A 55,295-nucleotide genomic window follows, 5' to 3' on the forward strand; every position below is an offset into this window, starting at 1 on the left:
TGGTCGGCAGGCGCAGCTGGCCGCCCTCGATCTCCACGTCCGCCGCGCCGCCGAAGGCCCCGGCATTGTTGAACTGGATCTCCCCCGAGGCGCCACCGGGCGAACCGCCGCCGCCACCGGGCGGGGCTGCCCATGTGCCGTCCGCGCGCAGGAAGTTCGTCGTGCCGCCGCCCGAGGCGGGCGCCAGCCCCTTGGCACCGCTGGTGAAGGTGTCCAGAAGGGCCGTTACCTGCGTTCCGGTCAGGTCCTCCGGGTCTCCCGTGCCCGTGCCGGTGCGCCCCTTGATCGTGCCGCTGGCCATGTTTGCCAGCTTGTCGTTGCTCACCGCATCAGGGGCAATCGTCGTCGCCCCGTCCCCGGACGAGGTCACATCCCCGGTATGGTTCGGGTGGGCATAGTTGTTGGCGCCCGCCGCGATGCCGTCGAGCTTGGCCTTGTCTGCGGCGGACATGAATCCTGCGGCGCCCGTCGTCGCCGCTGCGTGCAGCGCGCCGCCCGCGCGGTTGCCGTGGGCGGCATCGTCGAACCGCGCGGCCGGCAGCGTGCCCGTCGTCAGGTCGGCGGCCGAGCCGCTGGTGGCCACCGCGGCAAGCCCGGTGATCGTCGCCGCCGGCTGGGTGCCGGTATGCGTCGCCCGGTCGCGCAGGCTTGCGTCCGGGGCATTTGCGGTCGCTCCGTCCGCCACGTTCAGGATGCCGCGCGCCTGGGCCGGGGTCAGCACCTCGGGCGCTCCGGTCCCGGTGCTGTCGCGGCCAAGAAAGCTGCCGGTCGCGATATCGGCCAGCTTGCCCAGCGTCACCGCGCCCGCGTCGATCGTCCAGACCGTCCCCGACCCCGATACCGTGATGTCGCCCTTGTCGCCATCGCTGACCCCGCCACCGCCCCCGCCTCCGACGACCTGGGTCGTCCCGGCGCTGCGCACCCGGACCTCGCCGGTGGTGGTGTTCAGCCAGATCGTGCCGTCCGCCGGGGCGACCGGATCGCTGGCCTGACCGCCCAGATGCAGCGGCTGGGGAAGCGTGACCTCGCCCGTGGCCGCGTCCGAGACCAGCGCGACCGACCAGACCGACCCATCGGCGCTGACCTTGACGCTGAACTCGTCGCTGCCGGCCGTGCCCATCTCGGCCCGACCGCCGAAGCCCGTCTGGAACAGAAGGCTCGCCGTGTCCGAGGCCACCGCCTTGTTCAGCTTCAGCTGGTGGCCCGACCCGGCATGGTTCAGCAGCGTCGCGGGAGAGGAGACCGTCAGCCGGTTCGTTGTGTCCGGTGTGGCCGAGATGCCCAGCCGGCCCACCGTGAACGGCCCGTCCGACAGGGCTACCCAGGTCAGGCCGTTGAAATAGGCCATCTGGCTTTCGGCCATCACATAGGCCTGCCAGCCCGGCAGCGGTTGGGTGAACTGCCAGCCGGCCTCGGTGAACAGCGCGATGCGCCCGGCCTGTCCGACCCAGGGTCCCGTCGCGCCCGTCGCCACGATATGCCGGTCTCCGATCGCGGGCAGGGCCGGCGGTGTGGTCAGGGTCCGGTTGATGACCGCCAGCTGGACCAGCAGATCCAGCTTCACCAGCGCCTCGTTGTGGGTGACATGTTTCTGCGCCTGAGCCGGAAGGATCAGGGGCAGCGACAGGATCGTCGTATCGTCGGGCATCAGGAACCTCCGGGGATCGCCTTGGCCCGCGACCCTAGGAAAGCTTCGTTCAAGGCCCCTCACCACTCCGCGCGCCCTGAACCGACCCGACGCAACGCCCCTCAGACGCGATCGGCAGGGGCACGGACATGCCGCGGCAAGGGTCTTAAGAAACCCCTAACGGAAAATTCCAAGCCCATGCTTTAATTTGATTTTCCGACTCTGTCCACGGTGGACAGGCCCGCGCCTCAAGGCTCGGGCTGGGGCGGAATCCGGCCCTTGCGGGCCTCGGCCCAGGTGTTCAGGCTGACCGCCCCCACAATCAGCGCCCCGCCCAGGATGACGAAGCCGTCCACCGGCTCGGCAAAGACCAGCATGCCCAGGAGGGTCGCCCAGAGGATCTGGAGGAAGGTCACCGGCTGGGTGACGGCCAGGGGCGCGGCGCGGAAGGCGCGGGTCATCGTGTAGTGGCCCAGGGTGGCCAGGGCCGCGACGGCCGCCAGCCAGGCCAGTTGTGCCAGGCTGACCGGTTGCCAGACCCAGGCCGCGATCGGAGCGAGCCCCGCCGCCACCGTGACCGAGAGGACAGCCACCACCACCGAAGCCGGGGCCATCCCGCTCAGCCGCTTGGCGAAGATGTAGCTGACCGCAAAGCAGAGCGTGGCGGCCAGTTGCGACAGATGCCCGGCCGTGACCTCGCGCACGCCGGGTCGCAGCACGATCAGCGCTCCGACGAGCGCGACCAGCACGCTGACCACGCGACCGCGCCCCAGCCCTTCGCCGAGGAACAGACCCGCAATGACCAGCACGATGACCGGGTTCAGGAAGCCGATCGCCGCCATCTCGGCCACCGGCACCCGGGCCATGGCCCAGAACCAGAGGATCACCGCTGCGACATGCAGCGCCCCGCGCCACAGGAACAGGGGCCAGATCCCCTGCGGCAGGCGCATGCCCCGCATCGACCACAGCGCAGGGGCAAGGAACAGCAGGCCGAAGGCAAAGCGGATGAAGGCCGACTGCGCCGCCGGCAGCTCGGTGCCCAGATAGCGGACGATCCCGTTGACGCCCACGAAGGCCAGCGTGGTGGCCAGCATCCACAGAACCCCTTCGACGGGGCGGCCAAGGTCGGTCAGCGCGCGCATCAGCGGACAGAAACCCAGGCGTCAGCCAAAGGCAAGCCCGGCCGCGATCAGCCACATCACGCTCCCCACCCCGATCTCCAGCCAGACCCAGGCCGAGGCGCGCGCGAAGACCGGCGCCAGGAGCCGCGCTCCGAAGCCCAGCGCCGTGAAGAAGCTCAGGCTGGCCATCGCCGCCGCCACCCCGAAGGCCAGCTGATGCGGCGCATGCTGGGCCGAGATCGACCCGATCAGCACCACCGTGTCCAGATAGACATGCGGGTTCGCCCAGGTCAGCACCAGACAGGTCGCCAGCACCCGCCCCAGAGGCGCAGGGTCCGAGGCCGAGGGCCGCAGCGCCTCGCCCCCTCGCGAGGCAGCTCGGAACCGCAGGGCACCATAGACCAGCAGGAAGCCGACCCCCAGCCAGCGCATCGCCGCGCCGAACCAGGGCAGCGCGGCCGAGATCGCGCCGAACCCGGCCACCCCCGCCGCGATCAGCACCGCGTCGGACAGCGCGCAGACCGCCACCACCGCCGCCACATGTTCCCGGCGCAACCCCTGGCGCAGCACGAAGGCATTCTGCGCCCCGATCGCCAGGATCAGGCTCAGCGCCACCAGATAGCCGCTCAGCGCCGCCTCAAGCACGGCTCAGAGCCTCCAGCGCGGCCATGGCGTCGAAGCGCCGGTCCCAGGGCACGAACAGGTGGTCGTGATGGAACCCGGCGATCACGTTGCAACTGATGCCCGCCCGGCCCAGTGCGCCGGCGAAGGCCGCCGTCAGCCCCACGGCTGCGAGGTCCGACTGCACCGTCAGGCTGATCCGCGCCCAAGGGGCCGACTGAAGCCCGGCTGACTCCAGATCGGCAAGCACGGCCACCACCGTCATTCCCTCGGCTTCAGCCACCGTGGCAAAGACGGGAAAGAATGGGGGCACATCACAGACGGCATAGCCGTAGGGGCGCGGAAAGAGCACGGGCTCCATCGTCCGCAAGAGGGTCGCCAGATCGCTTTCGGCCATGTCCAATCCTCCCGATCCTGCTTGACCTCGCAGGGACGATCTCCACAATCAAGTTAATCCTTCTAAGAATGAATTAGCGAAACTGATGCTGGACCCCGCGCAGCTTGCCGCGCTTGCCGCCGTCCACCGGCGCGGCTCCTTCGAGCTTGCGGCGGCCGAGCTGCATGTCACCCCGTCGGCTGTCAGCCAACGGATCAAGGCGCTGGAAGAGAAGGCCGGCGCGCTTCTGATCCGCCGGGGTCAGCCCTGCCGGGCGACCGAGGCCGGGCTGCGCCTGATCCGGCATCATGACGAGATAGCACTGCTGGAGCAGACGCTGGCCGAGGATCTGCCTGGCCTTTCCGCCGGCCCTGCAACGCTGCGGATCGCGGTCAATGCCGACAGCCTTGCGACCTGGGTCCTGCCCGCTCTGGCCGCAACGCCGGGCTTTCTGTTCGACCTCGTGATCGACGATCAGGACGTCAGCCAGGAGTGGCTAAGGCGCGGCGAAGTCGTGGCGGCGATCACCGCCCATCCCGGCCCGCTGCAAGGCTGCGACACGATCCCCCTGGGTGCGCTGCGCTATCGGGCCACCGCCTCGCCCGCCTTCATGGCGCGCTGGTTCCCGGACGGCGTGGCCACCGAGACCCTCACCCGTGCCCCTGCCCTGACTTTTTCCGACAACGACCGCCTGCAGACGCTCTGGGCTGCTGCGCGCGGTCTTGATCCGCCGGTCCTGCCGACCCACCGCATGGCATCGTCGCAGGCCTTCGTCACCGCCTGCCTGCTGGGAATGGCATGGAGCATGAACCCCGAGCCGCTGGTTGCGCCACATCTGGCCTCGGGGGCGCTGGTCGAGCTGGTGCCGGGAACGGCGCTGGACGTGGCGCTTTACTGGCAGTTCACCCGCCTTGCCGCCCCGGCGCTGGCGCCGCTGACGCAAGCCGTCCGCCGGGCGGCGGCAGAGATGCTGGTCTGAAACGGAAACGGGGGCGGCCTGCGCCACCCCCGGATCGCTCCCGATGAACGGGAATGCTTATGCCAGAGCGAGATTCACAGCGGATTCCCGACCGTTGCGATCCTGCTCGATGTCATAGGTCACGGCCTGCCCATCAGGCAGCGAGCGGATGCCCGCGCGTTCCAGAGCAGTGATGTGGACGAAGACGTCCTTCGATCCACCTGCGGGGGCGATGAAGCCGAAACCCTTGGTGGCGTTGAACCATTTCACGGTGCCATTGGCCATCGTGATAACTCCTGTCATGTTTGCCACCCGCGACATGCGGTGGCCCGGCCCAAGTGTCGTGTCGATCGAAGCTGAAGGCCGAAGCAGACAGAAGACGAAAGAGGAAACCCTGCCCGATGCGGATGCGCCTTCCGGCAGGGGATTGCAAGGACATTCGCAAAGAAAGTTCAACGCTGCCCCGGGCGGACGCGGCGGGCATCGGTTACTGCTGGATCGTCCGCAACCAGGCCACAAGGTCGGCGATCGGCTGGCTGGTCAGCATCGGCTGGCCCGCGTCGGTGCGCAGCGTCACGTCGCGGCCCTCGAAGAACTGGCCGTAGATCGGCATGTCGCTGCCGTGCGACACCAGCGGGTCGCGGCCGTCGATCCGCGCGGCCACCCGCTCCAGCGGGAAGGCCCCACCGTGCCGCGCAGCAAGCGTCGTCAGATCGGCCGGCTGGACCAGAAGCACCGGGGCCATCGGCCCGCGACCATCGGCCTTCGTGCCGTGACAGACCGCACAATGCGCCTGGTAGAGGGCCTTGCCCGACACCGCATCGCCGACCTGGGTTTCGCCTTCGGCGCAGGCCATGCCGCCCAGCCCGACCAGAACCGCCACCATTCCGATCCCGCGCATCATCCCCTCCCGCGTGAAGGCCACCAAAAACAGGATAACGCAACCCGACGGCACGGTCCTTGACGCAGGTCATTCCGGGAAATGCAAAGGCCCCCGTCGAGGGGGCCTTCCGTTGCGGCTTGGCACGCAATCAGAGCTGGGCGGCCACGTCCTCGGGGACGTCGAAGTTGTGCGTCACCGTCTGCACGTCGTCGTCCTCTTCCAGAAGGTCGATCAGACGCATCAGCTTTTGCGCGGTTTCCAGATCGACCTCGGTCCGGCTTTGCGGTTTCCAGACCAGCTTGGATTCCGTCGACTCCCCGAGGGTCTTTTCCAGCGCATCCGAAACCTCGGACAGGTTCTCGACCTTGCAATAGATCCAGTGGCCGTCCTCGTCCGATTCCACGTCGTCGGCGCCCGCCTCCAGTGCCGCCATCATCACGTCGTCGGCCGAGCCGACCGAAGCCGGATAGGAAATCTCGCCCACCCGGTCGAAGCTGTGGCTGACCGAGCCGGTCGTCCCAAGGTTGCCGCCGCATTTGGTGAAATAGCTGCGGATGTTCGAGGCGGTGCGATTCAGGTTGTCGGTCATCGCCTCGACGATGATCGCGATGCCGTTCACGCCATAGCCCTCATAGCGGATCTCGGTGTAGTCGGCCCCGTCGCCCGTCTGGGATTTCTTGATCGCCCGGTCGATCACGTCCTTCGGCATGGAGGCCGCCTTCGCAGCCTTGACCGCCAGACGCAGGCGCGGGTTCATGTCGGGGTCGGGCATCCCCATCTTGGCCGCGACGGTGATTTCCTTCGACAGCTTGGAAAACATCTTCGAGCGCAGCTTGTCCTGCTTGCCCTTGCGATGCTGGATGTTCGCCCATTTCGAATGGCCTGCCATGGCCCTACCCTCGGTCCCGTTTCGGTGATGCGCCCCTCTACACCCGGCACGGGCAGAAGGGCAACCCCGGCCCCGGACACCCCCGGGCCGCAGCCGCGGATTGTTCCCGTGACAAGCTTTGGCTTTGCCAGCTGCGCAGGGGCCTGTATTGCGGAAGGATGACCCGCTCGCTGATGCCCCTTTCGGAGACCCGGACCCTGCCGCGCTGGCAGCGGCCCGAGGCGCTGCTCTACCTCATGGCCGCGGCGATGCCGCTGAGCTTTGCCACCTGGTCGGCGCTTCTGAACAATTTCGTCATCGAGGTCGCCAGTTTTACCGGAAAGGAGATCGGCTGGCTGCACACGGTGCGCGAGATTCCGGGCTTCCTGGCCATCGGGGTGATCCTGATCCTTCTGGTCATGCGGGAACAGGTGCTGGCCCTGATCGCGCTGGCGCTTCTCGGGGCAGCGACGGCGGTCACGGCCTGGTTTCCCTCCTTCACCGGGCTTCTGGTCTGCACGCTCCTGTCCTCGATCGGCTTTCATTACTTCGAGACGGTGAACCAGTCGCTGCAACTGCAATGGATCGGCAAGGACCGCGCGCCGATCGTGCTGGGCCGGATCGTGGCGGTGGGCGCGGGTGCGTCACTGGCCGCCTATGGTGCGATCGTTGCGCTGTGGGATGCGCTGGGGCTGGATTACAATACGGTCTACCTGGCCTCGGGCGGGCTGACGCTGCTGATCGTGCTGTTTGCAGCCCTCGCCTACCCGCAGTTCCAGTCGCCGCATCCGCAGCACAGGCACATGGTCCTGCGCCGGCGCTACTGGCTTTACTACGCGCTGCAGTTCATGGCCGGCGCCCGGCGGCAGATCTTTGTGGTCTTCGCGGGTTTCATGATGGTGGAACGCTTCGGGATGAAGGTTTCCGAGATGACGGCCCTTCTCCTCGTGAACTACCTCATCAACATGGCGGTGGCCCCGGCGATGGGCCGTGCGCTTGGCCGCTATGGCGAACGCAACGTGATGGGGTTCGAGTACATCGGCCTGACGCTGGTGTTCCTGGCCTATGGCGGGCTCTACTGGTTCGGTTGGGGTCTGGTGATCGCCGGGGGGCTCTACATCCTCGATCAGCTCTTCTTTGCCCTGTCCTTCAGCCTCAAGACCTATTTCCAGAAGATCGCCGATCCGCGCGACATCGCACCCACGGCGGCGGTGGCCTTCACGATCAACCATATCGCGGTCGTGTTCCTGCCCGCCGCGCTTGGCTATCTCTGGGCCCGTTCGCCCGACAACGTCTTCCTTCTGGGCGCGGGAATGGCCCTGTTCGCCTTTGCCCTGATCTGCCTGATCCCCCGGCACCCATCGCCCGGTTACGAGACGGTGTTGTCCCGCGGCCTGCCGCAGCCGGCAGAGTAGGCTGGCACCCGGACCGGCGCGCCCTATATTCGCACGGAAACGGAGGTCCGCCATGTTCTTCACCCGCAAGTCCACCGAAATGGTCACACCGGACAAGGCGCTGCCCGGGCGGGCCGAGCCGATCCCGACGGCAGAGACGCATTTCCTGTCGGGCATCCCGCTGAAATCGCCGGTGCCCGAGGGCATGTCAGAGGCCATGTTCGGCATGGGCTGCTTCTGGGGGGTCGAGCGGAAGTTCTGGCAGATACCGGGCGTCTGGCTGACCATGGTCGGCTATGCCGGGGGCTACACGCCGAACCCGACCTACAAGGAAACCTGCACCCAGCTGACCGGCCACAACGAGGTGGTCCGGCTGATCTACGACCCGGCAGTCGTCAGCTACGAAGACCTGCTCAAGGTGTTCTGGGAAGGCCATGACCCGACTCAGGGCATGCGGCAAGGGAACGACGTGGGCTCGACCTACCGCTCGGGGATCTACTGCTACGACGAGGCGCAGATGGCGGCCGCGAAGGCCTCGAAGGCCGTCTATGCCCAGGCTCTTCGGGCCGCCGGCATGGGTCCGATCACCACCGAGATCCTGCCCGCACCGACCTTCTACTTCGCCGAGGACTACCACCAGCAGTATCTGGCCAAGAACCCCGGCGGCTATTGCGGCGTCGGCGGCACGGGTGTGACCTGCCCGATCGGGACCGGCGTCCGGGCCTGACCGGCTCCTCTCGCCGGTCCCCAGGCCGCTCCGTGCTTGTCTCCCTGCCTTCGGCGGCGTAAGGGCCAAGGCAAAGGAGTGCCTGTCGATGCCCACCTATTCCGCCTTGACGACCCTGCCCGGCGAAGACCCAGCGCAGGCCCTGGCTGCCGCGATGGAGCGGATGGACCCCGAGCCGACCGGCGTCGGTGTCTTCGAGATCGAGGACGGTTCCGGCCTCTGGGAAGTCGGCGCCTATTTCCTGGAACCACCGGACGAGGTGATGCTGGAGGTGCTCGCCACCGCTTTCGGCGCCCGGCCGTTTGCGCTGTCCGAACTGCCCGACATCGACTGGGTCGCCAAGGTGCGAAGGGAACTGGCGCCGGTCGATGCCGGGCGTTTCTTCGTCTATGGGTCGCACGACGCCGACAAGGTTCCGGCCGGGCGGGTGCCGTTGCAGATCGAGGCGACGGTCGCATTCGGAACCGGCCATCATGGCACGACGCTGGGTTGCCTTCTGGCTTTCGACCGCCTGCTGACCGAGGGATGGAGTCCTGCGAAGGTAGCCGACATCGGTTGCGGCACCGCCGTCCTGGCCATGGCGGCAGCGGCAACGCTGCCCGACGCGCTGGTGATCGCCAGCGATATCGACCGGGTGGCCGTGGACGTGGCCGAGGCGAATGTTGTGATCAATGGCTTACAGGGTCGCGTGGAGTGCCTGGAGGCCGCTGGCCTGGCTCATCGCAGGATTGTGGCAGCAGCTCCGTTCGATCTGATCTTCGCCAACATCCTGAAAGGCCCCCTGATCGAACTTGCCCCCGCAATTTCGACTCACCTTGCAACCGGGGGCAGAGCGATCCTCTCGGGGCTTCTCGCTGTGCAAGCAGATTCGGTCATCGCCGCCTATCAGGCCGCCGGGCTTTGTTTGGAAAATAGGGACGATATCGGCGAATGGTCCACGCTTGTTCTACAACGGACCTGAAATCGTGGACAATTCTTGACTCAGCACCGGACTGATCCCAGCCTGACGAATACGCCGCAATTTCGCCACAAGCATGGGGCAGAAATTGAACATCAGAGCTGCTACTCTGGGTGAGAGATATGTGGGTTGATCCGAATCTTAATGATTTTTACAGCCGCGTCGCGCGGATCGAGAAGTCTCACGCCAAGGGCTACGGCTTCGAGGCGGCGGGCACGGTCGGTCGCAAGGCGTCCAGTCGGGGCGGAAGCCGCATTCTGAAACTTGCCAAACCGGTTCTCCTTGTCCTCGTCATGGGTGTCGGGATTAAGGGCGTGATCCATTACTTCGTAGGCGCACAGACCTACGAGAACCGGGTCAGCGCGCTGGCAGCGGGTGACGGTTTCGATCCGGTGGGCGCGTGGCTGATGCACGCCGACCCGGTGACTCTGATGGTCTCGTCGCAGTTGCAGTCTCTGCTTCCGCGCTGATCATTCGGTTTTGCTGTAGCGTATTCAGTGACGAAGGGCCGCATCTTCCGATGCGGCCCTATTTCCTGTATCGGTACGATCGCAGGGCTGGCTGCGCCAGAGGGCGCCGGCTGTCCTGGCCTCAGCGTCCGATGAACTCGATGTCGCCGCGGCACAGGCCGATATCGTCCAGCTCGCGATCGGACAGCTTGTTCAGCGCCTTGCGGGTGATGCGGGCATCGTTCCAGGCCCGGAACGCCTGCGCGGCGTTCGACAGGGCATTGATGGCACGGTAGGTGGTGATGGCGCCGTAGGGCGCCGGGCGGGTCGTCTCGACAGCGGCCATGGCGGTTCTTCCTTGTTCACATACTGCTCAGAATGAGGGCTCATTCCCTCACGCATCGCCAGATAGTGTTGCTGCATGCGCAAAGCAAGCGCGGCCAAGGCAACCCCGCCATGCAGCAGACGCATGACGTGTGGCAAAATTTTGTCAATTTTTTCAGATAGTTCCGAAAGACCCCCATCGCTGCGTCGTATTTGTGCGACAGCCAGTCGCATTCTGCAAGTGCAAAATGCAGCAGCCACATCGTGCGGGATCCGCGAAACCCATTGGCGGATGTTCCCTTTTCGTGCTAGCCGTTGTGGCAGGCAGGAACGCGGGGACAAGATGCGGGTCATAGGCATCGATCCGGGGCTGAGGAACCTGGGCTGGGGGGTGATCGACGTTGCGGGGTCGCGCCTGACGCATGTGGCGAACGGGATCTGTCACTCGGAGGGGTCCGAGGGCGATCTGGCGGCGCGGCTGATGTCGCTGCATGCCCAGCTGACCGAGGTTCTTCGGCGCTGGCAACCCGGGGCGGCGGCGGTTGAGCATACTTTCGTCAACAAGGATGCAGTGGCGACGCTGAAACTGGGCCAGGCCCGGGGCATCGCGCTTCTGGTGCCGGCGCAGTTCGGGCTTTCGGTCGGGGAATACGCGCCAAATGCGGTGAAGAAGACGGTGGTGGGCGTGGGGCATGCGGCAAAGGTCCAGGTGGATCACATGGTGAAGCTGCATCTGCCGGGGGTGAAGGTCGCCGGGCCGGACGCGGCGGATGCGCTGGCAGTGGCGATCTGCCACGCGCATCATCTTCAGTCGCAGGGTAGGCTGGCCGCCGCGTTGAGGGCGGCGGAATGATCGGGCGCATCTCGGGGCGACTGGACTGGCGGGGGCCGGACCATGTGCTCATCGACGTGCGCGGCGTGGGCTACATCGTGCATGTCAGCGAGCGCACGCTGGCCGCCCTGCCGGGTGTGGGCGAGGCGGTCAGCCTCTACACCGACCTGCTGGTGCGCGAGGACCTTTTGCAGCTTTTCGGTTTTCCGACGCTGCTGGAGAAGGAATGGCACCGGCTTCTGATGACGGTGCAGGGTGTCGGGGCGAAGGCCTCGATGGCGATCCTCGGCACGCTGGGCGCCGACGGCGTGGGCAGGGCGATCACTCTGGGCGATGCGCGCAGCGTCCAGGCCGCACCGGGGGTGGGACCCAAGCTTGCCCAGCGGATCATCCTGGAGCTCAAGGCCAAGGCGCCGGGCATCATGGCTTCGGGTGCCGGGCTGTCCGCCGGGACCGCGACCGCAGAGCCGGTGTTGGTCGAGGATGCGCCCCGACCGAAGCAGCCCGCAAGGGCCGATGAGGGGGGTGCGCGGCGCGCGGCGGCCTCGGCCGATGCGCTGTCGGCGCTGGTGAACCTGGGTTATGGCCAGGGCGAGGCGGCGCAGGCGGTGGCCACCGTGGCGGGCGATCTGCCCGAGGCTGACGCGGCCGCGCTGATCCGTGCCGCGCTGAAACTCATGGCGCCGAAATGAGCTCTGATCCCACCCTGCGGCCCGAGCGGCTGCCCGAGGACACCGACAAGGCCTTGCGGCCGCAGATGCTGGCCGAATTCATCGGCCAGGCCGAGGCTCGGGCCAATCTGGCGGTGTTCATCGAAAGCGCCCGGATGCGCGGCGAGGCGATGGACCACACGCTGTTCCACGGGCCGCCCGGCCTCGGCAAGACGACGCTGGCGCAGATCATGGCGCGGGAACTTGGGGTGGGGTTCCGCATGACCTCTGGCCCCGTGCTGGCCAAACCCGGGGATCTTGCGGCGATCCTGACCAATCTGGAGCCGCGCGATGTGTTGTTCATCGACGAGATCCACCGCCTGTCCCCGGTGGTGGAGGAAGTGCTTTATCCCGCGCTGGAGGATTTCGCGCTGGACCTGGTGATTGGCGAGGGACCGGCAGCGCGGACGGTGCGGATCGACCTGCAACCCTTCACACTGGTCGGCGCGACGACGCGGCTGGGCTTGCTGACCACGCCCTTGCGGGACCGCTTTGGCATCCCGACGCGGCTGGAATTCTATTCCGAGGCCGAGCTTTACGAGATCGTCGCCCGGGGTGCCCGGCTTATGGGCCTGACGGCGGACCCCGAGGGCTGTCGCGAGATAGCCCGTCGCGCCCGTGGAACGCCGCGGATCGCCGGGCGGCTGCTGCGCCGGGTGGCGGATTTCGCGCTGGTCGAGGCCGGAGGCCGGATCAGCCGGGAACTGGCCGACCGGGCGCTGACACGGTTGCAGGTGGATAACCTGGGTCTGGATGGCGCCGACCGGCGCTACCTGACCTTGCTGGCCGAGAATTACGGCGGCGGACCGGTGGGGGTGGAGACGATCGCGGCGGCGCTGAGCGAACCGAGGGACGCGATCGAGGAGGTGATCGAGCCTTACCTCTTGCAGCAGGGCCTCATCCTGCGCACCCCGCGCGGGCGGATGCTGGGGGCGAAAGCCTGGCGGCACCTGGGGCTGGAAGCTCCGAAGGCCGCGGGTCAGGCGGACCTGTTCGGCGGGAAGTAACCGGAGCGCGTGCCGCGCAAGCCTTTCTCTCGTCGTCGGGCCGGGGCCCTCCTCCTCGGCGCCGGGGGCGTCCCGCCCCCGGACCCCCGGGGAGTATTTGGGAAAGGGCAAGGGCCATGGCGGGGGTTGTCTAGGGGCGGGCGGCGGTGATAGCCGGGGCGGGCTTGCCTGCGGAGAGGCCAATGGAGCCGCACCAGATCGAGACCCTGTTCACCCGCGGCGACGGCTCGTACCTCTTCGCGCGCTGGGGTCGGCCGATCGTGCCGGTGGTCTTTGGCGTGGATGATGCGAGCCTGGCCGTGTTCAAGGGCGCATTCGAGGCGGTGGTGGCGCTGGCCGGGCACCGGATGGCCGAGACCGACCCCGAGCTTGGGGCAAACCTGATGGTGTTCGCGTTCAGGGACTGGGCCGAGCTTCTGGCGGTGAAGGACCTGGACCGCCTGGTGCCGGACCTTGCGGCCCTCGTCGCGCGGTTGCAGGCGGCGGGGGCGAACCAGTACCGTATCTTCCGTTTCGAACCCGACGGCGCGATCCGGGCGGCCTTCGTCTTCCTGCGGATGGATGCCGCGCTGGCCGGAATGGAGGCCGAGACGCTGGCCCTGGCCCAGGCGGTGCAGACGGTCCTGTTGTGGTCGGACCGCGCCTTCGACGGGACCTCGCCGTTGGCACGAGTTGGCGAGCGGGTGATCCTGCGGCCCGAGATCGGGGCGGTGATCCGGGCGGGGTATGATCCGGTGCTGCCCGCCATGGCGCGGGACGCAAGCCATGCGCTGCGCTTGTCGGCAAGGATCAGCCGCGTGCTCTGAGGTCGAACATTCCGGACATGACGACCCTGCCGCTTTCTGGCAGACTGGCGGCATTTGATTGCCCATTCTACCGCCAGGATTGCCTCATGCGTTTGCGCAGCCCCAGAGAGCGCCTGATCCAGACCCTTTGCTACGAAGCCGGCGGACTTCTGTTGTCGGTGCCGCTCTACCTGCTCTACTCGGGACATGAGGCTGGCGATGGCGCGATCCTGATGCTGGCCCTTTCTGGGGCTGTCATGCTCTGGTCTCCCCTCCACAACACGATCTTCGACTGGACGGATCTGCGCCTGTCCGGCCGGGCGGCCAGCGACCGGCCGCAGGGCTGGCGCATCGTGCATGCGATCAGCCATGAGGCCACGACCGTAATCGTCACCCTGCCGATCATCGTCTGGCTGGGCGGGCACGGCTGGGGCGAGGCGCTGCTGCTCGACCTGGGGCTGACACTGCTGTACGCGGTCTATGCCTACGGCTTCCATCTGCTGTACGACCGCATCCGGCCCGTGCGGACGGACTGAGACTTGCGGCCCGTCCCGGCGCCGCCTAGCCTGCCCGCTCAAGACTGGAGCCGCCATGACCCCGCACCGTTTCTCGACCCGTGTCTATTACGAGGACACCGACCTTGCGGGCATCGTCTATTACGCCAACTACCTCAAGTTCATCGAACGCGCCCGCACCGAATGGGTGGCAAGCCTCGGCGTGGACCAGATGGCGCTGCGGGCGCGGGATGGCATCGTCTTTGCCGTGCGCCGGGTCGAGGCGGATTTCCTGCGCCCGGCCCGGTTCGGCGACGACCTGGTGGTGGAAACCGTATTGCACAGCCTGGGCGGGGCGCGCATCGTGCTGGACCAGACCGTGCTGCGCGGGGGCGAGCGGCTGTTCGCGGCCACCGTTACGCTGGTCTGCCTGACCGAGGACGGCCATGCCGCCCGACTGCCTGCTGACCTGCGGGCCAGGCTGTCGGGGCCGCTGCACTGAGCCGGACGTCGCAGGCCTGGACCGCCACCTCACCTTCGCCAACGCGCGAATCATCGCCGGCCACAAGGTTGTGTTGGCAATCCCCCTCCAATCTTGATAGAAAAGTCGCTAACGGAGCCGGCAACTGGCCCGATCAACAAGAGCAGGCGTATGGAACCCAACACCCTTGCGATGGCGCAGGAGATCGATTTCTCCATGTTCGCGCTGTTTGCCCGCGCGACCCTGACGGTCAAGCTGGTCATGATCATGCTTTTCGTCATGTCCTTCTGGTCATGGGCGATCATCATCCAGAAACACATCATGCTGCGGCGCGCGCAGGGCGAGGCCTCGATCTTCGACCGCGCCTTCTGGTCGGGCGAGCCCCTGGACGAGCTGTTCGAGCGGATCGGCCCCGACCCGCAGGGATCGTCGGAAAAGATCTTCGCGGCGGGCATGCTGGAATGGCGGCGCAGTCACAAGCAGGACGGCGGGCTGATCGCGGGGGCGCAGTCGCGCATCGACCGGGCGATGAACGTGGCCATCGCCCGCGAAAGCGAGGCGATGAACCGGGGGCTGAGCTTCCTGGCCACCACGGGCTCGACCGCCACCTTCATCGGGCTGTTCGGCACGGTCTGGGGGATCAAGCACAGCTTCGAGCAGATCGCGATCAGCCAGAACACCAGCCTTGCCGTCGTGGCCCCCGGCATCGCCGAGGCCCTGCTGGCAACCGGCGTGGGCCTCGTGGCGGCCATTCCGGCGGCGGTGTTCTACAACAAGCTGTCGGCCGACATCGACCGGGTGGTGGGCGGTTACGAGGCCTTTGCCGACGAATTCGCGACCATCCTGTCGCGCCAGCTGGACTCCTGAGGCCATGGGGATCGGGGTTCCGGGACAGGCGGGCGGCGGGCGGCGTCGCCGGCGCGGTGGACGGGCGGCCGCGATGCACGAGATCAACATCACGCCCATGGTGGACGTGATGCTGGTGCTGCTCATCATCTTCATGGTGGCGGCGCCCATGCTGACGGTCGGCGTTCCGGTGGAATTGCCCAAGACCGCCGCAGCCGCGCTTCCGACCGAACAGGAAGAGCCGCTGACCGTCACCGTCACCGCCGACGGGCGGCTGGCGATCCAGACCACCGAGATCGCCGATGCCGAACTGCTCCCGAAGCTGACCGCGATCGCGGCCGAGCGGAAATCGAAGAAGATCTTCCTGCGCGCCGACGGGGCGATCCCCTACGAGCGCGTGGCCCAGGTCATGGGCGCGCTGAACGCGGGCGGCTTCAACGAGATCGGCCTCGTCACCGACGGCGAGGGGCCAAGGTTCGGGTCCGGTGCTGCGTCCAACACGGGTAACGGTGGCGGCTGAGGCGGATGGAGAAGCGCTTCGAGACTGGAACGGTGGTATCGGCGGCCGGGCACCTTGGGGTCATCCTCTGGGTGCTGGTCGGCGACTGGCTGTTTCCGGCCTCGGCCCCGCCCGAACCGCTGGTGATGACCGTCTCGACCCTGACCAGCGCCGAGTTCGACGCGCTGCAGGCGGCCTCGACCCCCAATCCGGCAGAAGAGCCCGCCGCCGAAGTGCCGGCGACGCGACCGGCGGCGCGACCCGAGCCCGCGCCCGAGCCGGCACCTGCGCCCGAGCCGACGCCACAGCCCGAACCGGCCCCTGCCCCGGAGCCGGACCCCGTCCCGGAACCCGACCCGATGCCCCAGCCGCAGGCCAGCGACCTCGCCCAGGCCCAGACCGAGCAGCTGATCGAGACCGAATCCACTGAGATCCAGCCGCTGCCCGAGGCCGCGGACATCATCGCCCCCGACCCGGTGCAGCCCGAGACCGAAGCGCCGGTCTCGGACACGCCGGAACCGGCGGTCAGCGAGGACGTGGCGGCCGACCAGGTGATCCCGCAAGAGCCGACCGAGGCTACGGCGCCGCGCGACACCGGCGACGTGACCCGCACCGAGGCGAACGAAACGCAGACCGCCGAAACCGGCATGGCCACCTCGCTGCGCCCGCGCGCAAAGCCCTCGCGCCCGGCGCCTGCGCCCGAGCCGGACCCTGCCCCCACGGCCTCGGCCGAGCTGAACGTGCAGCCGGTGGACGACCAGGCGACCGAGGATGCCATCGCCGCCCTTCTGGGCGAGGCGGTGGAGACCCCGGTCGAGACCCCCGCAGAACAGCCCGCGACCTCGGGCGGGCAGAACCGGCCGCAGGGGCCGCCCTTGACCGGGGGCGAGATGGGCAACATCGCCTCGGCGATCTCGCGCAAGTGGAACCTCGGCGCCTCCTCGACCGATGCGCTCAGTTCGCTGGTCGTGGTGCGGGTCAGCTTTGCCGCGGACGGCACGCCGACAGGGTTCGAGCTGATCGAGTCGAGCGGGCCGAGCCAGGGCGGCATCAACACGCTGTATGAAACCGCGCGTCGCGCGGTGAACCGGGCGCATGCGGAAGGCGGACTTCCGCTGCCCCCCGACAAGTACGACACCTGGCGCGTGTTGGACCTGGTCTTCGATGCCAATGGGATGAGGGCACGATGACGGGAACCGAAGGCGCGCATTTCCCCTTTTCCCCTGCCGGGCAGGCGGGCAATCCCAATCAAGAGAACGGAGCATGAGGCCGATGACCAGACCCATGAGAACACCCTTCCGCACCCTGCTGGCAGTCGTCCTGGGGATCCTGACGCTCGCGGCCGCCCCGGTCCTGGCGCAGTCCGGCCCGCCCCGGATCGTCATCGGGCCGGGGGTGATCGAGCCGATGCCGATCGCGGTGCCGACCTTCGTGGACGAGGGCGGCGCAGGGGACTATGCGCGGCAGATCACCCGGGTGGTGATCTCGGACCTGGAGGGCACCGGCTTCTTCCGCACCATCGGCGAGGATGCGCATATCAGCCGGATCACCAGCTTCGACGGCGGCATCGCCTTCGAGGACTGGAAGGCGATCAATGCGCAGGTGCTGGTGACGGGCGCGGTCAGCGTGGCCGGCGACCGGATCACGGTGAAGTTCCGCGCCTATGACGTGTTCAACGGCCAGGTGCTGGACGGCGCGGCGTTGCAGTTCGCGGGCACGACCCAGGGCTGGCGGCGCATGGCGCACAAGGTGGCCGACGTGGTCTATTCGAAGATCACCGGCGAGGGCGGCTATTTCGACAGCCGCGTGGTCTTCGTCAGCGAAAGCGGCCCGAAGAACGCCCGCGCCAAGCGGCTGGCGGTCATGGATTACGACGGCGCCAACGTGCAATACCTCACCGATTCGAGCGCGATCGTCCTGGCCCCGCGCTTTTCCCCCACCGGCGACCGGATCCTCTACACCAGCTACGAGACCGGCTTCCCCCGGATCACGCTGATGGACGTGGGCTCGCTGCGCCGCCAGACGCTGGAGGAACAGCCCGGAACGATGACCTTCGCCCCGCGTTTCTCGCCCGACGGGCAGACCGTGGTCTTCAGCCTGGAACGCGGCGGCAACACCGACATCTACGCCCTGTCGCTGGGCGGAGGCGGGCTGCGGCAGCTGACCAATTCGCCCTCGATCGAGACCGCGCCGTCGTTCAGCCCGGACGGCAGCCAGATCGTGTTCGAAAGCGACCGCACCGGCACGCCGCAGATCTACATCATGCCGGCCTCGGGCGGCGAGGGCACGCGGATTTCGGGCGGCGAGGGCCGCTACGGCACCCCGGTCTGGTCCCCGCGCGGCGACTACATCGCCTTCACCAAGCAGAACGCCGGGCGCTTCCACATCGGCGTGATGCGTACCGACGGGTCGGAGGAACGCCTGCTGACCGCCAGCTTCCTGGACGAGGGCCCGACCTGGGCGCCGAACGGGCGCGTCCTGATGTTCACCCGCGAGACGGCGGGCGCGGGCGGGCAGACCTCGCTGTGGTCGGTGGACATCACCGGACGGAACCTGAAACAGATCCCGACCGAAGGGCCGGCCAGCGACCCTGCCTGGTCGCCGCTTTTGCCGTGAAATGTGACGCGCCGCCGATTCCCTCGGCGGCGCAAAGCTGTTAATCTGAGCCGCAATCGAGCCAACGAACCAACAAGAAGGATGCCCTCCATGAGCCTCGCCGCGAAATCGCTGCTTCTGGTCGCCGCACTTGCCCTTGCGGCCTGCAACAACCCAGACCGTTACGGCGCCGGCGGCGCGGGCGGTGCCGGTGGTGCCGGCGGCATGGGCGGAGCCGGGATCGACACCACCGGCCTTGGCGATCCGAACAACCCGACCTCGATCGCCTATTTCAACCAGCGCGTCGGCGACCGGGTGCTGTTCGCGGTGGACCAGTCCACCCTGTCACCCGAGGCGCGCCAGATCCTGACCGCCCAGGCGCAATGGCTGAACCAGAATCCCGGTTATGCCGCGATCATCGAGGGCCACGCCGACGAACAGGGCACGCGTGAATACAACCTCGCCCTCGGCGCCCGCCGCGCGGCCGCGGTGCAGAACTTCCTGATCAGCCAGGGCGTCGCCGCCAGCCGCATGCGCACCATCAGCTATGGCAAGGAACGCCCGATCGAGGTCTGCTCGGAAGAGGCCTGCTATGCCAAGAACCGTCGCGCCGTGACCGTGCTGTCGGCAGGCGCCGGGGTCTGACCGCATGCGGCGCCTTGGTCTGAGCCTGGCCCTCTGTCTGCTGCCGGTTCTGGGTCATGCCCAGGACCGCGCGCAGACCCTGGCCGACATCCGGTCCGAACTGGCCGCGCTGGCCGCCGAGTTCAACGCGCTGAAATCCGAGCTGGTCTCGACCGGCGCGATCAGCAGCGGGGCAGCGGGGGGCGATGCGCTGACCCGGATGGACACGATCGAGGCGTCGCTGGCCCGGCTGACCGCGCGCACCGAAGAGGTGGAGCTGCGGCTGAACCGGGTTGTCAATGACGGGACCAACCGGATCGGCGACATCGAATACCGCCTGTGCGAGTTGACCGAGGGCTGCGATCCGGCCAACCTGGGGGCGACCTCGGTGCTGGGCGGCGCCTCGGGCGGGGCGGCGGCTCCGGCGGTCGCGCCGCCGGTGGCCTCGGGCGGAACAGGCACGGGCACGACGGGCACGGGCGGGGCGGAACTTGCAGTAGCCGAACAGGCAGACTTCGACCGGGCCAAGGAGGTGCTCGGTCAAGGTGACTTTCAAGGGGCTGCAGCGCTCTTTGCGACCTATGCCCAATCCTATCCTGGCGGGCCGCTGATCCCCGAAGCGCATTACCTGCGCGGCGAGGCGCTGTCGAAACTGGGTGATACCGGCAACGCGGCGCGGGCCTATCTCGATGCCTTCTCGGCCGCGCCCGAGGGGCCGTTTGCCCCCGACGCGCTGTTGAAGCTGGGCGAGGGGCTGGGCGCCCTGGGTCAGGTGCAGGAGGCCTGCGTGACCCTGGCCGAGGTCGGCGCGCGCTTCCCGGGCAGCATGGCCGCGACCCAATCGACGGTGGCGATGCAGGGCTACGGGTGCCAGTAGGGCAGGATCGGCTTGTCGGCCTGATCCGCGAGGGCCTGCCGCAGGGCGAGACGGTGGGAATTGCCTTGTCGGGCGGTGGGGATTCCACCGCCCTTCTGCATCTGGCGCTGCGGGCGGGCCTGAGGGTCGAGGCGGTGACGGTGGATCACCGACTGCGCCCCGAAAGCGCCGCCGAGGCCCGGACGGTGGCCGCCGCCTGCGCGGCGCTTGGCGTCAGGCACGAGGTCCGGGTCTGGGAACATGGAGTGATCGCGGGCAACCTGATGGATGCGGCACGGCGGGCGCGGATGGCGCTCATCGCCGGCTGGGCCGCGGCGCGGGGCATCCGCACCGTGGCCCTGGGGCATACCCGCGACGATCAGGCCGAAACGGTGCTGATGGGTCTGGCCCGCGCGGCGGGGCTTGCCGGTCTGTCCGGGATGCGCCCGGCCTGGCAGGAAGCCGGGGTCGAGTTCCGCCGCCCGCTCTTGGCAGCCGGACGGGCCGAACTGCGCGACTGGCTGCGCGCAGAGGGCATTGGCTGGATCGACGATCCCACGAACGAGAACGACCGCTTTGCCCGGACCCGCGCGCGGAAGGCATTGGCGGCCTTAGCGCCTCTGGGCATCACCGCGTCGCGGCTGGCCGAGGTGGCGGGGCATCTCGCCCGGGTGCAGGAGGCGCTGGAGGTGCAGGTGGCGGCGGCGGCCGCACAGCATGTGGCCGAGCGCGCCGGGGCGCTGCGCTTCGACGCCCGGCTCTGGTCGGAACCCGCCGAGGTGCAGCGGCAGGTGGTGATTGCCGGGCTGATGTGGCTGTCGCCGTCGGAGTACGCTCCGCGCGCCGCCGAAACCCTGCGCATCGGACGGGCGCTGTCGGCGGGGGGAGATGCGACGCTGGCCGGGTGCCGGGCCCGGTCCGGCTGGCTGATGCGCGAGCCGCGCGCTGTGGGCGGCGCGGTTCCGGTCGGCGCGCTCTGGGACGGGCGCTGGCGGGTCGATGGGCCGGAGGGCGAGGTGCGCGTGCTGGGGGCCGAGGGGCTGCGGCAGCTGCGGGACTGGCGGGCGACGGGCCTGCCGCGCGAGGTGCTGCTGGTGACACCCGGGGTCTGGCAAGGCGAACGGCTGCTTGCCGCGCCGCTTGCCGGGTGCGGCGAAGGGTGGCAGGCGAAACTGGACCGACCGTTTCACCTTTTCGGACTGAGTGATTGAACCCGGGCCGCAAAGGTTTATCTTAGGCCCAAAGTCGCCTTGGCCCCATGGGGGGCCGACGGCGCATTCGGGAGATCCCTTACCTTGGGCAACGCGCGCAATATCGCCTTCTGGGTCGTGCTTCTGATTCTGGTCATGGCGCTGTTCCAGCTGTTTTCGGGCAACCAGACCACGATGTCGTCGCGGTCGCTCACCTATTCCGACTTCATCGAGAGGGTCGAGGCCGGACAGGTCTCGAAGGTCGTGCTGGATGGCGAGCGGGTCGTGGTGATCGGCAAGGACGGCAATTCCTATGTCACCATCAAGCCGCCGGGCGACATCGTGACCGACAACCTCTCGCGCGAGCTGATCGCCAAGGGTGTCGAGGTCCAGGCCGAGCCGCAGGCGCAGTCGGGCTTCGTCTCGGTCCTCCTGTCCTTCCTGCCCTTCCTCTTGCTGATCGGGGTCTGGATCTACTTCATGAACCGGATGCAGGGCGGCGGGCGCGGCGGCGCCATGGGCTTCGGCAAGAGCCGGGCAAAGCTTCTGACCGAAAAGCAGGGTCGCGTCACCTTCGACGACGTGGCGGGCATCGACGAGGCCAAGGAAGAGCTGGAAGAAATCGTCGAGTTCCTGCGCAACCCGCAGAAGTTCAGCCGGCTCGGTGGCAAGATCCCGAAGGGCGCGCTGCTGGTCGGCCCGCCCGGCACCGGCAAGACGCTGCTCGCCCGCGCCATTGCGGGCGAGGCGGGGGTGCCGTTCTTCACCATCTCGGGCTCGGATTTCGTGGAAATGTTCGTGGGCGTGGGTGCCTCCCGCGTGCGCGACATGTTCGAGCAGGCCAAGAAGAACGCGCCCTGCATCGTATTCATCGACGAGATCGACGCCGTGGGCCGCGCGCGCGGCGTGGGCATCGGTGGCGGCAACGACGAACGCGAGCAGACGCTGAACCAATTGCTGGTCGAGATGGACGGCTTCGAGGCGAACGAGGGCGTCATCATCATCGCCGCCACCAACCGAAAGGACGTGCTGGACCCCGCACTGCTGCGTCCCGGCCGCTTTGACCGGCAGATCCATGTGCCGAACCCCGACATCAAGGGCCGCGAGAAGATCCTCTCGGTCCATGCCCGCAAGGTTCCGCTGGGGCCGGATGTCGATCTGCGGACCATCGCCCGCGGCTCGCCGGGCTTCTCGGGTGCCGACCTGATGAACCTGGTGAACGAGGCCGCGCTGATGGCCGCGCGCGCGGGGCGGCGGTTCGTGACCATGGTCGATTTCGAGAATGCCAAGGACAAGGTCATGATGGGGGCGGAACGCCGCAGCATGGTGCTGACCCCCGAACAGAAGGAGATGACCGCCTATCACGAGGCCGGTCACGCCATCGTCGGCATGTCCCTGCCGAAATGCGACCCGGTCTACAAGGCGACCATCATCCCGCGCGGCGGGGCGCTTGGCATGGTGATGAGCCTGCCGGAAATGGACCGGCTGAACTGGCACAAGGATCAGTGCGAGCAGCGCATCGCCATGACCATGGCCGGCAAGGCCGCCGAGATCATCAAGTACGGCGAGGACGCGGTGTCGAACGGCCCCTCGGGCGACATCCAGCAGGCCAGCGCCCTGGCACGGGCCATGGTCCTGCGCTGGGGGATGTCGGAAGTCGTCGGCAACATCGACTATGCCGAGGCGCATGAAGGATATCAGGGCAATGCCGGGGGCTTCTCGGTCAGCGCCGAGACGAAGAAGCTGATCGAACAGGAAGTGAAGCGCTTCATCGACGAGGGCTACGAGACCGCGCGCCGCATCCTGCTGGAAAAGCGCGATGAATGGGAACGGCTGGCCAAGGGCCTTCTGGAATACGAGACCCTGACCGGTGACGAGATCCGCAAGGTCATCGCGGGCGAACCTCTCGGGGGTGACGACAAGGCCGATACGCCCCCTTCGGGCGGCGGCACCGCCTCGGTCGCGGCGATTCCCAAGACCAAGTCGCGGGCCAAGAAGCCGGGACCCGAGCCCGAACCGGCGCCTTTGTGACCGAAGAACGGCCCCGCGATCACGGGGCCTTTTTCTTGTGATCCGCCGCCGGTAGTCTGACCGCCGGAACGACAGGAGCAGCGGTGTGATCACGGCATATGTTTCCCAGGGCAGCCGGCTGGCCAGGCTGTCCGACCAGCATCAGCACCTGGGCGAGGCGGTCTGGATCGATCTCGAGGCGCCAACCGTGGCCGAGGAGGATGCGGTCGAGGCGGCAGTCGGGATCGACATCCCCACGCGCGAGGACATGCAGGAGATCGAGGTCTCCTCACGGATCTACCGCGAGGACGGCGCGCTGTTCCTGACCGCCCAGGTGGTGGCGACCGATGCAGAGCAAAAGATCAGCATAGGCCCGGTGACCTTTGTGGTGCTGCCCGATCGGCTGGTCACCGTGCATTACCACCATCCCGGCTCCTTCGCCCATTTCGCGGACTGGGCCGCGCGCCACGACACGCCGATCCGCTGCGGGGTCGATGCGCTGCTTGGCCTCCTGGAGGCGGTGGTGGACCGCCTGGCCGACATCCTGGAGGGCGAGGCGCGCCGGCTGGACGTGCTGTCGAAGTCGCTGTTCGGCGCCGAACGCGTCCAGGAAGAGGCAGATGGCCTGTCCGACGTGCTGCGCCGGATCGGCCAGGCCGAGGATGTGAACGCCAAGGTCAACGAAAGCCTGGGCACGCTCGTGCGGCTCGTGGGTTATCTGACCGCCGACAAGGAAAGCCATTCGCCGCTGCGCATGGCACAGGCCACGCGGACCCAGGCCAAGACCCTGCTCCAGGACATCCGCAGCCTGCGCGAGGTCGCGGCCACCCAGGCGGACAAGGTCCGCTTTCTGCTCGACGCGACGCTGGGCGTCATCAACATCCGCCAGTCGGACGTGATCAAGATCTTCTCGGTCGTGGCTTTCGTCTTCCTGCCGCCGACCTTGATCGCCAGCATCTACGGGATGAACTTCGAACACATGCCGGAACTGTCCTGGACCTGGGGCTATCCCATGGCGCTGGGGCTGATGGTCGTCTCGGCCGTGGTGCCCTGGCTGATCTTCCGCTGGAAGAAGTGGCTCTGACAAGGAAAACGCGATGCCCGCCCTGATCCCGACCGATTTCACCGCCCGGGTCGTCTGGCTGGGCTACCAGCCCGTGCCTGTGGAGAAGCTGGTCATCACCGCCGTCCCCCTGGCCGAGATGCCGCTGAGCTTCGCCGGCTACGCGGGCGAGGTCCATGCCGGGCTGACGCGCCCCTCGTGCAGCCGGGTGCTGAAGCAGCACCCGAGGGACACCGAGATCCGCAACGTGCGCCAGCTTTGCGTGGTCAGCGCCGAGGAGATGGCCGAGGTCGCCCGCGACATGGGTCTTGCGGCGATGGATTACGCCTGGGTCGGCGCCTCGCTGGTGCTGGAGGGCATCCCCGACCTCACCCACCTGCCCCCCTCCAGCCGGTTGCAGGGGCCAGACGGGGTGACGCTGGTGGTGGACATGGAAAACCTGCCCTGCCAGGAGCCCGCGGTCACCATTGAGAAGGCGTTGCCGGGACAGGGCAAGGGCTTCAAGCGGGCGGCCGAGGGCAAGCGGGGCGTCACCGCCTGGGTGGAACGCGAGGGCGTGCTGCGGCTGGGAGACGAGATGCGGTTGCATGTCCCGGCGCAGCGGGCCTGGCAGTCAAAGCAGACGCAGCGGAAAATTAATTAATCCGGGGGAAAATTTCGCTCTGCCAGCGGCGGGTTTCTTATCGGAAACGCGGCAAGGCGATTTTCGCGGTCTTTAGGTCGCAAAACGCCTTCGGCAGGTGCCTTCAGCCCGGTATCACGTCGCAAACGGAACACTCTGCCCCGTGGGAGACGCGACATGGCCTTCAAGACCGACATCGAGATTGCGCGCGAAGCGAAGAAGAAGCCAATCATGGAGATCGGGGCCAAGCTAGGCATCCCGTCAGAGCATCTGCTGCCCTATGGCCATGACAAGGCCAAGGTGAGCCAGGAGTTCATCAAGAGCCTCGCCGGCAAACCCGACGGCAAGCTGGTCCTCGTCACCGCGATCAACCCGACGCCGGCGGGTGAGGGCAAGACCACGACCACGGTTGGTCTGGGCGACGGGCTGAACCGGATCGGCAAGAAGGCGGTGATCTGCATCCGCGAGGCGTCCCTTGGCCCGAACTTCGGGATGAAGGGCGGGGCCGCGGGCGGCGGGATGGCCCAGGTCGTGCCGATGGAGGAGATGAACCTTCACTTCACCGGCGACTTCCACGCCATCACCTCGGCCCACAACCTGCTGTCGGCGATGATCGACAACCACATCTACTGGGGCAACGACCTGGGCATCGACGAGCGTCGGGTCGTCTGGCGCCGGGTGATGGACATGAACGACCGCGCGCTGCGCGACATCGTGGTCAGCCTCGGCGGGGTGTCGAACGGCTTCCCGCGCCAGACCGGGTTCGACATCACCGTCGCCTCGGAAGTCATGGCGATCCTCTGCCTGTCCAATGACCTGGAAGACCTGCAGAAGCGGCTGGGCGACATCGTGGTGGCCTATACCCGCGACAAGAAGCCGATCTACTGCCGCGACATCAAGGCCGACGGCGCGATGACGGTGCTGCTGAAGGACGCGATGCAGCCGAACCTGGTGCAGACGCTGGAAAACAACCCGGCCTTCGTGCACGGCGGCCCCTTCGCCAACATCGCCCATGGCTGCAACTCGGTCATCGCCACGAAGACCGCGCTGAAGCTGGGCGAGTATGTGGTGACCGAAGCCGGGTTCGGGGCCGACCTCGGGGCCGAGAAGTTCTTCGACATCAAGTGCCGCAAGGCGGGGCTTAAGCCGGCGGCGGCGGTGATCGTGGCCACGGTGCGCGCGATGAAGATGAACGGCGGCGTCGCCAAGGCCGACCTCGGCGCCGAAAACGTGGAGGCCGTGAAGAAGGGCTGCCCGAACCTCGGCCGCCACATCGCCAACGTGAAGAGCTTCGGCGTGCCGGTCGTCGTGGCGATCAACCACTTCTACAGCGACACCGACGCCGAGATTGCGGCCGTGAAGGCCTATGTCGCCGAACAGGGCGCCGAGGCGGTGCTGTGCAAGCACTGGGCGCAGGGCTCTGCCGGGATCGAGGACCTGGCGCATGCCGTGGTAAAGCTGGCGGAAAGCGGGGCGTCCAACTTTGCTCCGCTCTATCCCGACGAGATGCCGCTGTTCCAGAAGGTCGAGACCATCGCCAAGCGCATCTATCACGCCGACGAGGTTCTGGCCGACAAGTCGATCCGCGACCAGCTGAAGGCCTGGGAAGCCGCAGGCTATGGCCACCTGCCGATCTGCATGGCCAAGACCCAGTACAGCTTCACCACCGACCCGAACGTCCGCGGCGCGCCGACCGGCCATTCGGTTCCGGTGCGCGAGGTGCGGCTCTCGGCCGGCGCCGGCTTCATCGTGGTGATCTGCGGCGAGATCATGACCATGCCCGGCCTGCCCAAGGTGCCGAGCGCCGAGGTGATCCGCCTGAATGACGCAGGCCAGGTCGAGGGCCTGTTCTAAGCGGTCGCATTGCCTAAGGCGGGGCTTCCCCTTATCTCGGGGGGGCCTCGCCGAAGGAGAAGACGATGCGAAAGCCCGCCGACTGCACGACCATGGCCCATATCCGGGCCGAGATCGATCGGCTGGACGAGGATCTCGTCCGGCTGTTCGCGGAGCGGGCGGCCTATATCGACCGCGCGGCCGAGATCAAGGCAGAGGTTGACCTGCCCGCCCGGATCGAGGCCCGCGTCGAGGAAGTGGTGCGAAACGTCCGCCGCCACGCCGACACCTACGGGCTGCCGCCCGATCTGGTGGAAAAGCTGTGGCGGCGGCTGATCGACTGGTCCATCGCGCGCGAGGAAAGCAAGCTTGGACCTGACAGTCTTCGGAAGGGATAGGACATGACGGCCAAGGTGATCGACGGCAAGGCTTTCGCGGCGGGGGTGCGGGCGCAGGTTGCCGAGCATGTGGCGCGGCTGAAGGAAGAGAACGGCCTTCAGCCGGGCCTTGCGGTGGTGCTGGTCGGCGAAGACCCGGCCTCCAAGGTCTATGTGAAGAACAAGCATGCCTCGACCATCGAGGTCGGAATGGCATCCTTCGAACATCGCCTGCCGGCCGAGACCTCGGAGGCCGACCTTCTGGCCCTGATCGACCGGCTCAACGCGGACCCGAAGGTGCATGGGATTCTGGTGCAATTGCCCCTGCCCGGCCATCTGAACTCGGAGCTGGTAATCAACCGGATCAACCCTGCCAAGGACGTGGACGGGTTCCACATTTCGAACGTCGGGCTTCTGGGCACCGGGCAGAAGTCGATGGTGCCCTGCACGCCGCTCGGCTGCCTGATGATGCTGCGCAATCACCATGGCAAGCTTGCCGGGCTGGAGGCGGTAGTCGTCGGCCGGTCGAACATCGTTGGCAAGCCGATGGCGCAGCTACTCCTCGGTGACAGCTGCACCGTGACGATCGCCCACAGCCGGACAAGGGACCTGGCAGCGGTCTGCCGCCGCGCGGATATCCTGGTGGCGGCGGTCGGCCGGCCCGAGATGATTACCGGCGACATGGTGAAACCCGGCGCCACGGTGATCGATGTCGGCATCAACCGGATCGAGCGGGACGGCAAAGGCAAGCTGGTCGGCGACGTGCACTACGAAAGCGCGGCGGCGGTCGCGGGGGCGATCACGCCGGTGCCGGGCGGGGTCGGGCCGATGACGATTGCCTGCCTTCTGGCGAATACCCTGACCGCCTGCTGCCGGGCACACGGGCTGGCGGAGCCCGAGGGGCTGACGGCCTGACGGCAACCCAAGAATTTTCGTCGAAAATTCCTGGGCTCAGCGTGGCATGGGAATGGCGAGAACACGCGGGCCGGTCAGGATGGCCAGCGCGTCCTTGGCCATAAGCGCGGCAAGCGCCGGGTCGGTGCAGCTCAGCCCCCCGGTATAGGCACCATAGGCGGGCAGGATCAGCCGGTCGGCATCGGCGAGGAAACAGGGCCTCGACTGGCCGGCAAGCCGCGCCTTGGGGTGGTAATGCCCCGAAATCTCGGCGCTTTGCGCCGGGTCGGCGATGTGGCGGAACGTAAAGGGGGCCAGCGGCAGTTCGGCCCGGTGGGTGCCCCCGATCTCGATCGGCCCCGGATCGTGATTTCCGGTGATCCAGGTCCAGTCGCGCCCGGCCATCAACCGGATCAGCCAGAGGCGTGAGGCTTCCTCGATCCCGTCCAGCGCCGCAAGGTCGTCGAAACTGTCGCCGAGGCAGATGACCTTCTCGGCCCTTGTCGCTTCGAGGTCGTGGTCCAGCTTTTCCAGCGTGGCCTGCGTCTCATAGGGGGGCAGCAGCGCCCCGCCGCGCCGGGCAAGACGTTCGGATTTGCCCAGATGCAGGTCCGAAACGGCGAGCGTCGCCCTAGCCGGCCAGAACAGGGCGCCGGACGGCATGAGGTGCAGGGTCTCGCCTTGCAAGAGAAGCCTGTGGTGCATGGCGCCTGATTGCCCGAGGCCGATGCCGCTGGCAAGCGCGGTGCCTCCGGCGGGAGTATTTGCAAAGGGGCAAGAGCTCAGGTCAGGCCCGCGGCCTCCATCAGGGCCTGGGCCTGGGCCGAGGCCAGACGGTCACGTCCCTCGCCTTGCACGGGGATGCGACCGGGTTCGAAGAACAGCGGCGCCGCAAGGGGTGTGACCCTGTTCAGCCGGACCAGGTCGATGCGGCCTTCGATCCGGGCCAGCATGGCCTCGATGCGGGAAAAGTCGATGAGGCCGCGCAGGGCCTCTTCCCGCGTGATCTGCAACAGGAGATGGTCGGGGTCGTAGCGCCGCAGCGTGTCGTAGAGGATGTCGGAGGAGAAGGTCGCCTGCCGACCGGTCTTGCGGCGGCCCTGGTGGGAGCGTTCGATCAGCCCGGCGATGATGGCGGTGGACCGGAAGGTGCGCTTCATCACCGCGTTGCCGGCAAGCCAGGTGTCCAGGCCGTCGCGCAGCGTGGCCAGGTCGAACAGCGGGGCGGGATCGGTCACGGGGTCGAGGCCCCAGATCAAGGTTGCGTAGTCGGTGGCAACGAAGCCCAACGGTGCAAGCCCTTGCGATTCCATCTGTTTGGTGACGAGAAGGCCGAGGGTCTGCTGGGCATTGCGTCCCGCGAAGCCATAGATCACCAGGTGTTCGCGGCCGTCGTGGGGGAAGGACTCCAGGAGCAGGGACCGCGGGTCGGGCAGGCGCGAGACCTCGCGCTGTCTCGCAAGCCACCAGGCGGTGTGCGCGGGGAGATCGGGCCAGCTTTCCTGCTGGAAGATCTGGAGAATCCGGTCGGTGAGGAGGGTGGAGGTCGCGAACTTGGTGCCGTTGAAGACGGCAACCTTCGGGTCGCGCCCGGAACTGCGCGAGACCTCGACGGTCATTTCGCGCAAGGATTCGTAGCGGACGATCTGGCCGCCGATCAGGAAAGTGTCGCCGGGGGTGAGGGTGGCGGCGAAGCTTTCCTCGACCTCGCCAAGCGGCGCACCCTGGCCGCGGAGGCGGACCTTGAGCGTCTCGATGTCGATGATGGTGCCCAGGTTCTGCCGGATCAGCGCCGCGGCGCGAGGGTCGCGCAGGTGCCATTTGCCGTTCGTCTGCTTCAGGCGCTGCCAGCGGTCATAGGCCCGCAGCGCGTAGCCTCCGGTGGCCACGAAATCGAGGCAGGCGTCGAATTCCTCTTTAGTCAGAAGAGCATAGGGGCCGGCGGTGATGACCTCAGCGTAAAACTCGTCCGCATCGAAGGGGCCGGCGCAGGCGGTGGCGAGAATGTGCTGGCAGAGGACATCGCGGGGTCCGGGGCCGCGGGGTTCGCCGTCGAGGCTGTGGGCGCGGACGGCGTCGAGGGCGGCCTGGCACTCGACCACTTCGAAACGGTTGGCGGGCACGAGGAGTGCCTTCGAGGGCGCGTTGTAGCGGTGGTTGGCACGGCCGATGCGCTGGACGAGGCGCTTGACGTTCTTCGGCGCGCCGACCTGGATCACCAGGTCAACGTCGCCCCAGTCGATGCCGAGATCGAGCGACCCCGTGCAGACCACCGCGCGTAACTGCCCGTCGGACATGGCTTTTTCCACCCTTTCGCGGCTTTCCCGCGAGAGCGAGCCGTGGTGGATGCCGATGGGCAGGTCCTGGGTGTTCTGAAGCCAGAGGTCGTGGAAGAAAAGCTCGGCCTGGGCGCGGGTGTTGTGGAAGATGAGCGTGGTCTTGTGGCGGGTGATCTCGTTCAGGATCGCCGGGATGGCATAGCGACCGCCGCCGCCGCTCCAAGGCGGGTGCGCCTCGGTCTCCAGCATCGAGATGTCGGGGTCGGGACCGGGGTCGGCCTGCAGGATCGTGGTCTGCGGCGCGAGGAAGCGGGCGAGGGCCGGGGGATTCTCGACCGTGGCGGACAGGCCCACCAGGCGGAGCGCGGGGTTGCGCGACCGGAGGCGGGCGAGTTGCAGGACAAGCTGGTCGCCGCGCTTCGATTCGGCCAGGGCGTGAATCTCGTCCACGATAACCCTTTGCAATCCCTGAAAGATCCGCGGGGCATCCTCGTAGCTGAGTAGCAGCGCAAGGCTTTCCGGCGTCGTCAGCAGGATATGCGGTGGATCGGCGCGCTGACGGCGACGCTGGGTCCAGGAGGTGTCGCCGGTGCGGTCCTCGACCCGGATCTTCAGGCCCGCGCCCTCGATCGGGCGGCCCAGGTTACGGCGGATGTCGGCGGTCAGCGCCTTCAACGGCGAGACATAGAGGGTGTGCAGGCCGGGCGGGGGTGCCTCGCCCAGCTCGGCCAGGCTGGGCAAGAAGCCGGCAAGCGTCTTGCCGCCGCCGGTGGGCGCGATGAGGAGCGTGGCGGGATCCTGCGCCCGGTCGAGCATCGCCAGCTGGTGGGGATGCAGCGTCCAGCCCTGGGCAGCGAACCAGGCGGAAAGGGCTGGGGGAAGCGTCATCATGAACAAAGAGATAATGTGGCGGCCGGGATTGGGGAACGGGTCGGGGCGAACTGTGCGTTAACCCGCTGATCCGGCTGAAAAATCCGGGGCTGCTTTGCGTCGGCTTCCTGTCTGGCATGCGTCGGGCATCCGTCGGGCGGAGCGAATGGCGGGCCTCGCGTTAACCAAGTGCCGCGAATCGTGCGGCGGGGGCGAAGAATTTTCGGCGAAAATTCTTCTTTCCGGGCGGTTTTCCCGATGCCGCGAGTCAAGCGAGGAGCATGGGCTTTTCGGTGTGTTTTCTCCTCTGAAGCCTGCCAATTCACTTGCCGGCGGACGCCCCCCCGCCTAATCCAAGCGACATGAGACTGCTATTCCTTGGCGATGTCGTGGGCCGGTCCGGCCGTGCTGCGGTAACTGGTCGGCTGCCCGGTCTGCGGGAGGCCTGGGGCCTGGATTTCGTCGTGGTCAACGGCGAGAACGCGAGCCAGGGGGCGGGGATCACCGGCGAGCATGCCAGGGAACTTCTGGCGGCGGGGGCGGATTGCCTGACGCTTGGCGATCATGCCTTCGATCAGAAGGACATGCTGACCTTCATCGAACAGGAACCGCGGATCGTGCGGCCCCTGAACTTCTCGAAGGTCGCGCCGGGCCGGGGCGCCCGGGTGTTCGAGGCGACGCAGGGCCGCAAGGTGCTGGTGACGCAGGCCCTGGGGCAGGTATTCATGAAGCGGCCCTTCGATGACCCGTTCTCGGCGCTGGAAAACGTCCTGAAGGCGCACAGGCTGGGCGGCGTGGTGCAGGCGGCCATCGTCGATGTCCATGCCGAGGCCACGTCGGAGAAGATGGGCATGGGCCACTGGTGCGACGGGATGGCGAGCCTGGTAGTCGGCACGCATACCCATGTTCCCACCGGCGACGCCATGATCCTGCCCAAGGGGACCGCCTACCAGTCGGATGCGGGAATGTGCGGCGATTACGACAGCGTGATCGGGATGGAAAAGCTCGAACCCCTGCGCCGCTTTGTCACCGGCATGGCGAAGGGCCGGTTCGAGCCTGCCGGGGGCGAGGCGACCCTGTCGGGGGTCTATGTCGAGACCGACGACCGGACCGGACTGGCGACACGGGTGCGGATGATCCGGTTAGGCGGACGCCTGCAGGAGGCAACGCCGTGAGCGGACCGGATGCCGCGGCGCCGGCGGTCTCCCGGCCGAAGGGCACCGGGCGCGATGGGCAACCCGGTCGCTGGCTGTTCGTTGGCATCCTTCTGTGGCTGGGGATCGGCTGGGGGTCCACGCAGCCGCTCGGCAAGATCGCGACACAAGGCGGCGCTGGCGCGCTTGGGCTGACCTTCTGGCAGGCAGTGATCTGCACTGTGGTTCTGGGGATGATCTCGCTGGCACGTGGGCGGGGGCTGGTCCTTACCCGCCGGGCGCTGACCTTCTACGGGATTGTGGCGGTCCTGGGCACGGTCCTGCCCGGGTTGACCTTCTACACCTCGGCCGAGCGGTTGCCCTCGGGGATCATGTCGATCATCATCTCGACGATCCCGATGATGGCTTTCCCGCTTGCTCTTGTCCTTGGCATGGAGCGGTTCGACGGTATGCGGTTCCTCGGGCTGATCCTCGGGCTTGTCGCGGTGGTGCTGATCGCGCTGCCCTCGACCAGCCTGCCGGACCGCGGGATGATCGCCTTCCTGCCGCTCGCCTTGTGCGGGCCGCTGCTCTACGCGGTCGAGGCAACCTTCGTGGCGCGGTTCGGCATGGCGGGGATGGACCCGGTTCAGGCGATGTTCGGGGTCAGCCTGACGGCGGCCATCCTGACATTGCCGCTGATGCTGGCGACCGGCCAGACCTATGTGCCCTGGCCGGTCGGGCGCGAAGAGGCGGCGCTGGCCCTGTCCTCGGCTCTGCATGGCCTTCTGTACGCCACCTATGTCTGGCTGGCGGCGCGGGCCGGATCGGTCTTTGCGGCGCAGTCGAGCTATCTGGTGACGGCGGCGGGGATGATCTGGGCGATGGTGCTTCTGGGAGAGCGCCCCGCCCCCACCGTGTGGCTGGCAGTGGCCGTGATGCTGACCGGCGTCGCGCTGGTCCAGTCCCGTCAGCGCATCGCGCGGAAGGCGACGGACTGATGTTCGGAATCGAGCTGCCCGCCACCGCCGAACCATGGGTCGCCTTGACCATCCTGGTGGTGATGTTCGTCCTGTTCGTGCTGGAACGCATCCCGGTCGAGGTGACGGCGATCGCCGGGGCCGCGCTGATGCTGATCCTGGGCATCCTGCCGGTGAAGGAGGCGACCGCGGTGCTGGCCAACCCGGCACCCTGGACCATCGCGATGCTGTTCCTGGTGATGGGCGGCCTGGTGCGGACCGGCGCGGTCGAGGCCGTCGTGGCCGAGGTTACCCGCCATGCGGGGAATCGCCCCGGGCTGACGGTCGCGGTGCTGATCGGGGCCGTCGCGCTGGCCTCGGCCTTCATGAACAACACGCCGCTCGTCGCGGTGATGATCCCGGTGGTGATCCAGCTGGCGATCAAGATCGGGACGGCCCCGTCGAAACTGCTGATCCCGCTCAGCTACATGACGGTGATGGGCGGCATGATCACGCTGATCGGCACCTCGACCAACCTCCTGGTGGACGGGGTGGCGGCCGACAAGGGGCTGGCGCATTTCGGCCTGTTCGAGATCGCGCCGCTGGGGATCGCGGTGACGCTGGTCGGCGGGGCGTTCCTGGCGCTGTTCGGCAACCGGCTATTGCCGGCGCGGCAGTCGATGGGGGTGCTGCTGAGCGATAAGCGCAAGATGAAGTTCTTCACCGAGGTCGCGGTGCCCGAGGGCAGCACGCTCATTGGCCAGCCGGTGCTGGACATCGACCTGTTCAAGCGCGACGGGGTGCGGGTGATCGACGTGCTGCGGGGCGATGCCAGCCTGCGCCGCGATCTGGCGGCGGTGACGCTGGAGGCCGGGGACCGGGTGGTCCTGCGCACCGAGATGACCGAGCTGATGGGCCTGCACGCACGCAAGGACGTGCATCTGGTGGACAAGCTCTCGTCGGTCAAGACCGAGACGGTGGAGGTGCTGATCGGGCCGGGTTGCCGGATGGAGGGGCACCGGCTGGGCGACCTGCGGCTGCGGCGGCGCTACGGGGTCTATGTGCTGGCGGTGCACCGGCACAACCAGAACATCGGCCGGCAGCTTGACGACCTGATCGTGCGGGTGGGCGACACGCTGCTTCTGGAAGGCACGATCGAGGACATCCAGCGGCTGGCGGCGGACATGAACCTTCTGGACATCAACCGCCCCCGGGTGATGGCCTTCCGCCGGTCCAAGGCGCCGATCGCGCTGGCGGCGATCGCGCTGATCGTGACGCTGTCGGGGCTGGAGGTGGCACCGATCCTGCCGCTGACCGTGATCGCCGTGGCGGGCATCCTGGTCACCCGCTGCGTGGACAGCGACGAGGCGTTCTCCTTCGTGGACGGGCGCCTCCTGGCGATGATCTTCGCCATGCTTGCAGTCGGCGAGGGGCTGGACAATTCCGGTGCGGTCGAGCTTCTGGTGGCGGCCGTCGCGCCCTGGATGGAGAACCTCGGCCCCTTCACCCTGATCCTCGTGGTCTATTTCATCGGCCTGGTGCTGACCGAGTTCCTGTCGAACAACGCGGTGGCCGTGATCTACACGCCGGTCGCGATCCGGCTGGCCGAGAACCTGGGCCACGACCCGCGTCCCTTTGTCGTGGCGGTGATGTTCTCGGCCACGCTCGCCTTCGCGACGCCGGTGGGCTATCAGACCAACATGATGGTCTATGGCCCGGGGGGCTACAGGTTCTCGGACTTCGCGCGGGTGGGCGTTCCGCTGAACATCCTACTGATGCTGGTGGTCTGCGCGCTGATCCCGCTGATCTGGCCTTTGTAGAAGGGAGAGCGCGGATGCGCCGTTTGCTGATCGTTGGACTTCTGGCGGGCTGCGTCGCGACGGGCGGGGCGCCCGTGCCGCAGGCGGCGCGGCTGTCGGCGGATGTGCTGACGCTGACCCTGTCGGACGGCACCACCTGCCGCGCCCGCTGGGCCGAGGCCGGGGGCACCGGCCGGATGGAGAATTGCGGACCCGGCTTCGGCTATGCGGTCCGGGTGGTCGAGAACCCGAACCTCCTGCGCCAGCTGTTCACCGGGCTGACCTCGGCGCTCGGTGCCGAGGGCGCCGTCGCGCCGATGGCCGAGGTTGTGATCACCGACGCCACGGGGCGGGACCATGTCTTCGTCTCGCCCCCGCCGGTGGACATGTCGGACGACTGAGAACGGGCTCGTCGTGCGACTTCGCCTTCTCCTCGCGGGACCCGCGACGAGCGACGAAGTCGCCGAGGAGCGTTCCGGGGGTCAGAGGATCTTCTGCCCGGTCTTGGCCCAGTCCTTCAGGAACTGGTCGAGACCCTTGTCGGTCAGGACATGGCTCGCCAGCGCCTTGATCACCGCCGGCGGCGCCGTGACCACGTCCGCGCCGATCATCGCGCAGTCCTTCACATGGTTCGGCGAGCGGATCGAGGCGGCGAGGATCTGGGTCTTGAAGTCGTAGTTGTCGTAGATCGTGCGGATGTCGCCGATCAGGTCGAGGCCATCCAGGTTGATGTCGTCGAGCCGCCCGATGAAGGGCGAGATGAACGTCGCCCCCGCCTTGGCGGCCAGCAGCGCCTGGTTCGCGCTGAAGCAGAGCGTGACGTTGACCATGAAGCCTTCCGAGGTCAGCACCTTGCAGGTCTTGAGCCCGTCCCAGGTCAGCGGCACCTTCACCGCGATGTTCGGGGCGATGGCGGCCAGCTTGCGGCCCTCGGCGATCATCTCGTCGGCCTTGACCGCCACCACCTCGGCCGAGACCGGGCCGGTCACGAAGGAGCAGATCTCCTTCGTGACCTCGAGGATGTCGCGGCCCGATTTCAGGATCAGCGAGGGGTTGGTGGTCACGCCGTCCACCATGCCGAGGTCGTGCAACTCGCGGATCGCGTCAACGTCGGCGGTGTCGATGAAGAATTTCATGGGGTCCTCCCTGGTGCGGTTGCGGGGAGCGCAACGGCGGGGTTGAATGCTCTCGGTGGGCGGTTTACCCGAAACCCTGGGCAAGCGAAAGGTTGCAGCTTGGGCGAACGGGTCTATCGTGCGGGCGACCTGGTGGGGGTGCTGCTTGCGGAAGCCCTGGGCGGCGCGCTGGGGGGGCGGCTGCTGGACTATCGCGCGCCCGAGGGCGGCTGCGGCGACGGGGATTTCGTCGAAGTGCCGCTGGGGCCTCGCCGGGTGCTGGGCGTGGTCTGGGGGCCGGGCGAAGGCGGGTTCGACCCCGCGAAGATCCGCCCCGTCACAAGGGTGCTGGAGGCGCGGCCGATGCGGGCGGAACTGCGCGCCTTCCTCGCGCGGGCAGCCGACTACACGCTGACCCCCCTGCCCGCCATGCTGCGGCTTGCCACCCGCGCGCCGGGACTGGGCGACCCGCCCTCCACCCGGCGGGTCTACCGGCTGGCCGGCCCAGTCCCGAACCAGCTGACCGAGGCGCGGCACCGGGTGATCGAGGCCCTGCGCGACTACGGCGGCGCGCCGGTCACGCTGGGGGAGCTGGCCGAGGCGGCCGGCTGCGGGGCAGGCGTCGTCAAGGGGCTGGTGAAGCTGGGCGTGGTGGCCGAGGAGGACGCCCCCCGCGACACGCCCTATCCGCGCTTGCGCGCCGATATGGGGATGCGGCTGCAGGGCGATCAGGTGGCGGCGGGGGATGCGCTGGTCGCCGATGTCGCGCGCGGGGAGTATGCGGCGACGCTCTTGAAAGGCGTCACCGGGTCGGGCAAGACCGAGGTCTATCTGGAGGCGGTGGCCGAATGTCTGCGCCAGGGGCGGCAGGCGCTGGTGCTGTTGCCCGAGATCGCGCTGACCGCCGAGTTCCTGACCCGCGTCGAAGCCCGTTTCGGTGCGCGTCCGGCCGAGTGGCATTCCGGCGTCACCATGACGGAACGTCGCCGGCTCTGGCGCATGGCGGCCGAAGGCGAGGCGGGGCTGGTGGTGGGCGCCCGGTCCGCCCTGTTCCTGCCGTTCCGGGACCTTGGTCTGATCGTCGTCGATGAGGAGCACGACACCTCGTACAAGCAGGAGGATGGCGTCCTCTACAACGCCCGCGACATGGCGGTGCTGCGCGCGGCGATCTGCGGCTGCCCGGTGGTGCTGGCCAGCGCCACGCCCAGCCTCGAGACCTGGGCGAATGTCGAGGCGGGGAAGTATCGGCGGCTGGATCTGGGCGCGCGCTTCGGCGCGGCGGAGATGCCCGAGATGCGGGCGATCGACATGCGGGCCGAGAAGCTGCCGGGGGACCGCTGGATTTCCGAGACGCTGGCCGGGAAGGTCGGCGCCGTGGTGGCGCGGGGAGAGCAGGCGCTTCTGTTCCTGAACCGGCGCGGGTTCGCGCCCGTTACGCTCTGCCGGGCCTGCGGGCATCAGGTGGGCTGCGACCACTGCGATGCCCGGATGGTGGAGCACCGGTTCCAGAAGCGGCTGGTCTGCCACCAGTGCGGGGCGACGAAGCCGGTGCCGGTGGCCTGTCCTTCCTGCGGGGTCGAGGGCCGGATGGCCGCCGTGGGTCCGGGGGTGGAGCGGCTGGCCGAGGAAGTGGCGGCGCGGTTTCCCGAGGCTCGGGTGGCGGTGCTGTCCTCGGACCTGTTCGGATCGGCGCGGGCGCTGAAGGAGAAGATCGCCGAGATTTCGGCCGGCGGGGCGGATATCATCATCGGCACGCAGATCGTGGCCAAGGGGCACAACTTTCCGCTCCTGACGCTGGTGGGCGTGATCGATGCCGATCTCGGGTTGCAGGGGTCCGACCTGCGGGCGGCGGAGCGGACCTTCCAGCTGATGCGGCAGGTCGCGGGGCGGGCGGGGCGGACGGCGGAACGGCGGGGCGAGGCCTGGCTCCAGACGCATCAGCCCGAGCATCCGGTGATCCGCGCGATCCTCGGGGGCGACGAGGAGGCCTTCTGGCGGGCCGAGGCGGCCGAGCGCCGCGCCTCGGGCGTTCCGCCCTATGGGCGGATGGCGGGGATCATCCTGTCCTCGCCCGATGTGGCGCAGGTCTTCGACTTCGGGGCCGAGCTGGCGCGCCGGTCGGAGCCCCTGAGGCGGATCGGGGCCGAGGTCTGGGGTCCGGCTCCGGCGCCGATCGCAAGGGTGCGGGGCCGGCACCGGGTGCGGCTTCTGGTGAAGGCGGAAAAGGGCGCGCCGTTGCAGGCGGCGCTGGCGGAATGGCTGGCGCAGGTCAGGGTGCCGAAGGATCTGCGGCTGGCGGTGGACATCGATCCGCAGAGTTTCTTGTAGGCGGCTGTTGCAGGGATCGCACATCCCGCCCGGCGCGGCCGTGTTGACTGTCGCCAGAACCCGCGGCTTCGGCCTATAGTCCCGGACACAGATGCAAGAACCGCCCGAGACCCGCCGATGATCGAACCCGACCTGCGCGCGCGCATCCTTGCCGAGCCGGAGCGCCTTCTGGACGACCGCGACGTGATGAACGCCCTCGTGGCCGCCAATGAACGCGCGCTCGGCGAGAATGTCGTGGACCTGCGCGGCATCGCCATGCAGCGGCTGGAGGCGCGGCTCGACCGGCTGGAGGACACCCACCGGTCCGTCATCGCCGCGGCCTACGAGAACCTCGCCGGCACCAACCAGGTTCATCGCGCGGTGCTGCAGATGCTGGAGCCCACGGATTTCGAGGCCTTCATCGCCAGCCTGACCGGCGAGGTGGCGCAGATCCTGCGGGTGGACCATGTGCGGCTGGTGCTGGAGACCTTGCAGGAGGACGGCGAGTCCGACCCGGTGCTGCGCCGGCTGGGCGAGGTGCTGCAGGTGGTCCCGCAGGGCTTTGTCGGCCATTACCTGACGAATGGCCGCAACGGGCCGGGGCGGCCGGTGGTGCTGCGCGCGGTCACGGGGCTGGCGGCGGCCTTCTACGGGCCGCGCGCCGACGACATCCGCTCGGAGGCACTGATGAAGCTGGACCTCGGGCCGGGGCGGCTGCCGGGGATGCTGGTCTTCGCCTCGGAGGATCCGAACCAGTTCAAGGCCACCCATGGCACCGACCTGCTGGCCTTCTTCGCCGGGGTCTTCGAGCGGGCGATGCGCCGGTGGCTGGGGTGAGCGACCCCTTCCTGCCCCCCGCGCTGGGGGCGGCGCTGGCGCAATGGCTGTCGCAGCTGGCCGCGCTGGAAGGGGCGGCGGCGAACACCATCGAGGCCTATCGCCGCGACGTGGCGCGCTATCTGAAGTTCCTGACCGCCCATCGCGGCGGGGCCGAGGGCATCGCCTCGGTCGCGCGCGCCAGCCAGTCCGACCTGCGCGCCTGGATGGCCGAGGAGCGCGGGCGCGGCCTGTCGGCCCGCTCGCTGGCCCGCGCGCTGTCGGCGGTCAAGGGCTTCACCGCCTGGGCGGCCGACCGCAGCGGGGCGGATGCGGCCACGGTCCTGTCGGCCCGCGCCCCGAAGTTCCGCCGCAAGCTGCCCCGCCCGCTGAGCGAGGAGGGCGCCGGGGCGATCCTGACCGAGATCGGTGCCGATGCGCGCGAGGACTGGATCGCCGCGCGCGACACGGCGATCGCCACGCTGCTTTACGGCCTCGGACTGCGGATTTCCGAGGCGCTGGCACTGACCGGCGCCGACCATCCGCTGCCCGGCGTGCTGCGGATCACCGGCAAGGGCGGCAAGACGCGGATCGTCCCGGTCATACCGGCGGCGGCGCAGGCGGTGGCGGACTATGTGGCCCGCTGCCCCTTCGAGCCTGCGCCCGACGCCCCGCTGTTCCGCGGCGCGCGAGGGGGCGCGGTGAACCCCCGCCTGATCCAGGCGGCGATGGAGCGCGCGCGCCTGCGCCTCGGCCTGCCCGCCACCGCCACGCCGCATGCGCTGCGCCACAGCTTTGCCACGCATCTGCTGTCGGCCGGGGGCGACCTGCGCGCGATCCAGGAACTTCTGGGCCATGCCTCCCTGTCCACCACCCAGGCCTATACCGCCGTCGATGCCGCGCGGCTGATGGAGGTCTATGAAAAAGCCCACCCCCGCGCCTGAGCCGCGCGGCCCCTGTTGCGCCCTGCCCTGTAATCGGCCATCAAGTCCCCATGAGTCCACACCTGAAAGCCCTGTCCGTCCACCTGCTGACCGCCACCGGTGCGGTGCTGGCGATGTTCGCCATGCTGGCCGCGGTGAAGGAGGACTGGAGCCTGATGTTCCTCTGGCTGGTGGTGGCGCTGATCGTGGACGGGATCGACGGGCCGCTGGCGCGCAGGTTCGACGTGCGGAAAAACTGGCCCACCTATGACGGGGTCCTGATGGACCTGATCGTCGATTACCTGACCTATGTCTTCATCCCGGCCTTCGCGCTGTTCCAGTCGGGCCTGCTGCCGGGCTGGACGGGATGGCTGGCGATCATCGTGATCTGCTACGGATCCGTGGTCTATTTCGCCGACACGCGGATGAAGACCAAGGACAAGAGCTTTGCCGGCTTTCCGGCCTGCTGGAACATGGTGGTGCTGGTCCTGTTCGCGACCCAGCCCAGCCAGACGGTGATCCTTCTGGTGGTGATCCTGTTGACGGTGACCATGTTCACCAACCTCAAGTTCATCCATCCGGTGCGCACGAGCCGCTGGTACGAGATCTCGCTGGCCGTCTGCATCGCCTGGATCGCGCTTGCGGCCTGGGCGGCCTGGTGGGATTTCCAGGAGGGACCGGTGGCCGAGTGGCTTCTGGTGCTGACCTCGCTTTACCTCGCGCTGGCCGGGATCGCGCAGCAGATCCTGCCCGAAGGGATCCGGCGGGTGCGCTGAGGGGCCGCTCGTCGGGGACTGCGTCCCTCCTCGCTGCACCTGCGCGCCTGCTCCCCGCGAGGAGAAGTCGAAGACGAACGACGAGCGCCGGTCTAGAGCCGGGTCAGGATCACCCCGGCAACGATGACCAGGGCGGCAACGGCCTTTTCCGCGTTCATCCGCTCGCCGAAGGCCAGCCAGCCGATCAGCACGGCGAAGAGGATCGAGGTCTCGCGCAGGGCCGCGACCACCGCGATGGGCGCGAGCGTCATGGCCCAGATCGACACCGCATAGGCGCCGTAGCTTGCCACCGAAGCGACCGTTCCCATCCGCCAAGCGTGCCAGCTCCGCGGGATCACGTCCCAGCCGCGCAGCGCCAGCATGCCGAGGGTGAAGAAAGTCCCGTCCGCGACGAAGACCCACGCCACATAGGCCGCCGGCGCGCCCGAGACCCGCGCCCCCATCCCGTCGATCAGCGTGTAGGTTGCGGTGGCGCAGGCCGAGCCGATGGCGAAGGGCAGAAGCCTGCGGTCCTCGCCGCTGGAAAAGACGCCGCGCGCCATCAGCAGGATCCCGGCGGCCAGCACGGCGATGGCCAGGTATTCCTGCCCGGTGACCGCATCGGCCAGGAAGACCGCGCCCACCAGCGCCACGATCATCGGCGCGGCGCCGCGGGCGATGGGATAGACCCGGCTCAGGTCGCCGCGGTCATAGGCATAGGTCAGGAAGAACTTGTAGGCGAAATGTGTGCAGCCCGCCGCGATCACCCAGGGGATCGCCGCAGGGTCGATGGCGGGGCTCAGCGTCACGACGGCAAGGCCGATCGGCACCTCGACGATGGACAGGATCACCATCCCGCCGACCTTGGAGGTGCCCAGCTTGATCAGCGCATTCCACAGCGCATGCAGGAAGGCCGCGCCAAGGACGGCCAGGAAGACGCCAAGGGTCAAGACGCACCTGTCATGAAACCGTTACCGACTGGCTAGGCCTTTGCGTGCGGCGCGACAAGCCGGGCGGTAAGTCCAGACTACCGGTTTCTGTAGACCACGCGATCGGCAAGGGCACCTCCTCTCGCCCGTGTGGGGAGGGGAGGGGGGAGGGCGCACCGGTCATAGTCACCGCAGCCGCAGCCGGATCGGCCCCTTTGCCTCGACCGGATCGACCTCGGCCCCGCCCTGGGTCGCCATGATCTCGGGCATGGTGGCGGCCACGGCTCGCACCTCCTGCATCAGGGGCCGCCAGTCCGCCGCCAGCGCCCTTGCCACCTCGGAGGGGCAAAGCGACCGGTCCCGCCCCCGGGCCAGGGCCAGATCGAGGATCGCGGCGCGGATGCGCTCGGTCACAGGAGTAGCGCCCCCTCATGGCGCAGCAATGCGGCCTTGGTCTCGACACCGCCCGGGGCGGAGAAGCCGCCGAACCAGCCGGTGCCGGTGACCCGGTGACAGGGGATCAGGATCGGCAGCGGGTTTGCCCCGCAAGCCTGCCCCACGGCCTGCGCCGGTGCGCCCAGCGCCTTGGCGATCTGGCCGTAGGTCCGGGTATCACCCATCGGTATCCCGGCCATCGCCCGGCGAACGGCGGCGTCAAGCCCCTCGCCCCAGTCCAGGGGCAGGTCGAACCGCGTGAGGCGCCGGTCGAAGTAGGCGCGCACCTGCCGCGCCGCCTCTTGCAGAAGCGGCGTGGAGTCGCCCGGGTCGTCGCGCCAGTCGAGGCCCGCGAGACGCCCGCCGCGCTCGACCAGCGTGACCGGCCCGAAAGGCGTCGGGACGGAGATCCGCGTAGGGTGGGCAATCCTGCCCACAGGCTCAGCCCAGCGCGTCGTTGCAGCGCTGGCAGGTGCCGGGGTGCCTGTGCGTGCCAACGTCGGGCAGAACCTTCCAGCAGCGTTCGCATTTCGCGCCCGCGGCCGGGTGGAACAGCACGGCCACCCCTGGCACATCGGCCAGCCGGAAGGCGCCTTCCGCCGGTTCGCCTGTCCGAAGGGTAAGGTCCGAGGTGATGCAGGTCTCGGCGAAATCGACGCTGCCGAGGATCGCGGCCATGGCGGGTGAGACGAAGACCTCGGGCGCGGCCTCGAGGCTGGCGCCGATCACCTTCGCGGTCCGCTGCACCTCGAGCGCCCCGGTCACCACCCGCCGCGCGTCGCGGATCGTGTCCCATTTCTCGGCCAACGCCGGATCGCGCCAGCTTGCCGGGGTCTCGGGGAAATCGACCAGGTGGACCGAGCTGTCCTCGCCGGGGAAGCGTTCCAGCCAGACCTCCTCCATGGTGAAGACGAGGATCGGCGCGAGCCAGGTGGTCAGGCGGTGGAAGAGCAGGTCCATCACCGTCCGGCAGGCGCGGCGGCGCAGCGCGCCGGGCGCGTCGCAGTAGAGCGCGTCCTTGCGGATGTCGAAGTAGATCGACGACAGGTCCGTGGTGCAGAAGGTGAAGAGCTTCTGGAACACGCCCTGGAAGTCGTAGGCGGCATAGCCCTTGCGCACCTCGGCATCGAGTTCGGCGAGGCGATGCAACACCCAGCGTTCCAGCTCCGGCATCTCGGCGGGCTCGACCCGCTCGGCCTCGGTGAAGCCCGACAGCGCGCCCAGCATGTAACGCATGGTGTTGCGCAGCCGCCGGTAGCTGTCGGCCACGCCCTTCAGGATCTCCTTCCCGATGCGCAGGTCCACGGTGTAGTCGGACTGGGCCACCCAGAGCCGCAGGATGTCGGCGCCGTAATCCTGGATCACCTCCTGCGGGGCGACGGTGTTGCCCAGCGACTTGGACATCTTCATGCCCTTCTCGTCGAGCGTGAAGCCGTGGGTCAGAACCCCGCGATAGGGCGCGCGGCCCTTGGTGCCGCAGGCTTGCAGCATCGAGGAATGGAACCAGCCGCGATGCTGGTCGGTGCCTTCCAGATACAGGTCCGCGATCCCGTCCGGGCTGCCGTCCTCGCGGTCGCGCAGGACGAAGGCATGGGTGGAGCCGCTATCGAACCAGACGTCCAGCACGTCATAGACCTGTTCATAATCCGACGGATCGACGATGCCGGACAGCACCTTTTCCTTGAATCCTTGCACATACCAGACATCGGCGCCTTCCGCCTCGAAGGCCGCCCTGATCCGGGCGTTCACCTCGGCGTTCTTCAGCAGGAAGTCCGGCGCATCCGGCCGTGCCCCCTTCTTGACGAAACAGGTCAGCGGCACGCCCCAGGCGCGCTGGCGCGACAGCACCCAGTCGGGCCGCGCCTCGATCATCGAATGTAGCCGGTTGCGACCCGTGGCGGGGGTCCATTCGACAAGCTGATTGATCGAGTTCAGCGCCCGCTTGCGGATCGTGTCGCCATAGGTGGACATCCCGTCATCGAGCGCCTTGTCGATGGCGACGAACCACTGCGGCGTGTTGCGGTAGATCACCGGGGCCTTGGACCGCCAGGAATGCGGATACTGGTGCTTGAACTTGCCCTTGGCGAACAGCGCGCCCGTGTAGGCCAGCTGCTTGATGACCGACACGTTCGCCGGTCCTTCCTTCCCGTCCGGGGTGATGATGTGCTGCCCGCCGAACAGCGGCAGGTCGGCGCGGTAGGAGCCATCGGCCTCGACGTTGTAGGTCATCGGCAGGCCGAACTTCACGCCCAGCTGATAGTCGTCGTCGCCGTGGCTGGGAGCCGTATGCACGAACCCCGTGCCGGCGTCGTCGGTGACATGCTCGCCCGGCAGCATGGGCACGTCGTAGTCCCATTCGCCCTTGCCGCCTTCGACGCCCCGGAAGGGATGCGCCATGACCATGCCCTTCAGGTCCGCCGCCGAGACGTCACCCAGCCGCCGCACCATCTCCGGCCCGACCAGCCTCGCCTGCCCGAACACCGCCTCGGCCAGCTTGTCGGCGACGATCACCCGATGACCGATGGTCGCGCTGCTGTCCTCGGGCCGCCCGATGATCTCGTAAAGCCCGTAGGCGATCTCGGGTCCGAAGGCGACGGCCCGGTTCTGCGGGATGGTCCATGGCGTCGTGGTCCAGATCACCACGTCCGTCGGCGTCCGGGTGAACAGCGCATCGCCATGGATCACCCGGAACCGCACCCAAACCTGATGCGAGGTATGGTCGTGATACTCCACCTCCGCCTCGGCCAGCGCGGTCTTCTCGACCGGAGACCACATAACCGGCTTCGAGCCCTGGTAGAGCGTCCCGTTCATCAGGAACTTCATGAACTCGTCGGCGATCACCGCCTCGGCGTGGTAGTCCATGGTCAGATAGGGCCGGTCCCACTTGCCGGTGACGCCCAGCCGCTTGAACTCCTCGCGCTGGACGTCGATCCAGCCCTCGGCAAAGCGGCGGCATTCCTGACGGAAGGCAACGGTGTCCACATCGTCCTTGTTCAGGCCCTTCGCCCGATACTGCTCCTCGATCTTCCATTCGATCGGGAGGCCATGGCAGTCCCAGCCCGGCACATAGCGCGCGTCGCGGCCCATCATCTGCTGGGACCGCACCACCATGTCCTTCAGGACCTTGTTCAGCGCATGGCCGATGTGCAGGTGGCCGTTGGCGTAAGGCGGGCCATCGTGCAGCACGAAGGGTGCGCGGCCAGCCGCGCGCTCCCGCAAGCGGTCATAGACCCCGATCCGCTCCCACCGGGCCAACCAGTCGGGCTCGCGCTGGGGAAGCCCCGCGCGCATCGGGAAGGCGGTCTCGGGCAGGAAGACGGTGTCGCGGTAGTCAACAGCGGCGGTATCGGCGCACATGGGAGGAGAACCTCAGGAATTCAGGGGCAGGTCGGCCCGTCACGGGCCAGCGGCAAGACGACGAACCCGGCCGGGCCTCAGCCCGCCGGGCAAGTAATTCGCGCGCGAAGAACCCGGCCCATCAGCATGGCGGCCTTATAGACAAAGGCCGCCGAAGGGTCCAGCCCGCCCCGATACCCATTCGCCTGTCTGCAAATATCCCGGGGGTCCGGGGGCAGCGCCCCCGCAGGCCGAGGAGGAGGCGAGGCCCGACGACGAGACGGGGGCTTGCGCCGCAAGGCGCTCCGTTCGGAAACCGCCCCGCGACACCGCAGCCCTTGCCAGAGCGAGACTACGCTGCCACCCATGCTCCATGACCTGCCGCATCGCCATCGCCGGGGCCGGGATCGGCGGCCTCGCCGCCGCAACCCTTCTCGCCCGGGAGGGCCACAGCGTCACAGTCTTCGAACGGTTCGAGACGCCGAGACCGCTCGGCTCCGGCCTGGTCGTCCAGCCCGTCGGCCTTGCCGTGCTCGATGCCATCGGCGCCGGGGACGAGGCCCGTCGCCTCGGCGCCCCGCTCACCCGGATGCTCGGCCACTCCGGGCGAAAGGTCGCGCTGGATGTCGCCTACCGACCGCAGGCACCCGGCCTTGCCATGCACCGCGCGGCGCTGTTCCACATCCTGTGGCAGACCGCCACCCGTGCCGGGGTCCACCCTGTCACCGGCCATACCGCCACCGGCACCCGCGCAACGCCGGACGCGATCCATCTGGTCACCGACCGGGGCGAGCTTGGCCCCTTCGACCTGATCGTCGACGCCTCCGGCGCGGGCTCCCGCCTTGCCCCCCTCACCGCCCGGGCGCTGCCGTTCGGCGCGGTCTGGGCCCATGTCCCCTGGCCCGCGACCGACCTTCCCCTGACCGAGCTGCGCCAGCGCTACCACCGCGCCTCGCGCATGGCCGGCATCCTGCCGATCGGGTGCCTGCCCGATGATCCGACGCCCCGGGCCGCCATCTTCTGGTCGCTGTCGGCGGCCGAGCTTGACGAATGGCCTGCGAAACCCCTGCACCGCTGGCAGGCCGAGGTCGCAGCCTTCTGGCCCGCGATGACCCCGTTTCTCGACCTGATCGCCGACAAGACCCAGCTTTCCCCGGCCCGCTACAGTCACGGGACGCTCCGCCGCCCCTACAGCCGGCGCCTCGTCCACATCGGCGACGCAGCCCACCGGGCCAGCCCCCAGCTTGGCCAGGGCGCCAACATGGCGCTGCTCGATGCCCAGGCGCTTGCCCGGGCCCTGCGCCTGCCGCTGGATGAGGCGCTGCCGGCCTACCATCGGGCGCGCCGCTGGCATCTTGGCCTCTACCAGGCCCTCTCGGCCGCCTTCACCCCGCAGTACCAGTCGCACAGCCGGCTGCTGCCGGTCCTGCGCGACCACCTGCTTGCGCCGCTGTCCCGGCTCTGGCCCTTGCCCCACGTGCTGACGGCGCTCGTCTCGGGCGACCTGATCCCCCCGCATCGCCTGTAGGCGGGTCCGGTTGCCCTCTTGCGGGGGTGCGGAGATCCCCACTCGACATCTCGGCCCACACGGGCTCAGGTTCCGGCATCCGCCCGATGGAGCCCTGCCCGTGTCGTTCCGCCCTGCCCTTGCCGCAAGCCTCGCCCTCGCCGTACCCGCGCTGGCCGAAGCCCCCCTTTCCTCGCAGATCCCCGGCCTCGACATCGTGGCACTGGATCGCCTGCCCGCCGCGCCGACGAAACCGGGGGATGTCGCGTTCTGCGAGCATCTGGCCATCACGCCCGGAACCGCGGCCGGACGCGCCGCACAGGCCCTTGGCTGGACGGTCACGGCCGAGATCCCGTTCGGCGACCTGACCGCCGTCAGCTTTGTCGGCAGCTTCGTGCAAGGCACTTCGGGCACCTGCCTGCGCCAGGATGGCAACGTCGGGTTCTTCCGTGGCGACCGCCTGACCGCACTGATCTACGCCACCGACGCGGAGCAGCTGCCGATCGGCTTTGTCGCACCCTTTGCCGACACCGGGCTCCGGCTCTGGTCGGGCGATTTCCTGCCGATGCCGCTTGCCGACATCCGGCCCCAGGGGACGGATGGCATCGCCGTCGTGCCGCTCGCCGCATCCGAGCCGGTCTGCAACGGGGCCGCCGAGGTGCCGCTGATCTACGGCCTTCCCATCGACATCGCACGCGAAAGGCTGGCCGGGGCCGGCTGGCAACCGCAGCCCCATGTCGGCGACCGGAGCGGCAGCATGGGCCTCGACGCCGAGATCGCCGCGCGTGGCGTGCCAGAGGTCGATGACTGTTCCGGCACCGGCTTCGGCTTTTGCGGCTATGCCTATGCCGGCCCGGCAGGCAGCCTCGGTGTCACCACCATGGGCGAATTCGGCGAGGACGGCAGCTTTCCGGTCGTCGCGGACTACGGGGTGGACTGTCGCTAGCCATCGGTTGAGCCTTCCTGATTGCCCGCAGACAACATATTGATTTCATTGGGGTGGGAGAGGCTGTCCACCGGGAACGCCACTGGACAGCGGCCGCCCGACCTGCCATTCTTTGCCGATGAAGCTTCCCTCGCTCAATGTCCTTGGCCAGCCGCTCGAGCCCTGCTCCACCGACCCGGTGACCGGCTTCTTCCGCGACGGCTGCTGCAACACCGGCCCGATGGACCGCGGCCTGCACACCGTCTGCGCGCTGATGACGGCCGAGTTCCTGGCGCTCTCGAAGTATCTGGGCAACGACCTGTCCACCCCTCGGCCGGAATACGGCTTCGCGGGGCTGAAACCCGGCGACCAGTGGTGCCTTTGCGCCAGCCGCTTCCTGCAAGCACACGAGGAAGGCGCGGCACCGCAAGTCAGGCTTGCAGCCACGCATCAGGCAACCCTGGCCGTGGTCCCGCTCGAGATCCTGCGGCAGCACGCCAGCGATTGACCTGTCAGCCTACTTGACCGGCACGGTGGCGTCCGGCGCGGCCTCCGGCATCGGGCGGATCGCCCCGTCGTCCCGCATGAGATCCTCGATGAACAGCGACAGAAGCTGCGGCCGCCCGGTCACTCCGGCCTTGCGATAGATCGCGTTGGTCTGCGCCTTCACCGTGCCCTCGCTGGTCGAGCGCAACTGCGCGATCTCGGCCGTCGACATCCCCTTGATCGCGAACAGTGCGACGTCCTTTTCCGAAGGGGTCAGCCTCCATTCCTCGAACCGTTCGCGCAGAAGGTCTGCGAAGGCACCTGATGCTCTCCGCAGCTGCTCCTCGGCCCGGTGCCGGTCGCGCAGAGCCCGCCGCAGCATGACCCCGCCAACCACCACGCCGAGGACCAGCCCGAAAGCCGCACCGATCTCCAGCGCCTCGCGCATCTCCCAGCTGATCGGAGTGCTGCGGATACCCACGACGGAAGACAGGATGTCGGACACGAAGAAAAAGGCGCAGAGCGCCTGAACCAACAGGATCGCGATGTATGGCGCGGCGCGTTTCACTCGGAAACCATGGAACGGCGGGCCCGATCAATCGTCATCATCGTCGTCGTCATCATCGTCGTCATCATCATCGTCGTCATCATCATCGCCGTCGTCGTCGTCACGGCCTCCGCTGCCGCTGCCGTCGCTACCACCGCTATCCCGATCGTCGATGATGGTGACGGAACTCTTTCCCGTGACCTTCGGGATCCAGAGGTCGCGCAGAATCTCGCCGGTCTTGGGATTGACGATGATTTCGCGGACGCCATCCCTGCGGCTGGCGATGATCCGGATGCGACCCAGAAGGGTCCGCTCCTCGCTGATGGAACGGAACCCGAGCCGGCGGAGCTGCCGCACGATGCTTGCGACAACCTCCTCGGCAAAAACGGGTGCCCCGAGGAAAACACCTGTGGCAATCCCGGCAAGAAACGCACGCCGTCTCATTCTTCCACTCCTGGGTCAGCCCCGGCAGTATGTGCGACGCCGAAAGCCCCGGCAATACCGGGGCTTTCCACCTGGACGGATCTGCAGGGTTCAGTCGTCGTCACCATCACCGCCCTTGCCGCCGTCATCATCGTCGTCATCGTCATCATCGTCGTCATCGTGGTCGTCAGACCTGTCGTCGTCATCGGACTCGTCGTCATCGGATCCGTCGCGGCCCTTCCGACCGCGGTCGCCATCATCGTCGAAGTCGTCCCCGGACATCCGCACCTTCGAGCCGGTCCGGCCCTGATCCCTGGAGTCTGCGGCCTCTTCCTCGCTCTTGATCACCTGCATCGTCTCGTTGTCGTAGACGACCTCGATCTTGACGCCGCCCTTGATGGCCTCGACCTTGGTCTGCTTCGGGCCGACCGTGACCTCGACATAGCTGAAGCCTTCGGCCAGATACTGGTCAGCCAGCGATTGGCCTTCGACGGCAGCAAAGGCCGCGCTGGCGGACAGGACAGCGGCGGCGGTGTAGCAGAGCAACCTGGTTTTCAGTTTCATGATGGATCTCCTCGGATTGTTTCCCTCGCACCGGCAAACCGCGATAGCCGCCGGGTGCATGAGATCCGCAATGCCGCAGCGGATGGTCCAAGGCCATTTGCCGGGGGTTTAGTCCCGGCCTCGTAATCATTCCGTTGGTTGGCCTAAACGATAGTTTATGCCGCAGACCCGGCCTAGGCGGGCCGGGCTGCTCTGGTGGTCAGACCTTCATCTGCACGCCCAGGTGCTTGGCCACGGTGAAGATGTCCTTGTCGCCGCGCCCGCACATGTTCATCACGATGATCTTGTCCTTCGGCAGCGTCGGCGCCAGCTTCATGACCTGAGCGAGAGCGTGCGACGGCTCCAGTGCCGGGATGATTCCCTCAAGCTTGCAGCACAGCTGGAACGCCTCCAGCGCCTCGGCATCGGTGATGCTGACGTATTCGGCGCGACCCACGTCATGCAGCCAGGCATGTTCCGGCCCGATTCCCGGGTAGTCGAGACCTGCGCTGATCGAGAAGCCTTCAAGTATCTGCCCATCCGCATCCTGCAACAGGTAGGTCCGGTTGCCGTGCAGCACGCCGGGCCGCCCGCCGGTGAGGGATGCGCAATGCTCCATACGGTCATCCACGCCCTTGCCGCCGGCCTCCACTCCCACGATGCGGACCGAGGGATCGTCGAGGAAGGGGTAAAAGAGGCCCATCGCGTTCGACCCGCCGCCGATGGCCGCGACCACCACATCCGGAAGCCGCCCCTCGCCCTCCTGCTCGGCCAGTTGCCAGCGCACCTCCTTGCCGATGATCGACTGGAAGTCGCGCACCATGGCCGGATAGGGGTGGGGACCGGCAACGGTGCCGATACAGTAGAAAGTGTCGCGGACGTTCGTCACCCAGTCGCGCAAGGCATCGTTCATCGCGTCCTTAAGCGTGCCGCGCCCCGAGGTCACCGGGATCACCTCGGCGCCCAGAAGCTTCATGCGAAAGACGTTCGGCGCCTGGCGTTCCACGTCATGCGCGCCCATGTAGACCACGCATTTCAGCCCGAACTTGGCGCAGACCGTGGCGGTGGCCACACCATGCTGGCCCGCGCCGGTCTCGGCGATGATCCGGGTCTTGCCCATGCGGCGGGCCAGGATGATTTGGCCCAGCACGTTGTTGATCTTGTGCGCGCCGGTGTGGTTCAGCTCGTCGCGCTTCATGTAGACCTTGGCGCCGCCCAGATGTTCGGTCAGCCGGGGCGCGAAATACAGGGGCGAGGGCCGGCCGACATAATGCTTCCAGAGGTCGTCCATCTCGGCCCAGAAGGTCGGGTCGGTCTTGGCGTGGTTGTAACGCTCTTCCAGTTCCAGGATCAGCGGCATCAGCGTCTCGCTGACGAAGCGCCCTCCGAAGAGGCCGAAGCGGCCCGCCTCGTCCGGTCCCGTCATGAAGCTGTTCAACCCGTCCTCGGCCATGCTGCACCCCCGTTGCTCCCTGAGGGATGTAGCGCCATTGCCTGATCGGGAAAAGCCGGAGTTTTCGAAAACTCCGGCGCGGCTTCAGCGCAGGATCGGCACGCCGCCCTTCACGCCCTGGGCCGCCTCGACGAATGCGGCGATCCGCGCGGCATCCTTCACCCCCGGCGCGCTTTCCACGCCCGAGGCCACATCGACCTGTCGCGCTCCCGTGCGCTGGATGGCCTGCCCGACGTTTTCCGGCGTCAAACCGCCCGCCAGCATCCAGGGCTTCAGCCACTTGCGTCCGACCAGAAGCCGCCAGTCGAAGGTCAGCCCGTTGCCCCCCGGCAGGACCGCCCCCTTGGGAGCCTTGGCGTCCACCAGGATCTGATCGGCGACCAGCTGGAAGTCGAGAAGCCCCGCGAGGTCGGCCTCTTCGGCCACGCCGATCACCTTCATCACCGGCAGGCCGTAGCGGGCCTTCACCTCGGCCACACGCGCAGGCGTCTCGTGACCGTGCAGTTGCAGCATGTCGAGCGGGACCTCGGCCACGATCGCATCCAGCGTTGCGTCATCGGCATCGACCACCAGCGCGACCTTGCACAGCCCGTCCGGCGCGACCAGGGCCAGCGCCCTGGCCTGTTCGGGCGTGACATGACGCGGCGACCTGGGGAAGAAGTTGAAGCCCGCATAGGCCGCCCCGGCCGCGGCCGTCGCAGCGACATCGGCGGGCGACTTCAACCCGCAGATCTTGACGCGGACATCCCGCATCACCGCTTTTCCAGGAGCGCCAGCACCTCGTCCTTCGGCGGGACCGAGGTGGCATCCTTGAGCACCGCAAGTTCCCGCTCCAGCCGCGCCACCTCGCGCGCCTTCTGGCTGGCGGTGGCGCGGTGGCCGTGTTCGCGGAACCATTCCCAGACGAAGCCGATCAGCACCCCCGCGATGATCGCGGCGAAGATCACCAGGAACAGCGGCAGCTCCATCCCCCAGGTCAGCCCGGTCAGCGCCGCCAGGTCGGGCGGCAGCAGGCGCACCGGCACCGCTGTCCGGTTCGCCAGCGCGACGGTCAGCAGGCCAAGGCCGAGAAGGCCCAGGAAGATCAGTCGAAGATAGCGGATCATGCCAAGCGAGCCCCAGGGGTTCCGCAGTCACTATCGGCCCGAACCGCCCCGGGTGCAAGGCATAGGGCCGTCTACTTGCCGTTCAGCCGGTCACGCAACAGCTTGCCGGTCTTGAAAAAGGGAACCTTCTTGTCCTCGACCTTGACCGCCTCGCCCGTGCGGGGGTTGCGGCCGACGCGCGCGTCACGCGCCTTGACCGAGAAGGCGCCGAAGCCGCGAAGTTCCACCCGATCGCCCTTGGCCAGCGCCTCGATGATCTCCTCGAAGACCGTGTTCACGATCCGCTCGACATGCCGCTGGGTCAAATGCGGGTTCTCATCCGCGATCTTCTGGATCAGTTCCGAACGGATCATCCGTAGTCCCCCCTGTGGTTCGGTCGCTGGCAGGCGGCCGCCACGCTGTTGTTCTGGCAGGACTATAGCGGCAGGATTTGGCTTCGGGCAAACAAAAACGGGGACTTGGCGCAAAGGAAAAGGCCCCGCTAGCGGCGGGGCCTTTCCATTCAATCGCAAGTTCGGCTACCGTCCTCAGCGGCGGTCCTTCAGGGCCGCGCCCAGGATGTCGCCCAGCGAGGCGCCCGAATCGGACGAGCCATACTGTTCGACGGCTTCCTTTTCTTCGGCGATCTCGCGCGCCTTGATCGACAGGCCCAGCTTGCGGGTCTTGGGGTCGATGTTGGTCACGCGGACATCCACCTTGTCGCCCACCTGGAAGCGCTCGGGCCGCTGGTCGGCACGGTCGCGGGCCAGGTCGGACCGGCGGATGAACGACTTCTGGCCGTTGTATTCCACCTCGATCCCGCCGTCCTCGATCGCGCTGACGGTCACGGTGATCACCGCGCCGCGCTTCACGCCGTCAACGGCTTCCGAGAAGGTGTCGTCGCCCAGAGCCTTGATCGAAAGCGAGATGCGCTCCTTCTCGACATCCACCTCGGTGACCGCGGCCTTGACCACGTCGCCCTTGCGGTAGTTCTGGATCGCTTCCTCGCCACGCTGATCCCAGCTGAGGTCGGAGAGATGCACCATCCCGTCGATGTCGTTCTCGAGCCCGACGAACAGACCGAATTCGGTGATGTTCTTGACTTCGCCCTCGATGGCCGACCCGATCGGGTGGTTCTCGGCAAAGACTTCCCACGGGTTGCGCTGGGTCTGCTTCAGGCCAAGCGAAACACGACGCTTGGCGCTGTCGATTTCCAGAACCATGACGTCAACCTCCTGCGAGGTCGAGACGATCTTGCCGGGGTGCACGTTCTTCTTGGTCCAGGACATCTCGCTGACATGGACCAGGCCCTCGACGCCGGCTTCCAGCTCCACGAAGGCGCCGTAGTCGGTGATGTTGGTGACGCGGCCCTTGTGGACCGAACCGATGGGATACATCTTCTCGACGGCATCCCACGGGTCGGACTGAAGCTGCTTCATGCCCAGCGAAATGCGGTGGGTTTCCTTGTTGATCTTGATGACCTGAACCTTGACGGTCTCGCCGATCGACAGGATTTCCGACGGATGGTTGACGCGGCGCCAGGCCATGTCGGTGACGTGCAGGAGGCCGTCAACGCCGCCAAGATCAACGAACGCACCGTATTCGGTAATGTTCTTGACCACGCCATCCACGACCTGGCCTTCGACCAGGTTGCCGATGACTTCGGCGCGCTGTTCGGCGCGGCTTTCCTCCAGGATCGCGCGGCGCGAGACGACGATGTTGCCGCGGCGACGGTCCATCTTCAGGATCTGGAACGGCTGCTTCATGCCCATCAGCGGGCCGGCATCGCGCACCGGACGGACGTCAACCTGCGAACCGGGCAGGAAGGCCACGGCGCCACCCAGGTCGACCGTGAAGCCGCCCTTGACGCGGCCGAAGATCGCGCCCTCGACACGCTGCTCGGCGGCATAGGCTTTTTCCAGACGGTCCCAGGCTTCCTCGCGGCGGGCCTTTTCCCGGCTGATCTGGGCTTCGCCGCGGGCGTTTTCCACGCGATCCAGATAGACCTCGACGGTGTCGCCCACGTTGATGTTCGGGGCCTCGCCGGGGTTTGCGAATTCCTTCAGGTCGATGCGGCCTTCCATCTTGTAGCCGACATCGATGATGGCCTGGCCCGCCTCGATGGCGATGACCTTGCCCTTGACGACAGTGCCCTCTTCGGGGGTGTCGATCTCGAAGCTTTCCTTCAGGAGGGCTTCGAATTCGTCCATGGATGCTTTAGCGCACATGTAGATCAGTTTCCTTTTCATCTGTTTCACTGGCCAGACGGTTGGCTCCGCCGGTCTTGGCCCCGAACGAAAAAATCCTTCCGTCCGGCAAACCGGCGGCTGGACGTCCATTCGGGATGGGCGCGCTATAGTTGGAAATCCGCGCCGGGGCAAGGGAAAGCCTGACCTGGCGCCTCAGCCGGCGCCGTCCGGCCCGGATGACGGCGGATCGTCGCCGCCGCCTCGCCCGGACGGAAAGAGAAACGCCACCCCGTCAGCCTCCTGCCTTTGCCGTTCGGCGCCGGACTGCCGCATCCCCCCGCGCCTGCAAACCCGGGCTGCCTCAGCGCGGCGGCAGCCGGTCCGCCACGACCGCGCAGGCCGCGGCCACGGCCTCGTCGATCCCCATGGCGCTGGTGTCGATCAGCACGGCATCCGC

59 protein-coding genes (1 of these 59 running past the window's edge) are annotated in these 55,295 nt (G+C 67.8%); 35 read left to right on the plus strand and 24 right to left on the minus strand.

The window, feature by feature from the left end; genetic code table 11:
• The 4 genes from FL625_RS11800 to FL625_RS11815 all read right to left on the minus strand — a co-directional run.
• A partial coding sequence (locus FL625_RS11800) for a DUF2793 domain-containing protein (RefSeq protein ID WP_149588881.1) occupies positions 1-1,648 on the minus strand: 1,648 nt, incomplete at its 3' end.
• A 227-nt stretch (positions 1,649-1,875) separates the two neighbouring features.
• Positions 1,876-2,769: a DMT family transporter gene (locus FL625_RS11805; protein ID WP_235019393.1), complete on the minus strand. Its 894-nt coding sequence runs from the start codon at positions 2,767-2,769 to the stop codon at positions 1,876-1,878.
• Positions 2,770-2,790: 21 nt separating this feature from the next.
• Complete coding sequence (locus tag FL625_RS11810) at positions 2,791-3,393, minus strand: LysE/ArgO family amino acid transporter (protein ID WP_149588882.1); 603 nt, start codon at positions 3,391-3,393, stop codon at positions 2,791-2,793.
• Entirely contained in the window at positions 3,386-3,766 is a 381-nt protein-coding gene (locus FL625_RS11815) for an ACT domain-containing protein (RefSeq protein WP_149588883.1), read from the minus strand. Before FL625_RS11815 ends, FL625_RS11810 begins: the two co-directional genes overlap by 8 nt.
• Before the next feature lie 82 nt (positions 3,767-3,848).
• Between FL625_RS11815 and FL625_RS11820 the strand changes: the two genes are divergently transcribed.
• Positions 3,849-4,724: a LysR family transcriptional regulator ArgP gene (locus tag FL625_RS11820; protein ID WP_149588884.1), complete on the plus strand. Its 876-nt coding sequence runs from the start codon at positions 3,849-3,851 to the stop codon at positions 4,722-4,724.
• 57 nt (positions 4,725-4,781) lie between these two features.
• On the opposite strand, the gene FL625_RS11825 is transcribed toward FL625_RS11820, so the two are convergent.
• From FL625_RS11825 to FL625_RS11835, 3 genes are all read right to left on the minus strand, one after another.
• Positions 4,782-4,988 carry a cold-shock protein gene (locus FL625_RS11825; protein WP_149588885.1) on the minus strand — a complete coding sequence of 69 codons (207 nt, stop codon included), beginning with the start codon at positions 4,986-4,988 and terminating at the stop codon, positions 4,782-4,784.
• Between the two features lie 202 nt (positions 4,989-5,190).
• Entirely contained in the window at positions 5,191-5,604 is a 414-nt protein-coding gene (locus tag FL625_RS11830; RefSeq protein ID WP_354001252.1) for a c-type cytochrome, read from the minus strand.
• Between the two features lie 130 nt (positions 5,605-5,734).
• A complete protein-coding gene (locus FL625_RS11835) occupies positions 5,735-6,475 on the minus strand; it encodes a YebC/PmpR family DNA-binding transcriptional regulator (RefSeq protein WP_149588886.1) in 741 nt (246 codons plus the stop codon).
• A 158-nt stretch (positions 6,476-6,633) separates the two neighbouring features.
• Between FL625_RS11835 and FL625_RS11840 the strand changes: the two genes are divergently transcribed.
• The 4 genes from FL625_RS11840 to FL625_RS11855 all read left to right on the plus strand — a co-directional run bounded on the left by FL625_RS11840 (position 6,634) and on the right by FL625_RS11855 (position 10,003).
• Positions 6,634-7,869 (plus strand): MFS transporter, encoded by a 1,236-nt coding sequence (locus FL625_RS11840; protein ID WP_149588887.1) that lies wholly within the window; start codon positions 6,634-6,636, stop codon positions 7,867-7,869.
• Positions 7,870-7,921: 52 nt separating this feature from the next.
• A complete protein-coding gene (gene msrA / locus FL625_RS11845; RefSeq protein WP_149588888.1) occupies positions 7,922-8,575 on the plus strand; it encodes a peptide-methionine (S)-S-oxide reductase MsrA in 654 nt (217 codons plus the stop codon).
• A gap of 88 nt (positions 8,576-8,663) precedes the next feature.
• Positions 8,664-9,536, plus strand: coding sequence for a 50S ribosomal protein L11 methyltransferase (locus FL625_RS11850; protein WP_149588889.1), 873 nt, complete (start codon positions 8,664-8,666; stop codon positions 9,534-9,536).
• Positions 9,537-9,655: 119 nt separating this feature from the next.
• Positions 9,656-10,003 (plus strand): hypothetical protein, encoded by a 348-nt coding sequence (locus FL625_RS11855; RefSeq protein ID WP_149588890.1) that lies wholly within the window; start codon positions 9,656-9,658, stop codon positions 10,001-10,003.
• A gap of 121 nt (positions 10,004-10,124) precedes the next feature.
• On the opposite strand, the gene FL625_RS11860 is transcribed toward FL625_RS11855, so the two are convergent.
• Positions 10,125-10,328, minus strand: coding sequence for a DUF1127 domain-containing protein (locus FL625_RS11860; protein ID WP_149588891.1), 204 nt, complete (start codon positions 10,326-10,328; stop codon positions 10,125-10,127).
• A 321-nt stretch (positions 10,329-10,649) separates the two neighbouring features.
• Between FL625_RS11860 and ruvC the strand changes: the two genes are divergently transcribed.
• From ruvC to folD, 19 genes are all read left to right on the plus strand, one after another.
• Positions 10,650-11,159 (plus strand): crossover junction endodeoxyribonuclease RuvC, encoded by a 510-nt coding sequence (gene ruvC, locus FL625_RS11865; protein ID WP_149588892.1) that lies wholly within the window; start codon positions 10,650-10,652, stop codon positions 11,157-11,159.
• The gene (gene ruvA / locus FL625_RS11870) at positions 11,156-11,830 is read left to right on the plus strand and encodes a Holliday junction branch migration protein RuvA (RefSeq protein ID WP_149588893.1); all 675 of its coding nucleotides are present in this window, start codon (positions 11,156-11,158) and stop codon (positions 11,828-11,830) included. Before ruvC ends, ruvA begins: the two co-directional genes overlap by 4 nt.
• Entirely contained in the window at positions 11,827-12,855 is a 1,029-nt protein-coding gene (ruvB, locus tag FL625_RS11875; protein ID WP_149588894.1) for a Holliday junction branch migration DNA helicase RuvB, read from the plus strand. The genes ruvA and ruvB overlap by 4 nt, the downstream gene beginning before the upstream one ends.
• A 182-nt stretch (positions 12,856-13,037) precedes the next feature.
• The gene (locus FL625_RS11880; protein WP_149588895.1) at positions 13,038-13,661 is read left to right on the plus strand and encodes a hypothetical protein; all 624 of its coding nucleotides are present in this window, start codon (positions 13,038-13,040) and stop codon (positions 13,659-13,661) included.
• A gap of 86 nt (positions 13,662-13,747) precedes the next feature.
• The gene (locus FL625_RS11885) at positions 13,748-14,176 is read left to right on the plus strand and encodes a PACE efflux transporter (protein WP_160147775.1); all 429 of its coding nucleotides are present in this window, start codon (positions 13,748-13,750) and stop codon (positions 14,174-14,176) included.
• Positions 14,177-14,231: 55 nt separating this feature from the next.
• Positions 14,232-14,636, plus strand: coding sequence for a tol-pal system-associated acyl-CoA thioesterase (gene ybgC / locus FL625_RS11890; protein WP_149588897.1), 405 nt, complete (start codon positions 14,232-14,234; stop codon positions 14,634-14,636).
• A gap of 150 nt (positions 14,637-14,786) precedes the next feature.
• Entirely contained in the window at positions 14,787-15,482 is a 696-nt protein-coding gene (tolQ, locus tag FL625_RS11895; RefSeq protein WP_149588898.1) for a protein TolQ, read from the plus strand.
• Between the two features lie 4 nt (positions 15,483-15,486).
• Positions 15,487-15,981, plus strand: a complete 495-nt coding sequence (gene tolR, locus FL625_RS11900) for a protein TolR (protein WP_149588899.1) — start codon at positions 15,487-15,489, stop codon at positions 15,979-15,981.
• A gap of 5 nt (positions 15,982-15,986) precedes the next feature.
• Complete coding sequence (locus FL625_RS11905) at positions 15,987-17,150, plus strand: energy transducer TonB (RefSeq protein WP_149588900.1); 1,164 nt, start codon at positions 15,987-15,989, stop codon at positions 17,148-17,150.
• Positions 17,151-17,244: 94 nt separating this feature from the next.
• On the plus strand, positions 17,245-18,576 hold the full coding sequence (gene tolB / locus FL625_RS11910; protein ID WP_149588901.1) for a Tol-Pal system beta propeller repeat protein TolB: 1,332 nt from the start codon (positions 17,245-17,247) through the stop codon (positions 18,574-18,576).
• A gap of 90 nt (positions 18,577-18,666) precedes the next feature.
• A complete protein-coding gene (gene pal, locus FL625_RS11915) occupies positions 18,667-19,200 on the plus strand; it encodes a peptidoglycan-associated lipoprotein Pal (RefSeq protein WP_149588902.1) in 534 nt (177 codons plus the stop codon).
• A 4-nt stretch (positions 19,201-19,204) separates the two neighbouring features.
• Positions 19,205-20,056 carry a tol-pal system protein YbgF gene (gene ybgF, locus FL625_RS11920; protein WP_149588903.1) on the plus strand — a complete coding sequence of 284 codons (852 nt, stop codon included), beginning with the start codon at positions 19,205-19,207 and terminating at the stop codon, positions 20,054-20,056.
• Entirely contained in the window at positions 20,047-21,246 is a 1,200-nt protein-coding gene (tilS, locus tag FL625_RS11925) for a tRNA lysidine(34) synthetase TilS (RefSeq protein WP_149588904.1), read from the plus strand. The genes ybgF and tilS overlap by 10 nt, the downstream gene beginning before the upstream one ends.
• An 84-nt stretch (positions 21,247-21,330) precedes the next feature.
• A complete protein-coding gene (gene ftsH, locus FL625_RS11930) occupies positions 21,331-23,256 on the plus strand; it encodes an ATP-dependent zinc metalloprotease FtsH (RefSeq protein ID WP_149588905.1) in 1,926 nt (641 codons plus the stop codon).
• An 85-nt stretch (positions 23,257-23,341) separates the two neighbouring features.
• A complete protein-coding gene (locus FL625_RS11935; RefSeq protein ID WP_149588906.1) occupies positions 23,342-24,319 on the plus strand; it encodes a magnesium transporter CorA family protein in 978 nt (325 codons plus the stop codon).
• 13 nt (positions 24,320-24,332) lie between these two features.
• Positions 24,333-24,941 carry an MOSC domain-containing protein gene (locus tag FL625_RS11940; RefSeq protein ID WP_149588907.1) on the plus strand — a complete coding sequence of 203 codons (609 nt, stop codon included), beginning with the start codon at positions 24,333-24,335 and terminating at the stop codon, positions 24,939-24,941.
• Positions 24,942-25,097: 156 nt separating this feature from the next.
• Positions 25,098-26,774: a formate--tetrahydrofolate ligase gene (locus tag FL625_RS11945; RefSeq protein ID WP_149588908.1), complete on the plus strand. Its 1,677-nt coding sequence runs from the start codon at positions 25,098-25,100 to the stop codon at positions 26,772-26,774.
• A 65-nt stretch (positions 26,775-26,839) separates the two neighbouring features.
• Positions 26,840-27,151: a chorismate mutase gene (locus FL625_RS11950; protein WP_149588909.1), complete on the plus strand. Its 312-nt coding sequence runs from the start codon at positions 26,840-26,842 to the stop codon at positions 27,149-27,151.
• Between the two features lie 3 nt (positions 27,152-27,154).
• Positions 27,155-28,045: a bifunctional methylenetetrahydrofolate dehydrogenase/methenyltetrahydrofolate cyclohydrolase FolD gene (folD, locus tag FL625_RS11955; RefSeq protein WP_149588910.1), complete on the plus strand. Its 891-nt coding sequence runs from the start codon at positions 27,155-27,157 to the stop codon at positions 28,043-28,045.
• Positions 28,046-28,081: 36 nt separating this feature from the next.
• Here folD and pdeM read toward each other — a convergent pair whose 3' ends face one another.
• Together pdeM and FL625_RS11965 are read right to left on the minus strand one after the other, a co-directional pair.
• Complete coding sequence (gene pdeM / locus FL625_RS11960; protein WP_149588911.1) at positions 28,082-28,729, minus strand: ligase-associated DNA damage response endonuclease PdeM; 648 nt, start codon at positions 28,727-28,729, stop codon at positions 28,082-28,084.
• A 77-nt stretch (positions 28,730-28,806) separates the two neighbouring features.
• A complete protein-coding gene (locus tag FL625_RS11965) occupies positions 28,807-31,194 on the minus strand; it encodes a ligase-associated DNA damage response DEXH box helicase (RefSeq protein ID WP_149588912.1) in 2,388 nt (795 codons plus the stop codon).
• 341 nt (positions 31,195-31,535) lie between these two features.
• Here FL625_RS11965 and FL625_RS11970 point away from each other — a divergent pair, with 341 nt between their 5' ends.
• The 4 genes from FL625_RS11970 to FL625_RS11985 are packed head-to-tail and all read left to right on the plus strand — an operon-like array spanning position 31,536 to position 35,465.
• A complete protein-coding gene (locus tag FL625_RS11970; RefSeq protein ID WP_149588913.1) occupies positions 31,536-32,348 on the plus strand; it encodes a TIGR00282 family metallophosphoesterase in 813 nt (270 codons plus the stop codon).
• A complete protein-coding gene (locus FL625_RS11975) occupies positions 32,345-33,307 on the plus strand; it encodes a DMT family transporter (RefSeq protein ID WP_149588914.1) in 963 nt (320 codons plus the stop codon). Before FL625_RS11970 ends, FL625_RS11975 begins: the two co-directional genes overlap by 4 nt.
• Positions 33,307-35,085, plus strand: coding sequence for an SLC13 family permease (locus FL625_RS11980; protein ID WP_149588915.1), 1,779 nt, complete (start codon positions 33,307-33,309; stop codon positions 35,083-35,085). The genes FL625_RS11975 and FL625_RS11980 overlap by 1 nt, the downstream gene beginning before the upstream one ends.
• A gap of 14 nt (positions 35,086-35,099) precedes the next feature.
• Positions 35,100-35,465, plus strand: coding sequence for a hypothetical protein (locus tag FL625_RS11985; protein WP_149588916.1), 366 nt, complete (start codon positions 35,100-35,102; stop codon positions 35,463-35,465).
• An 81-nt stretch (positions 35,466-35,546) separates the two neighbouring features.
• Here FL625_RS11985 and fsa read toward each other — a convergent pair whose 3' ends face one another.
• On the minus strand, positions 35,547-36,200 hold the full coding sequence (gene fsa, locus FL625_RS11990; RefSeq protein ID WP_149588917.1) for a fructose-6-phosphate aldolase: 654 nt from the start codon (positions 36,198-36,200) through the stop codon (positions 35,547-35,549).
• Between the two features lie 132 nt (positions 36,201-36,332).
• Between fsa and FL625_RS11995 the strand changes: the two genes are divergently transcribed.
• The 4 genes from FL625_RS11995 to FL625_RS12010 all read left to right on the plus strand — a co-directional run bounded on the left by FL625_RS11995 (position 36,333) and on the right by FL625_RS12010 (position 41,001).
• Positions 36,333-38,507, plus strand: coding sequence for a primosomal protein N' (locus tag FL625_RS11995; protein ID WP_235019403.1), 2,175 nt, complete (start codon positions 36,333-36,335; stop codon positions 38,505-38,507).
• A gap of 117 nt (positions 38,508-38,624) precedes the next feature.
• On the plus strand, positions 38,625-39,323 hold the full coding sequence (locus tag FL625_RS12000) for a DUF484 family protein (RefSeq protein ID WP_149588918.1): 699 nt from the start codon (positions 38,625-38,627) through the stop codon (positions 39,321-39,323).
• Complete coding sequence (locus FL625_RS12005; protein WP_235019394.1) at positions 39,320-40,246, plus strand: tyrosine recombinase XerC; 927 nt, start codon at positions 39,320-39,322, stop codon at positions 40,244-40,246. Before FL625_RS12000 ends, FL625_RS12005 begins: the two co-directional genes overlap by 4 nt.
• Positions 40,247-40,296: 50 nt before the next feature.
• Complete coding sequence (locus tag FL625_RS12010) at positions 40,297-41,001, plus strand: CDP-alcohol phosphatidyltransferase family protein (RefSeq protein ID WP_149588919.1); 705 nt, start codon at positions 40,297-40,299, stop codon at positions 40,999-41,001.
• A gap of 92 nt (positions 41,002-41,093) precedes the next feature.
• Here the strand turns inward: FL625_RS12010 and FL625_RS12015 are convergent, their stop codons facing one another.
• The 4 genes from FL625_RS12015 to ileS all read right to left on the minus strand — a co-directional run bounded on the left by FL625_RS12015 (position 41,094) and on the right by ileS (position 45,701).
• Complete coding sequence (locus FL625_RS12015) at positions 41,094-41,930, minus strand: EamA family transporter (protein WP_149588920.1); 837 nt, start codon at positions 41,928-41,930, stop codon at positions 41,094-41,096.
• Positions 41,931-42,095: 165 nt separating this feature from the next.
• Positions 42,096-42,323, minus strand: a complete 228-nt coding sequence (locus FL625_RS12020) for a DUF3253 domain-containing protein (protein ID WP_149588921.1) — start codon at positions 42,321-42,323, stop codon at positions 42,096-42,098.
• Positions 42,320-42,781 carry a methylated-DNA--[protein]-cysteine S-methyltransferase gene (locus FL625_RS12025; protein ID WP_235019395.1) on the minus strand — a complete coding sequence of 154 codons (462 nt, stop codon included), beginning with the start codon at positions 42,779-42,781 and terminating at the stop codon, positions 42,320-42,322. The genes FL625_RS12020 and FL625_RS12025 overlap by 4 nt, the downstream gene beginning before the upstream one ends.
• Positions 42,782-42,785: 4 nt before the next feature.
• Positions 42,786-45,701, minus strand: coding sequence for an isoleucine--tRNA ligase (gene ileS / locus FL625_RS12030; protein ID WP_149588922.1), 2,916 nt, complete (start codon positions 45,699-45,701; stop codon positions 42,786-42,788).
• Positions 45,702-46,053: 352 nt separating this feature from the next.
• On the opposite strand from ileS, the gene FL625_RS12035 reads away from it, so the two are divergent.
• The 3 genes from FL625_RS12035 to FL625_RS12045 all read left to right on the plus strand — a co-directional run bounded on the left by FL625_RS12035 (position 46,054) and on the right by FL625_RS12045 (position 48,620).
• A complete protein-coding gene (locus FL625_RS12035; RefSeq protein WP_149588923.1) occupies positions 46,054-47,208 on the plus strand; it encodes an FAD-dependent oxidoreductase in 1,155 nt (384 codons plus the stop codon).
• 100 nt (positions 47,209-47,308) lie between these two features.
• Positions 47,309-48,133 carry a hypothetical protein gene (locus tag FL625_RS12040; RefSeq protein WP_149588924.1) on the plus strand — a complete coding sequence of 275 codons (825 nt, stop codon included), beginning with the start codon at positions 47,309-47,311 and terminating at the stop codon, positions 48,131-48,133.
• Positions 48,134-48,251: 118 nt separating this feature from the next.
• Positions 48,252-48,620, plus strand: a complete 369-nt coding sequence (locus FL625_RS12045; protein WP_149588925.1) for a DUF2237 family protein — start codon at positions 48,252-48,254, stop codon at positions 48,618-48,620.
• A 9-nt stretch (positions 48,621-48,629) separates the two neighbouring features.
• On the opposite strand, the gene FL625_RS12050 is transcribed toward FL625_RS12045, so the two are convergent.
• The 9 genes from FL625_RS12050 to FL625_RS12090 all read right to left on the minus strand — a co-directional run.
• On the minus strand, positions 48,630-49,166 hold the full coding sequence (locus FL625_RS12050) for a helix-turn-helix transcriptional regulator (protein WP_149588926.1): 537 nt from the start codon (positions 49,164-49,166) through the stop codon (positions 48,630-48,632).
• A gap of 27 nt (positions 49,167-49,193) precedes the next feature.
• Positions 49,194-49,589 (minus strand): hypothetical protein, encoded by a 396-nt coding sequence (locus FL625_RS18255; RefSeq protein WP_200833942.1) that lies wholly within the window; start codon positions 49,587-49,589, stop codon positions 49,194-49,196.
• A 90-nt stretch (positions 49,590-49,679) separates the two neighbouring features.
• Positions 49,680-50,132: a PepSY domain-containing protein gene (locus FL625_RS12060; RefSeq protein WP_149588927.1), complete on the minus strand. Its 453-nt coding sequence runs from the start codon at positions 50,130-50,132 to the stop codon at positions 49,680-49,682.
• 199 nt (positions 50,133-50,331) lie between these two features.
• Positions 50,332-51,564 (minus strand): tryptophan synthase subunit beta, encoded by a 1,233-nt coding sequence (trpB, locus tag FL625_RS12065; RefSeq protein WP_149588928.1) that lies wholly within the window; start codon positions 51,562-51,564, stop codon positions 50,332-50,334.
• An 84-nt stretch (positions 51,565-51,648) separates the two neighbouring features.
• The gene (locus tag FL625_RS12070; protein ID WP_149588929.1) at positions 51,649-52,317 is read right to left on the minus strand and encodes a phosphoribosylanthranilate isomerase; all 669 of its coding nucleotides are present in this window, start codon (positions 52,315-52,317) and stop codon (positions 51,649-51,651) included.
• Positions 52,317-52,670, minus strand: a complete 354-nt coding sequence (locus FL625_RS12075) for a LapA family protein (RefSeq protein WP_149588930.1) — start codon at positions 52,668-52,670, stop codon at positions 52,317-52,319. Before FL625_RS12075 ends, FL625_RS12070 begins: the two co-directional genes overlap by 1 nt.
• A 71-nt stretch (positions 52,671-52,741) precedes the next feature.
• The gene (ihfB, locus tag FL625_RS12080; protein ID WP_149588931.1) at positions 52,742-53,023 is read right to left on the minus strand and encodes an integration host factor subunit beta; all 282 of its coding nucleotides are present in this window, start codon (positions 53,021-53,023) and stop codon (positions 52,742-52,744) included.
• A 174-nt stretch (positions 53,024-53,197) separates the two neighbouring features.
• On the minus strand, positions 53,198-54,877 hold the full coding sequence (gene rpsA, locus FL625_RS12085; protein ID WP_149589000.1) for a 30S ribosomal protein S1: 1,680 nt from the start codon (positions 54,875-54,877) through the stop codon (positions 53,198-53,200).
• A 322-nt stretch (positions 54,878-55,199) separates the two neighbouring features.
• A protein-coding gene (locus tag FL625_RS12090) for a (d)CMP kinase (protein WP_149588932.1) crosses the window boundary here: on the minus strand, positions 55,200-55,295 show its 3' end. 495 nt of this gene lie beyond the right edge of the window; 96 of the gene's 591 nt are visible here — the last part of the coding sequence; the start codon falls outside the window, past its right edge; the stop codon is at positions 55,200-55,202.

Source organism: Tabrizicola flagellatus (assembly GCF_008271465.1).
GTDB classification, from domain to species: domain Bacteria; phylum Pseudomonadota; class Alphaproteobacteria; order Rhodobacterales; family Rhodobacteraceae; genus Tabrizicola; species Tabrizicola flagellata.

Excerpts from the sequence above, each read along its gene's own strand:
- folD (WP_149588910.1), top strand. The coding sequence starts at position 27,155 with ATGACGGCCAAGGTGATCGACGGCAAGGCTTTCGCGGCGGGGGTGCGG.
- FL625_RS11885 (WP_160147775.1), top strand. The coding sequence starts at position 13,748 with ATGCGTTTGCGCAGCCCCAGAGAGCGCCTGATCCAGACCCTTTGCTAC.
- FL625_RS11855 (WP_149588890.1), top strand. The coding sequence starts at position 9,656 with ATGTGGGTTGATCCGAATCTTAATGATTTTTACAGCCGCGTCGCGCGG.
- FL625_RS12075 (WP_149588930.1), bottom strand. The coding sequence starts at position 52,670 with ATGATCCGCTATCTTCGACTGATCTTCCTGGGCCTTCTCGGCCTTGGC.
- FL625_RS12060 (WP_149588927.1), bottom strand. The coding sequence starts at position 50,132 with ATGAAACTGAAAACCAGGTTGCTCTGCTACACCGCCGCCGCTGTCCTG.
- FL625_RS11860 (WP_149588891.1), bottom strand. The coding sequence starts at position 10,328 with ATGGCCGCTGTCGAGACGACCCGCCCGGCGCCCTACGGCGCCATCACC.
- FL625_RS11830 (WP_354001252.1), bottom strand. The coding sequence starts at position 5,604 with ATGCGCGGGATCGGAATGGTGGCGGTTCTGGTCGGGCTGGGCGGCATG.
- fsa (WP_149588917.1), bottom strand. The coding sequence starts at position 36,200 with ATGAAATTCTTCATCGACACCGCCGACGTTGACGCGATCCGCGAGTTG.
- FL625_RS11815 (WP_149588883.1), bottom strand. The coding sequence starts at position 3,766 with ATGGCCGAAAGCGATCTGGCGACCCTCTTGCGGACGATGGAGCCCGTG.
- ybgC (WP_149588897.1), top strand. The coding sequence starts at position 14,232 with ATGACCCCGCACCGTTTCTCGACCCGTGTCTATTACGAGGACACCGAC.
- tolQ (WP_149588898.1), top strand. The coding sequence starts at position 14,787 with ATGGAACCCAACACCCTTGCGATGGCGCAGGAGATCGATTTCTCCATG.
- tolR (WP_149588899.1), top strand. The coding sequence starts at position 15,487 with ATGGGGATCGGGGTTCCGGGACAGGCGGGCGGCGGGCGGCGTCGCCGG.
- pdeM (WP_149588911.1), bottom strand. The coding sequence starts at position 28,729 with ATGCACCACAGGCTTCTCTTGCAAGGCGAGACCCTGCACCTCATGCCG.
- FL625_RS11835 (WP_149588886.1), bottom strand. The coding sequence starts at position 6,475 with ATGGCAGGCCATTCGAAATGGGCGAACATCCAGCATCGCAAGGGCAAG.
- FL625_RS11905 (WP_149588900.1), top strand. The coding sequence starts at position 15,987 with ATGGAGAAGCGCTTCGAGACTGGAACGGTGGTATCGGCGGCCGGGCAC.
- FL625_RS11940 (WP_149588907.1), top strand. The coding sequence starts at position 24,333 with ATGCCCGCCCTGATCCCGACCGATTTCACCGCCCGGGTCGTCTGGCTG.
- FL625_RS12010 (WP_149588919.1), top strand. The coding sequence starts at position 40,297 with ATGAGTCCACACCTGAAAGCCCTGTCCGTCCACCTGCTGACCGCCACC.
- FL625_RS11840 (WP_149588887.1), top strand. The coding sequence starts at position 6,634 with ATGACCCGCTCGCTGATGCCCCTTTCGGAGACCCGGACCCTGCCGCGC.
- FL625_RS11945 (WP_149588908.1), top strand. The coding sequence starts at position 25,098 with ATGGCCTTCAAGACCGACATCGAGATTGCGCGCGAAGCGAAGAAGAAG.
- FL625_RS11950 (WP_149588909.1), top strand. The coding sequence starts at position 26,840 with ATGCGAAAGCCCGCCGACTGCACGACCATGGCCCATATCCGGGCCGAG.
- ruvB (WP_149588894.1), top strand. The coding sequence starts at position 11,827 with ATGAGCTCTGATCCCACCCTGCGGCCCGAGCGGCTGCCCGAGGACACC.
- FL625_RS11850 (WP_149588889.1), top strand. The coding sequence starts at position 8,664 with ATGCCCACCTATTCCGCCTTGACGACCCTGCCCGGCGAAGACCCAGCG.
- ybgF (WP_149588903.1), top strand. The coding sequence starts at position 19,205 with ATGCGGCGCCTTGGTCTGAGCCTGGCCCTCTGTCTGCTGCCGGTTCTG.
- tolB (WP_149588901.1), top strand. The coding sequence starts at position 17,245 with ATGAGAACACCCTTCCGCACCCTGCTGGCAGTCGTCCTGGGGATCCTG.
- FL625_RS12070 (WP_149588929.1), bottom strand. The coding sequence starts at position 52,317 with ATGCGGGATGTCCGCGTCAAGATCTGCGGGTTGAAGTCGCCCGCCGAT.
- FL625_RS11825 (WP_149588885.1), bottom strand. The coding sequence starts at position 4,988 with ATGGCCAATGGCACCGTGAAATGGTTCAACGCCACCAAGGGTTTCGGC.
- FL625_RS11880 (WP_149588895.1), top strand. The coding sequence starts at position 13,038 with ATGGAGCCGCACCAGATCGAGACCCTGTTCACCCGCGGCGACGGCTCG.
- FL625_RS18255 (WP_200833942.1), bottom strand. The coding sequence starts at position 49,589 with ATGAGACGGCGTGCGTTTCTTGCCGGGATTGCCACAGGTGTTTTCCTC.
- FL625_RS12035 (WP_149588923.1), top strand. The coding sequence starts at position 46,054 with ATGACCTGCCGCATCGCCATCGCCGGGGCCGGGATCGGCGGCCTCGCC.
- rpsA (WP_149589000.1), bottom strand. The coding sequence starts at position 54,877 with ATGTGCGCTAAAGCATCCATGGACGAATTCGAAGCCCTCCTGAAGGAA.
- FL625_RS11970 (WP_149588913.1), top strand. The coding sequence starts at position 31,536 with ATGAGACTGCTATTCCTTGGCGATGTCGTGGGCCGGTCCGGCCGTGCT.
- ileS (WP_149588922.1), bottom strand. The coding sequence starts at position 45,701 with ATGTGCGCCGATACCGCCGCTGTTGACTACCGCGACACCGTCTTCCTG.
- FL625_RS12000 (WP_149588918.1), top strand. The coding sequence starts at position 38,625 with ATGATCGAACCCGACCTGCGCGCGCGCATCCTTGCCGAGCCGGAGCGC.
- FL625_RS11985 (WP_149588916.1), top strand. The coding sequence starts at position 35,100 with ATGCGCCGTTTGCTGATCGTTGGACTTCTGGCGGGCTGCGTCGCGACG.
- msrA (WP_149588888.1), top strand. The coding sequence starts at position 7,922 with ATGTTCTTCACCCGCAAGTCCACCGAAATGGTCACACCGGACAAGGCG.
- FL625_RS11965 (WP_149588912.1), bottom strand. The coding sequence starts at position 31,194 with ATGATGACGCTTCCCCCAGCCCTTTCCGCCTGGTTCGCTGCCCAGGGC.
- pal (WP_149588902.1), top strand. The coding sequence starts at position 18,667 with ATGAGCCTCGCCGCGAAATCGCTGCTTCTGGTCGCCGCACTTGCCCTT.
- ihfB (WP_149588931.1), bottom strand. The coding sequence starts at position 53,023 with ATGATCCGTTCGGAACTGATCCAGAAGATCGCGGATGAGAACCCGCAT.
- FL625_RS12045 (WP_149588925.1), top strand. The coding sequence starts at position 48,252 with ATGAAGCTTCCCTCGCTCAATGTCCTTGGCCAGCCGCTCGAGCCCTGC.
- ruvC (WP_149588892.1), top strand. The coding sequence starts at position 10,650 with ATGCGGGTCATAGGCATCGATCCGGGGCTGAGGAACCTGGGCTGGGGG.
- FL625_RS11980 (WP_149588915.1), top strand. The coding sequence starts at position 33,307 with ATGTTCGGAATCGAGCTGCCCGCCACCGCCGAACCATGGGTCGCCTTG.
- FL625_RS11805 (WP_235019393.1), bottom strand. The coding sequence starts at position 2,769 with ATGCGCGCGCTGACCGACCTTGGCCGCCCCGTCGAAGGGGTTCTGTGG.
- ruvA (WP_149588893.1), top strand. The coding sequence starts at position 11,156 with ATGATCGGGCGCATCTCGGGGCGACTGGACTGGCGGGGGCCGGACCAT.
- trpB (WP_149588928.1), bottom strand. The coding sequence starts at position 51,564 with ATGGCCGAGGACGGGTTGAACAGCTTCATGACGGGACCGGACGAGGCG.